The following is a 56547-nucleotide window of genomic DNA, read 5'->3' on the forward strand; positions in this document are numbered from 1 at the left end:
GCACCGCACCATCGAACTTGTCGGCCCAGCCGGCAAAGGCGAACAGGCGTTCCACCGACAGGGCGACTTCCTCGGCACCGTTCTCGCCGGTCTGCGCCTTGATGCGGGCGGCGAACTCGTCGCGCCGGTAATCGAGGTTTTCAGCCAGGTAATAGAGGATCTGCGCGCGCGCATGGGCTGCGGTCGTGCCCCAGCCCAGCGCCTTGCGGGCAGCTTCAACCGCATTGCGGATATCCTTGCGGTTGCCCTCACCCACTTCGCCGACCAACTCGCCCTTGGGACCGAGCACAGGCCGGTTGTAGCCACTGTCGGGACGTGCCTGCTTGCCACCAATATACATCTTGGCGGTCTGGTCGAGGCTGCCGGTATCAAGCGGGTTTGTCGCTGCCGGTTTTGTCGGGGCTGCGGGCGGGGCTGCCTTGAGCGTCTTTTCCCAGGCGGGCTTGAGATAGACGCTCATGCCTTCCCGGCCGCCTTCGCGCCCGAAGCCGCTTTCCTTATAGCCGCCAAAGCCGACAGCGGCGTCGAAGTTGTTGGTGCCGTTGATCCAGATCACCCCGGCCTTGAGCTTGGGCGCGATATCGAGGGCGAGATTGATATTCTCGCTCCAGAGCGTGGCCGCCAAGCCATATTTGGTGTTGTTGGCCAGGGCCACCGCTTCCTCGGGTGTACGGAAGCTCATCGCAACCAGGACCGGCCCGAAAATCTCTTCGGCGACCAGGGTGTTGGCGGGCGAGACATTGGTGACCAGGGCGGGCTTGAGGTAGCAATTTCCGCCGGGCAGTTCAAAGTCGGGTTCGTAGACTTCGGCGCCTTCGGCGATACCCTTCTTCATCAGATCGCGAATGCGTTCGACCTGCACCGGAGCGACCAGGGCGCCGATATCGACCGACTTGTCGAGCGGGTTGCCGACGCGCAGCTTGGCCATACGCGCCTTGACCTTGGCGATGAAGCGCTCCTCGATGCTTTCCTGCACCAGAAGGCGCGAGCCGGCGCAGCAGACCTGGCCCTGATTGAACCAGATGGCGTCGACCAGACCTTCGACCGCACTGTCGAGATCGGCGTCTTCAAAGACGATATAGGGCGACTTGCCGCCCAGCTCGAGGCTCAGCCCCTTGCCCGAGCCAGCCGTTGCGGCCCGGATGATCTTTCCTACCTCGGTCGAACCGGTGAAGGCGATCTTGTCGATATCGGGATGATTGACGATGGCCGCACCGGTGTCGCCCTCGCCGGTGACGATATTGACCACGCCCTTGGGCAGGCCGACGCGCTCGCAGATTTCGGCAAAGAGCAGCGCGGTGAGCGAGGTGAATTCGGCCGGTTTGAGCACCACGGTATTGCCCGCGGCCAGGGCCGGTGCGATCTTCCAGGCCAGCATCAGGAGCGGGAAATTCCACGGAATGATCTGGCCGCAAACGCCATAGGGCACATGGTCGGGGAACTCGCGCGCCAGATGGGTGGCCCAGCCCGCGTGATGGTAGAAGTGCCGGGCCGCCAGCGGAATGTCGGCGTCGCGGGTTTCACGGATCGGCTTGCCATTGTCCATGCATTCGAGCACCGCAAAGAGTCGGCTATGCTTCTGGATCATGCGCGCGATGGCATAAAGGAAGCGCCCGCGCTCATAGCCGGAAAGGGCGCTCCAGGATTTGAAGGCGCCCCGAGCCGCCTTAACGGCCGCGTCGACATCAGCGGCGGTGCCATCGGTGATCTCGGCCAGCGAAGCGCCGGTAGCCGGGTTGTCGGCGGTAAAGGTCTTGCCCGGCTTGGTCCATTTGCCATCGATGAAGTGGCCGAACTTGCGGCCCTTGCTGTCGAGCCAGGCAATGGCCTGATCGGGCGCTTCGGGGGCCGGGCCGTAGTCAAGGCTATCGAAGATTTGCGCGATCTTGTTCATGTGTGGCCTCCTCGCGAGTGCCTGAATTCTTGGGGTGCGGCAGGGCCGCTGATGCTTCTCCCGGCGGGAAGAAGGTGGCGCTCAGCGCCGGATGAGGGGCCGATCCCCTTCACACGCGTCACACCATGGGCTGGCGATAATCGGCCGCGTAGTGGCCGGTCAGACCATGTTCGAGCTGCCGCTCGATATCGGTCAGCAGGCTCGACGCGCCGAAGCGGAACAGGTGTGGCTGGAGCCAGTTGGTGCCCAGTTCCTCTTTCATCAGCGCCATGTATTTGAGCGCGTCCCCCGCCGTGGCGATGCCACCAGCTGGCTTGTAGCCAATCTCGATGCCGGTCTCTTCGGCAAACCAGCGGATCATGCGGATCATGGTCAGCGAGGTAACGAGATTGGCGTTGACCTTTTCCTTGCCGGTCGAGGTCTTGATGAAGTCGGCGCCGGCCAGCATGCAGACCAGCGACGCCTTGGCGACATTGGTCTGGGTGGCCAACTCACCAGTGCCGAGGATGGTCTTGATATGCGCGTCGCCGCAGGCCTTGCGGAAGGCTTTGACCTGATCGTAGAGCGCCTGCCAGTCGCCGCGCAGCACCATGCCGCGCTCGATGACGATGTCGATCTCTTTTGCCCCATCCTTCACCGAAGCCTCGATCTCGGCGATCTTGGTCTCGACCGGAGCCAGGCCATGGGGAAAGCCCGTGGATACGGCGGCGACGGGAATGCCGGTCCCCTCCAGGGCCCGCACGGCGGTATCGACGAAGCTGTGATAGACGCAGACGGCACCGGGAAGGATGCGGCGGCCAGACATGCCGAGCTGGTCGAGAATGTCCTGCCGCACCGGATGGCGAGCCTTGGCACAGAGACGCTCGACGCGCCCCGGCGTGTCATCGGAGTTGAGCGTGGTCAGGTCGATCATGGTGATCGCCTTGAGGAGCCAGGCGAGCTGGTAGTCCTTCTTGACCGTACGGCGGGCGCCGATGGTACCGGCCCGGCGCTCCAACGCTGAGCGGTTCATGCGCACCCGTTCGACCCAGTCGAGATCGAGTGGATAGCCCGGATTGCGCTTGTGCACCGGCTCGGCGGATTTGTTGTCGACGACCTTGAGACTCATAGTTCCTCCACCAGTGCGGGGATCAGTTTCTTGAGTTTTTCAGCCCCCTGAACAGCCATCAGCTTGGTGTGCTCATGGCTGATATTCTCGCTTGAAAGACCCGCGCCCATATTGGTGATGGACGAGCAGGCCCACACTCTCATGCCTAGGAAACGCCCGAGAATGACTTCTGGTGCCGTGGACATGCCCACGGCGTTGGCGCCCAGGCGCATGGCCATCTGAATTTCGGCCACAGTTTCAAAGCTGGGTCCAGAGTACCAGAAATAGATCCCTTCCCCGAGCGCATAGTCGAACCGTTGCGCCAACTTCGTCGCCTTGGCGCGCAGATCGAGATCGTAGCAATTGACCATGTTGACAAAACGGCGGTCGGTCGGCTCGCCAATCAGCGGGTTCATGCCGGCGTAATTGATGTGGTCGGCAATCAGCATCAGATCGCCGGGCTGGAAGCGCTGATCGACCGAGCCAGCAGAATTGGTGAGCAGCAAGGTCTCGGCGCCAAGCTCGCTCAGCGCCTCCAGTGCCGGGCGCATCGCAGCGGCATTGCCGTGTTCATAATAATGCTGGCGGCCGGTGAGCACGGCGACGCGCTTGCCGCCCATCTGGCCGATCAGCAGATCACGGCCGTGGCCAGAGACACCGCCGCCGGGAAAGCCCTTCATTTCCGAATAGGGGATGGTGATCTTGTCTTCGAGCAACGCACCAATATCGGAGAGACCCGAGCCCAGCACAATGGCCGCAGCGATCGGCTCCCTCCCGGCGATCTTGCGTATGGTTTTGGCGGCTTTGGTCATTTCTACAGATGCTCCGGGCCAAAGCTGTGTGGCAGAAGCTGATTGAGCGTTTGCACCAGCGGGGTACCATCGACTCCATGGGACACAATTTCGACGCCGGGGTCGGCAAACTCGCGAATGCGTTGTCGGCACCCGCCACAGGGCGTCACGGGCAAGACGCCCGGGCCGGTAACATAGATGCGGCGGATGCGCGTCCCGCCACCGGCCAGCATGGCGGCGATGGCGCTCGGCTCTGCGCAATTGCCAACCGGATAGGCCGCGTTCTCGACATTGCAGCCCGCGTAGATCTTGCCGTCATCTGCCAGAATGGCGGCGCCGACCTGAAACTTCGAATAGGGCGCATAGGCCCGGGCGCGCACGGCCTCGGCGGCCTCGAACAGGGCCTTGTCGATCTCTTCGGTTGTCATGTTGCCGTCATCGCCAGGCCCGAAGGACCTAGCGCTCCTTGGTGTAAGGCACGCCGATGGCCTTGGGGGCGACGGCGCGGCCGATGAAGCCGGCAAGCAGTACAACAGTCAGGATATAGGGCAGCGCCTGGATGGCCTGGACCGGAACCTCGCCGATGATCGGGAAAACCTGACCCTGGATGCGGAATTGCACAGCGTCAAGGAAACCGAACATCAGGCACACCAGCAGGGCCGGCCCCGGCCGCCACTTGGCAAAGATCAGGGCCGCCAGCGCGATGTAGCCGCGGCCCGCCGACATGTTGTTGTTGAAGCCTGCCGACTGGGCAATCGAGAGATAGGCGCCGCCAATGCCGACCAGCAGGGCGGTGATGATAAGGGCCTGATAGCGCAAACGCGTCACTGAGATGCCAGCGGTGTCGATGGCCTTGGGGTTTTCGCCCACGGCGCGCAACCGCAATCCGAAACGGCTGCGGAACAGCACCCATGCCGTAACCGGCACGGCAAGGAAGGCAAAATAGGTGATGATGTTGTGCCCTGAGATCAACTCACCATAGATCTGGCCGAGCACCGGCACATCGCGCAACTCTTCTGCAAATGGCAGAGTGATGGGGTTAAACCGCTGATCGCCCGAAAGCTGGGGCGTGTAGCCGCCGCGCCGGAACCAGGACTGGCCCAGGAACGTGGTGAGGCCCGCCGCCAAGAAGTTGAGCGCCACACCGGAAATGGTCTGATTGCCCTTGAAATTGATCGAGGCCAGACCGTGAATGCCGGAGAACATCAGCGCCGCGGCGATACCTGCCAGCAGGCCGAGCCAGGCCGATCCGGTGACGGCCGACATGGAGGCGGCAGCAAAGGCGCCGGCCAGCAGCTTGCCCTCGAGCCCGATATCGATAATGCCTGAACGCTCGGAGAACAGACCGGCAAGAGCCGCCAGCATCAGCGGCACGGCCAGACGCACCGTGGAGTCGAGGATGAGCGTGACGTCGACGAGAAGCTGTTCCATCATTTCTCTCCCGCCGGTGCGTCAGGCTGGAAGAACATGCGCGAGAGCGGTCCGCGCATCATGTCGCCCATGGCTCCGGTGAACAGGATCACCAGCGCCTGGATGGTGACGATCATTTCGCGGGTTATACCCGGCATCTGGAAGGCGAGTTCCTGGCCGCCCTGGTAGAGCATGCCAAACAGTAGGGCCGACAAGCCGACCCCGACCGGGTGCCCCTTGCCCATGAAGGCCACGGCGATACCCACAAAGCCGGCGCCATTGACGAAGTTGAGAATGAGACGACCCTGCACACCGCCAACATTGTTGACCGCGACCATGGCGGCGAAAGCCCCGGCCAGGGCCATGATTGCCATGATAGTCTTCTGGGTGGAAATGCCGGCATAGCGGGCCGCCACCGGGTTGTTCCCAACGGTGCGGACCTTGTAGCCGAACTTGGTGCGCCAGATCAGCCAATAGACAAGAACCAGAGCGCCAATTGCCAGGAAGAAGGTGAGATTGACGGGCGAGTTCTTGAACAGCTCGATAAAGCTGCGAAGCTGAGGCACGCGCGTTATGGCGTCGAGAGGCGCGCTTTCGTCGGAATTGACACCTTCGGGCTTCAATATGCGGCTGATGATATAGCCCATCATCGAGACGGCAATGAAGTTGAACATGATGGTGGTGATCACCACGTGGCTGCCGCGCTTGGCCTGTAAATAGCCCGGCACAAAGGCCCAGGCGGCGCCAAACAGCGCCCCGCACACGATCATCAGCGGGAAAACCAGGGCCCAATGCATGCCATTGAGCGCTAACCCGATGAGGATTACGCCCAGCCCCCCGACATAGGCCTGACCTTCGGGCCCGATATTGAACAGGCCCGCGTGATAGGCGAGCGAGACGGCGAGGCCGGCGAAGATGAAATCGGTAGTGTAGTAGAGCGTGTAGCCGAAGCCCGAACCGTAGCCGAAGGCCCCGTAGAGCATGATGCCGACGGCCTGAAGCGGGTTCTGCCCGACGGAAAGAACGATCAGCCCGCCGATCAGGAAGGCAAGGGCAACATTGAGAAATGGCAGAAGTACGACATCGGCCCAGCGTGGCAATGGGGTCATCAGTTGGTATCCCTGCCGGAATTGTCTTTGGGGCTCATTTCGACCAGCGTCTGATCTACGGGTGTTTCATGCTCGGACAGGGTGCCCGGCTCAGTCTCGACATTGTCGGCGTGCGACCCTGTCATGCGCAGACCCAGTTCGGTTTCGTCGGCGGTCGCCGGATCGGCCTCACCCACGATCTGCCCATCGAAGATCACCAGGATGCGGTCCGAAAGCGAGCGGATTTCGTCCAGCTCCACCGAGACGAGCAGGATAGCCTTGCCGGCATCGCGCATCTTGATGATCTGGTTGTGGATGAACTCGATGGCGCCGATATCGACACCGCGCGTCGGCTGGCCGACGATCAGCACTTCGGGATCGCGTTCCATCTCACGGGCGAGGACCAGCTTTTGCTGATTTCCGCCAGAGAAATTGGCGGTCTTGAGGTCGAGGTCAGCGGGGCGGACATCGAACTTCTTCATGTATTCCTGCGCTGCGTCGCGTGCAGCGGAAATGTCCAGGGCCGGTCCTTCGCCATAATCATCCTGATAGCCCAGAATGGCGTTTTCCCAAGCGTTGAACTTGGTGACGAGTCCCATGCGCAGGCGGTCCTCAGGCACATGGGCGAGCCCGGCCCGCCGCGCCCGGCTCGCGCCATCATCACCGCTGATCTTAAGGGCATTGCCGTGGACGCGAATGGTGCCCGATTTCTGGTCACGCATGCCGGAAATGGATTCGAGCAACTCAGATTGACCGTTGCCGGCCACCCCTGCAATGCCGACGATCTCGCCGGCGCGCACCTGGAAATTGACACCCTTGACGCGCGGCGTGCCAAAATCGTCGGTGACAACGAGGTTCTCGACCTCAAGCCGCACATCGCCGGGCTTGGCGGCGCCTTTTTCGACCCGCAACAAGACGCGGCGCCCCACCATCAACTCGGCGAGATGCTCGGGTGATGTATCGGCGGTGGGCAAGGTTTCGACCATTTCACCCTGGCGCATGACCGAGACTTCGTCGGTGATCGCCATGATCTCGCGCAGCTTGTGGGTGATCAGGATGATGGTTTTGCCTTCCGCCCGGAGCTTGCCCAGAATACGGAAGAGATGGTCGGCCTCGGCCGGCGTCAACACGCCGGTGGGCTCGTCCAGAATAAGAGTCTCGGCGCCGCGATAGAGCGCCTTGAGGATTTCCACGCGTTGCTGCTGGCCCACCGAGAGGTTGCCCACGATCGCATCGGGGTCGATATCGAGCCCATAATCCCGGGCCAGGTCCTTGAGGTGGCCGCGCGCGCGGTTCAGCGTCGGCGTCAGCAGGGCCGAATCCTCGGCGCCCAGGACGACGTTTTCGAGCACGGTAAAATTGTCGACCAGCATGAAGTGCTGGTGCACCATACCGATGCCCAGGGCGAGCGCATGGCGGCTGTCGGTGATATTGTGGGCAACGCCGTCCACATGAATGGTGCCGCTGTCGGCGGTATAGAAACCGTAAAGGATCGACATCAGCGTCGATTTGCCGGCCCCGTTTTCTCCCACAATGCCATGCACCGTGCCGCGCTTGACGGCGAGGTGAATGTCTTTGTTGGCGTGAACCGAACCGAAATGCTTGTTGATGCCGACAAGCTCGATAGCGAGCGCAGAGGCAGCGGCCCCGGAGGACCGCTGCTCGTTTGTCGGGTTAAGACCTGTCATCGCAGTCTCACCCTTTTCGTTTCAAGACTTACAGGGCGTCGCAGTTCTTGTCGGTGCGGTAGTCGTGCACGGTGACAGCGCCCGAGATGATGTCGGCGGAGGCCTGTTCGACAGCAGCCATCATCTCATCAGTGATGAGATCGGCATTGTGCTCGTCAAAGGCAGCGCCGACGCCGTCTTCCGCCAGACCGAGGACGATCAGGCCCGGCTCCCAAGTACCATCCTCGACGCCCTTCATGGCGTTGTAGGTGGCCACATCAACGCGCTTGATCATCGAGGTCAGGACCGCACCGGGGTGCAGATGGTTCTGGTTGGAGTCCACGCCAATGCCATACTTGCCGGCGTCAGCGGCAGCCTGCAGCACGCCTGCACCAGCACCGCCGGCGACCTGGAAGATCACGTCCACGCCCTGATCGAGCTGGGACTTGGCAACTTCGGTCGCCTTGACCGGGTCGTTGAAGGCATCGAAGCCGGTGCCGACATAGGTCTCGAGCACTTCAATATCTGGGTTCACCGACTTGGCGCCCTGCGCATAGCCACAGGCAAAGGCTTCGAGCAGGTCGAAATTGAAGGCCGGCACGACGCCGATCTTGCCGCTTTCCGACTTCATCGCTGCCAGAACGCCGACCAGGTAGGAACCTTCCTGCTCCTTGAAGACCACGGACTGGACGTTTGGCAGATCAACGACGGTGTCGATGATGGTGAACTTGGTATCGGGGAATTCCGGCGCCACGGCGCGCAGCGCAGTTTCCCAGGAGAAGCCAGGCAGCACGATCGGATTGTTGCCGCGCGAGGCGAACTGGCGAACGGCCTGCTCGCGCATGGCGTCGCCCGAGATTTCCAGATCCTGGTAGGCTCCGCCTTCCTCGCGGAAGCGCTCGGCGCCGGTGTAGGCCGCCTCGTTGAACGATTTGTCGAACTTGCCGCCACCGTCGTAGACGAGCGCGCCATCGGCGAAAGCAGCACCGGCCATCACTGCGCTCAGTGCAACACCGCTCGCGACGGCCTTGGTAAAGGTCGAAATTTTCATTGAATCATGTCTCCCTGTCTCGCACCAGCACCGGAACCTAAGTCCGTAGGTCAATCTGCGTGCGCTAACAGCGGATAAAATCGTGCAATGGCCTCTGCCGCAAGAGGGAAGGCGCTAATTTTTCCCATTTGGTCAAAAATGGTTGAGAGATCTGCCCAGCAGGACCGGAAAGAAACTGACTCAGAAGCGCGATAGCAGGGCCTGGAAGAGCCGCCCCAGATCAACATCGACAAACATTGTCACAAGGATCGCGGCTGCCGCGATAATGTAGAGAGCAAGACTGTCACGAGTGTCTGTGGACATGATGGGATTTGAATCAAGCTGTTGCAATCCCGCTTCTCTAGCGCATGGCCAGCGGCGAAATCATGGCCGAGTTGCGGCCGATTCCGGCATGGTTAACTCTTCCTGAAGATCGCGCTCAGGCCGGGCTGAGCGGCTCGATTTCCGCCCCCATGGCGGTAGCAAAGCGTTCGAAGAATCCATCAATGATCTTTTGCGCCGAGTTGCCGATCACGGCCTTGCCCAGTTTCATGATCTGCCCCGATGCGCCGCCCCTGGCGGTAAAGGACAGCAAGGTCTGGTCGCCATCGTCGGCCAGGACGATATCGGCTGCCCCTTCGGCCAGTCCAAGCAGCCCGCCCTTGCCCTTGCCGGCCAGGGTGTAACTCGCCGCCGGGACGACGTTTGTCAGCACCAACTCGCCTTTAAAGACCGGCTTGACGACACCGAGATTGACGGTGATTGCCAAATCTAGCGTATCCGGTCCGGTCCAACCGATGTGGCTGCAGCCGGGAATGGCGGCCTTGAGCATTTCAGGGTTGTTCAGGGCTTCCCAGACCAGCACGCGACTGGCCCCGATGCGGTAGCGTCCACCAAAATCCATCAGGCCAGCGTCCTCGCTGCAATCGGCGCGGAGACAAAACAGTCGTGCTTTGCGGCCATGATCTTCCCCCAAGTCTTTACGTGCGGCTTTTTCGCACCAATATGGACTAAATAGTTGCCGGGTCGTGCAGTTGCAATTGTCAGCCGGTCCCGCAGACGCAATCTAGAGAGGGCCGCAAGCTTCGCCAGCCCGGCCATATGCCCAGAGGGAGCCAGGGATGACCGATCAAGTGACCACAGCCACCACTGCCAGCGCATCAAACATGTCGGTGATGTCCGAAAAGCCGCTGCAGTATCTGGACAAGGCGGTCAATGCCATTCGCGACCTGGGCATCTGGCCCGAACAGCAGGCTGAAGCGCCGATCACCGGCCTTCTGGTGCAGATTACCGAATTGGATGAAACCCGCGTGATCCTGATCGGCCGCACGCTGAGCCAGGCCAGCGCCTTTAACGAAGTGGTGCGCGAGCAGATCGCTGCCATGAAGATCGGTGAGCGCTATGAGGACATCACTAAGGGCTTCGATTCCATCCGCGACGACGCCAAGGGCATGGTGGACCAGCTCGAGGACAACAAAATCGACCTGTTCGAGCGCGCTTCCAATGTATGGATGAAGGTGAGCCGGGGCGACATCGCCACCCGCTTCAACAAGATCCGCGACACCTATCTCGAGGTCACGTCGGACACCAAGGACCAGATCGACCGCGAGCACACTATTCTTGAGGCCTACCGAGATTTCCGCGGCGCGCTGAAACAGTCCGAAGTGATGGCGCTCGAAGTGCTGCAGACCGCTGAAGCGCGGCTACGGGAAAAGAAGGAAACTCTGCAAAAGGCCGCCGACGAGCTGGCCGCCTATGCCGGAGACGTCCCGGCCGACCGGGCGCGGCTGGAAATGGCTCGCGATGAGCGGTTGCGCGAAATGCAGAACGAGGAGAAGCGCTACCAGATCGCCAAGGATCTCTCGGACAACCTGACCATCTCCTACAACACCTCGGAAGTGGTGATGGCTCGGCTGATGCAGACCACCAATGCCAAGGAACGGGTCTACCAGCAGTCGATCTCGTTCTTCTCGACCAATGAAACCGTGCTGACGGCCCTGTCGGCCTCATTTACCGGCATGTTCGGACTGCATGAATCGACCGAGACGCTGAACGCGATGAAGGAGGGCATGAGCAAGTCGCTCGAGACCCTCTCCGAGATCGGCGACAAGGTGCAGGAAGAAGCGATCAAGGCTGGTTACGGCCCGACCGTGCGCGCCGATGCAGTCAAGAAGCTGGTCGATAGCGTGGTCAATTTCCAGGAAAAGAGCCGCAGCATCATCAATGAAATGCGGGTGGCCTCGACCAGGAATTCGGCGGAGATCCGCGACGCTGTCGAAGATGGCAAGAAGCGCCTGGCGACGCTGGCGGCCGAGGGCAATGCCCTGTTGCTCGACACCAAGGGCTGAACCACGAGGCCAGGGGTAAAGGCATTGCATTGAGTAAGGCGCTGCATGAGTAAGGCGACGGCGACACCCTCCGCTCCACTGGACGAGGTCATGCTGGCGATGGATGTGGTCGACACTCTCCGCCACCGGCAGGATCTTGTGGCGCGGGAGTTGGAGGGGGTGACCCGCGAGCAGCAGCTCATCGAGAGACTGCGTGCGGTTTATCACCAGCAGGGCATCGAGGTCCCCGACCATATCCTGAAGGAAGGGGTTTCTGCGCTGGCCGAAAGCCGGTTTGCCTATGAGCCTCCTGCTCCCGGTTTTAGAACGACGCTGGCGCGGCTTTACGTCGAGCGCAAGAAGTGGGGCCGACCGCTCATGGTCGGATTGATCGCGCTCGTGGCAGCGGGGGTGGGCTATTTCGGCGTCTGGCAACCCTATCAGCGTGGTCAGGTTGAACAGGCTCGCATGGAGCTGAGCGAGGGCCTGCCGGCCGAGATGGATGCGCTCTACCAGACCATCTACGAAGAGACCAAGGTGCAGCAGGCGGTGACCGAAGCCGAAGCGCTGGTCGAGCGGGGCAAGGCATTGGCGGCGGAAGGCGATCGTGCTGGCGCCGAAGACGCCGTAGCACGCCTGACGGCACTGCGCGACCAGCTGCGGCTCGAATATGTGCTGCGGGTGGTCAATCGCGAGGGCGTGCAGTCCGGCTTCTGGACCTTTCCCGAAATCAACACCGAGGCGACCAATTATTATGTGGTGGTAGAGGCGCTCGACCCCGATGGCAATGCGCTGACCCTGCCGGTCCTTAATGAAGAGACTGGTGAGACCGAAGAGGTCGATATCTGGGGCGTACGCGTGTCCGAAAGCGTTTATGACTCGGTGGCCGCCGACAAGCGGGATGATGGCATCATTCAATCCAATCTCATGGGTCGCAAATCCGATGGTTTCCTCGATGTTGAATATGCCGTGCCGGTGCTGGGCGGCGCAGTGACCAGGTGGTAGGCCAATGAGCATTCGCGGACCCCAGGCCCTGGCCAGCCTTGAAGAGGCCATGCGCGACATTCGCCGGGAAGAAGACGAACTCTCCAAGCGGGTTTCGCGCGCCGCCGAGCGAGCGAGCAAGATCCGTGAGCATGAGGCCGAGCTGTTTCGCCAGCTGGCCCGGCTGCGGCTCGACCCTGTCGTGCAGGCCGAACTGGACGGGCGCATCTCTGCCGCCGAGGCGCGCGCCCGTGAGACGCTCAAGGCGCATGCGAAAGATGTCAGCAAGGCCGAGAAATCGATCCGCGCACTCGACGCCAGCCGCGCCGAGCTGACGGAGAAGCGGGCTGCCGCTATTGCCGTGCTTGAGGAGCAGCAGTCCCAGCTCAGGTCGTTGAGCGCGGCCCAGTCCAGCAAGCTTGCGGCCGACCCGGTCTATGCGGCCAAACGGGCGGAAACCGAAGAGCTGGACCGGATTGCCGAGCAATCGCTGCGCAAGACCGAGCAGGCCGAGGCCGACCGCGAGGAAAAGGGACGACCTTATCGCGAGGATCCGCTGTTCATGTATCTCTGGGAGGCGGGCTATGGCACCTCGGCCTACAAGGCCAGCAATCTGATCCGCTATTTCGACGGCATGGTGGCCAATCTGGTCGATTTTTCCAAGGCGCGGCCGAACTACGCCATGCTCAACGAAATTCCACTGCGCCTGCGCGAGCATGCCGAGCGGCAGGAAGCCAATGTGAGCGCGGCTGAAGCCGAGCTGGCGGCGCTGGAAATGGCGGCGGTGGATGCAGCGGGGGGCAAGCCGCTGCGCCAGGCCATTGCTGTGGAGCAGCAGAGCGTAGAGACGCTGGACGCCGAAATTGCGCGGCTCGAGGACGAGCGCGATGCGGCAGCCGAGGCGCTGCAAACCCTGGCTGAAGGCAAGGATCCGGCGTTCGAGGGCGCTGCGGCTGAACTGGCGGCGGCGCTGGGCCGGGAGGACATCCGGACCCTGCTGGCCGAAGCCCGGCAAACCCGGACCGGCCAGGACGACACGCTGGTGGCGCAGATCGACGAAGCCCGGGCCAGGCTGCGCGAAGAGGAAGAGGAAAGCCGCGAACAGCGCGAGCGCCTCAAGACACTGGCGGCCCGGCGCCGGGAACTGGAAGACATTCAGTGGGAGTTCAAGAAGCAGCGCTTCGACGATCCCGGCTCGAGTTTCAAGGAAGACCGGCTGGTCGGTGATCTGCTCAACGACTTCCTGCGCGGCGGCATTTCAGCTGCCAGCTATTGGGACCAGTGGCGTAAAAGCCAGAACTGGGCGCCAGGCAGCGAATGGGGCGCGGGCTACAAGAGCACACGCAGTTCGCAGCGCAAATCCAGCCCCTGGCCGCCGAGCGACGGTGGTTTTCAATGGCCCGACAGCAGCTTTGGCAGCACTGGTGGCGGAAAGGGCAGATCCAAAGGCGGGCTACGCGGCGGTTTTGGCGGCGGCTGGAGCGGTGGTTCTTCCGGCGGTGGCTTCTCACGGCCCCGAACGGGCGGATCAGGCTCGCGCAAGCATGGCGGCTTCAAGACTGGCGGCGGGTTCTAGGCGCGGTGCAGCCCGACGCCGGTCCGGGGTTGAATCCTCAAAGCCTGTTTCTGGTGATTGTCCACAATCAAGCCAGTGCAGGTCGCCGCACCGGTGCGCCCAAGACGCAGAGCTGCTGTTCTTGCGCATGACCCAGCGCGGCTTTGTACGATCTGTACCGTCTATTGCGTACCAAGACCGGGAAGCGTACCCGAACAAGACCGGCTAGGTTCAGCAACTTTCGCTCTGTCGGCTGGAGTGTATATCTTGGCGTTCGCCAACCAGCTACTCAACGCGCTCGATCAGAAATCCATTGCGCCATGGCGCGATGCGCTTGAGCTCGTCCACTTGCCGCTCCGCACTGAAATTGCGTCTGTTGGCTCGCAAGACGAGTGGATCTATTTCGTTGAAAGCGGGCTAATTTCCTTGCTGTCAGAATATGAGCCCGGACGCATGATCGAAGTCGGCATGGTGGGGCCGGAAGGGCTGCATGATACCGGTTTTATCCTGGGCGACGAGGAAGCCGCGTTCCAAAGCATATCTCAGATAGAAGGCTATGCGCACAGGCTCCCTCGCGCGATCTTTCGTGAGGTGCTGGACACTGTGCCAGAGGTTTCCCTTCTGGCGCGACGGTATGCGAGGGCATTCGAACTCCAGGTGGCGTCCACAGCCTCGGCAAATGGTCGTGCGTTGCTGGAGCAAAGGCTGGCCCGGTGGCTCCTTATGGTTCATGACCGGGCCCAATCGAACACCTTCCACATCACGCATGAGTTCCTGTCGCAGATGCTGTGCACAAGAAGGCCAGGCGTTACCGTTGCCCTGCACTTGCTGGAGGGCAAGGGATACATCCATTCAACGCGCGGCCAGCTTGAAATCCGCAATCGTGACGGGCTGATCGAGGAAGCGGATGGCTCGTACGGAAAAGCCGAAGCTCATTATGAAAGATTGCTTGGTTGGGATTTCAGGCGCAGCTAGCCTAGACATCCTGCGGCAGATTTAATGCCTGACGAAAGCTGAGGACCCCCACGACGGCATTGTCGGCGCGAAGGATTTCAATCGTCGAATCCCACAGCACGGGCTTCCCGGCGATCAACTCCCGGCCGATGAGCTCACGGGCAACAAGGTGCGCTTCTGCCTGGGCATCAAGATCGCTCGTGAACTCTCCACCCTCGAAATCCTGTAGCCGTTGCCCGCCACGAACGACGTTGAAGAAATATCGCATCGAAGGGGTCACTCGCCGGTCTGCGGCGCCATGATACGCCCAGATGCGCCGTGACACCAGCGGACCTTCGCTGGGTCGTCTTCCTGATGCGTGGCAAGGTCAGCTTCTCAAAACCGCTGGCCCATGGCCAGTCAGGTGGCAGAATTCTCCGTCGCCCGAGCAATGGCGCGTTCAAGCTCGTCGGAGGAGAAGGGCTTGGAGACAATTGGCGCGTCGCCGCACTGAGGCGGTATGTCTCTGGCGGTATATCCGGTCATGAACACAACGGGGATGTGTCGATCGCGGCAGGCCGAGGCAATCGCCAGACTCGTCGTCGCACCGAGGTGCAAGTCGAGAAGGGCCAGTTTGGGATGGCATTTGCTCAAGAGATCGTAGGCGCCTGCTTCAGTGTAAGCCGTACCGTCGATGATCCAGCCCAGCTCCTGAACAGTCTGACCTAGCATCATCGCGAGGAGCGGTTCGTCCTCGACCAAGATGAGATTTCGAGTTGTCTGAAGCATTCGCCCGCCGGAGGTTCCTAAGGAATTGGTATTCCCTTCTTTTCCTCGCGGCAGCCCTTTGTACGAATGCGGACAATCAGTCCCGGTCAGGCCGGGGAAAAGGCGACAGCTGTAGCCACGCCACCGAAAGGAAGCGCGTGAACCCTTTGCGGGCCGGTGCGGGGCTCAAAAGTGCGCTGGCCCGGTAGCAAATCGCCGGGCTGCCCTTCTAGGTCGAAGCGCAAGCTTTAGATGCAGGGCGTCGGTTCAGCGCTGCGAAGCATGACGCCTCAATTCGCCGTCGGCTGCGCCATCAGTTCCCAGACATTGCCTTCGCTGTCTTCAAAATAGGCCGAATAGCCCCATTCTGACTCTGTCCCAGGGGTGATGACTGCGCCGCCAGCGACCAATACGCGCTCGAGGATTTCGTCGACAGCCTCAGGGCTTTCGGCGCGATGTGAGAGCACGAAGCCGGGGGTGCCATCGAGGCTTTCGGGCTTGCCGGCGGTCTGGGCAATCTGTTCGCGGGGAAACAATACGAAGGAGAACTTGTCGTCGAAGAAGAAGGCGACATGATCTTCGCCGGCACCGATCTGTTCGTCGGAGATATCGAACAGGGCGCGATAGAAGGCGAAGGCGCGCTCAAGATCGTCGACGCCAATGGTGATGATGGAAATCTCGGGTTTCATGGTCAGGCCTTGTCTGCGCCGGTGGAAAACAGGGCTTCGAACTGACCATCCTCGATGCGCGCGGCGGCGATCACCGCCTGGGTGCGGCTGTCTACATCGAGCTTTTGCAGAATGGCCGAGACATGCGCCTTGACCGTGGCTTCGGAAATGGAAAGCTCATAGGCGATCTGCTTGTTCATCAACCCGTCGCTGAGCATCATCAGGACGCGCACCTGCTGCGGCGTCAGGGTGGCGAGCCGCTTCATCAGCGCGGTCTGTTCGTCTTCACCCCCCAGGGTGGTGCCGGAGGGTACGAAGACCTCGCCCGATAGGACGGTCTCCATCGCACGGCGGATCTCGGTCGGCCCCTCGGACTTGTGCAAATAGCCCGCAGCCCCGAGTTCGAAGGCCCGACGCACCACGGTGGCATCCTCGACTGCGGATATGATCATGACCGGAATATCGGGATATTGCGCGCGCAACAGCAAAAGCCCGGAAAAGCCCCGGACGCCGGGCATGTTGAGGTCGAGAAGCACCAGATCGCAATCGCGATCGGCGTCGAGGGCCGTGCTCAGGCTCGACAGGTCGCCGGCCTCCTCCACGCTCACCGTGGCGTCTCCGCCGGCCAAGGTCTGGCGCAGGGCCGCCCTGAACAGGGGGTGATCGTCAACGATGATGATACGGCGGCGCGTCATGGAGCTGAACCTAATCCCTGGACCTGTACACTATGCCTGAATCGCACGGATTACCGGCATTTGTCCTTGCATATTGCGACAATGCTTAACGGGTTCTTTACCATGTTTTCTCAAGAGTGAGCGTTATACCTTCGTGTTGAATCGCGAGGGGTCCGTCTATTGTGACGAAGGACCTGTCATGCCGCGCGCCCACACTCTGTCAGATATTGCCGATCAGGTTCGCGACCCCAGCGCGGGCGAATGGCAGGCCTTGCGCGGAGAGCTGGTTGCACTGCTCGACAAGGTCGAGAGCCATTATGGGCAGGTCGAGGAAGAACAACCCGAGCCCCCCGCCAGCGCCCTGGCACAACGGGTGCGCAATCTGCGCAACCAGGTGACCGGCTCGGAAACCAATACGCGGCACCGCGAGGCGCTGCGCACAGTCAAGCGCGCCGTGGACCGCTTCACCGACCGGGACATGGCGACGGCTGAACCCGACCTGCCGGACGAGCTGACCGCTGCCATTGCGGAAATTCGCGGCCGCCAGGGCATTGCCCCTACGCCTGCACCCGCGCGTCAACCCAGCGACATGCCGGAATTGCGCGAACTGGGCGCGTTGGTCGGCGGCATGAGCCAGCGGCTGGAACGACTCGAAGGCGAACTCAAGTCGCAGCGCTCCAGCTCCAGCCATGTCCGCGAAGTGGCCGGGCAGGTCGAGCAATTGACCCAAGTGGTCGAATTGCTCGCCGGGGCAGTGGGCGAAACGGGTCAGGTCAAGCGGCTCGAAGCTCAGCTTGCCGCCCTGGGCGCGATGATCGAGGAAGGTCCGCGTAACGATCTTTCCATTCTCAATGCCCGGCTGGACGACGTGTCCACCACCGTGGGCAAGCTGGCCGAACTGCAGGCCCAGCAGATGGAACGGGAAATTGTTCGCGACCAGCGCCGCAACGCTCAGACCGACCCAGCTGAAGTGCTGGCGCCAACCATGCGCTCCATCGAAGACGGGGTGCGCAATGTCTATGACCGGATCGATGCGATCGAACAGACGGTTTCTCTGTCCTCGGCTGATTTTGAGAAGCTGACCAGCGAAATGGCCGCCTTCACCAAGGCGATGCAGACCAAGGGCGACAAGCCCGACGCCCTGGCCGAAAGGCTCGATGCCGTGGTGTCACGCCTGGACGGGATCGACGCCGGCAATGCGCAGGTGGACGCATTAAGGGCAGATATGACTGCCCTGCGCGAGGCCGTGATGAGCGGTATGGAGCCTCGCTTTGCCCGGCTGGAAGACAAGATCGAACTGCTGAGTGACCGCATAGTGCCGGTCGACACCAAGACGGTAGAAGACCAGCTCAAGCTGCTGATGAGCCGCATGGATGATGCCGGCGCGCAGCTTGATGCCCTGGCCCGGCAGCAGGATACGGTCGAGCCTCCCGATTTTGAATCGCTGGCGACTATGGTGGCGGAGCGCACCAGCGATGCGGTGAGCCGCAAGGCACCGGCACCGGTGGCGATGTTCGGGCCGGATAGCCTGAAAAGCATCGAGGATCGGATCACCGGGCTGATCAAGACGGCCGGCAAGACACCCGATTACGAACAATTGGCAGATTTGGTTGCGGCACGTGCCACCGAAGCCATGAGCAAGGCACCGGCCGCTGCGCCGGACAATATGGACGCGCTGGAAAAGCGCATGGCGGCGCTACTTAACACGGCAGGCAAGGAAACTGCCGAGCGCCTTGCAAAGCTGGAGGCGGTTCTGGCGGGCAAGACCGACACGCCCCCTGCCCCGGCGACGGAATCGGCGCGCACCAGCGCTGCGCCCGGCCCGCAGTCACCGGCGGAAGACAATCAGTTCGCGCAGGCGCTGAGTGCGCCCGAACCAGAGAACGGAAAGCTCGGTTCTATCCTTGCCGGCCTGACGGGCGACCGGGGTGACGCCATGCCGGACAATCCGGCGGACGAAAAGCCGTTGCTCGACAAGGGTTTTGGCGGCACGGGCTTTGGCGACAAGTCGCCGGTGCGCTCCGCCCTGAGCCAGGAGGCCAGCCGCGCCGCGGCGCCTGCCATGCCGGCGGAGGCCTCCAAGCCGCGCGCAGAGCCCGCTGCGTTCGACCCCACTCGGGCCGAACGGCCCCCGCGGCCACGTTCGAGCTTTGCCGAGCTCGATACTGACCCCTTTGCACAGCCGGCGCGCCCGGCCGACTCTGCAGACGAGGAAGCGCGGGTGATTGCCTCCAATACTAGCACCTTCGTTGCTGCAGCCCGCCGGGCGCAACGCGCAAAGCAGGAGGAGGTGCAGCCAACGACCAGCAATTCCATTATCGGGCGGGCGCTGGCCAGGGTTCGTTCGCGACGGGAGGCCGACACTGCAGTAAGTGCGCCGCCGGTGACCGAGACCGCAGCACCGACTATCGCGGTCGAACCGCAGGCCAAAGCCGAAAGTGAACGCCCCAAGCGTCGGAAAAAGCCAGCGGCAGAAAAGACGGTAGCGCCGGCGCCAATGGCCGACGGCACTGAAAAACAGCCAGGCTTCCTCACTCGCCACCGCCGACCCCTGTTGCTGGCGGCAACGCTGGTGGCCGTGTCCATGCTGACCCTGAACCTGGTGATGCAGCGCATGGGCTCCGATGCGGCAGCGCCCGCAGCGGCGGTGACCTCACCGGTTGAGCCGGCTGCGGCAACTCCGGACAGCTCTCAGGACGTGTCGAGCGTGATGCCGCCACGCGTCATCGATCTGGTTGACACCACGGCGACAGGCTCGATCAATCCGGGCGAGCCGATGAGCTTCTCGCGCGATAACAAGATTGCACCGACCACCCCGATGCCCCCCGCCTTGATGGCCGATGGCGGCCGGATCTCGATCGCAGAACCGGATGCGGAAGACGACGCTCCGGTGCTCACCGGGTCGATTGGTCCGGCCGCAGAGATGGTAGAAGCGGCCGTTGAAGCTTTCGATCTACCCCCCGAGGCCATCGGGCCGCTGGAACTGCGTCAGGCCGCGGCCAATGGCAATGCCAAGGCACAATTCGAGGTCGCGGCCATTCTGGGCGAAGGCCGGGCGGTGGAGAAGGATCTGGACGCATCGGCGCTCTGGTATGAACGCTCGGCGGCACAGGGATTCGTGCCCGCACAGTATAGGCTGGGCAATCTCTATGAGATGGGCAATGGCGTCGAGAAAGACCTCGAGCAGGCGCGGCTGTGGTATCAGCGTAGCGCCGAAGCGGGCAATCGCATGGCCATGCACAATCTAGCAGCGCTCTATGCCGGTGGTGCCTTGGGCGAGCAGGAGTTCGAACTGGCGGCTGAATGGTTTGCCCAGGCCGCCGGGCGCGGCATGACGGACAGCCAGTTCAATCTGGGCATGCTTTATGCTCGCGGGTTAGGCGTGGAGCAGGATTTCGAGCAGTCCTACAAGTGGTTCTCGCTGGCGGCGCTGAATGGTGACCAGGATGCGGCCAAGGCCCGCGAGGATATCGCCAAATCCCTGACTGCGGAGGCGGTCAACCGGATTGGCGCCGAAGTTGACGCCTGGACGATTGAGAGCGTCGATTTGGCGGCCAATTTTGCACCCATCGGCACCTGGAGCGATGCATTCGATCCGGGCGAGGCGATTAGCAGTGGCGAGGTGATCGCCAAGGTGCAGCAGGCGCTGAGCAAGCTGGGCTTCGATGTGGGGACGGCCGACGGTGTGGTGGGTCCCAAGACGCGCGATGCGATCCGCGCCTTCGAACGGGCCACTGGCATGAGCGAGAGCGGCGCCATCAATCCACGTCTGCTGGCCGTGCTGGGCAGTCAGCCCGTTTAAGCCGGTCTCTTCATTTGACAGCGTCATGGCCCGGACGTAAGCCCGGGCCATAATGTTTTTGCCCGTTCGCGCCGGGCCTTACCACTTGTTGACGGACCGTCCTGTAGGATGGCCCGTAACACCTATTACGGGACCCTGGTCTTGCAGATCTATCTGCCAATTGCCGAGCTTTCCGTGAACCTCTTCTTTCTCGTGGGGATCGGAGGGGCCGTCGGCTTTTTGTCTGGCCTGTTCGGCGTAGGCGGCGGGTTTTTGCTGACGCCCTTGCTGATCTTTTCTGGGGTGCCGACCGCGGTGGCGGTCGCATCGGTGACCGGACAGGTGGTTGCGGCATCGACCTCAGGGGCGCTCAGCCATTATCGGCGCGGCGGCGTTGACCTGCATCTGGCCATGTATCTGGTCCTCTCGGGCATCATGGGCGCGTTTGGTGGCGTGGCGGCGTTCGACCTGTTGCGCGAAGCCGGCCAACTCGATCTCGTCATCTCCCTGGGCTTCCTGGTGCTGCTCGGCTTTGTCGGCGTGCTGATGCTCCAAGAATCGGTACGCGCGCTGCTCAAACGCCGCCAGGGCGTGGTGGTGCGCGAGCGTCAGGCCAACCAGCATAGCTGGATCCACGGCTTGCCCTGGCGTGTGCGCTTCAAGAAAAGTCGACTCTATATCAGCGTGCTGCCGGTGCTGCTGATCGGGTTGTTCATTGGCTTTGTCGGGTCGCTGCTGGGGATTGGCGGCGGCTTCATCATGGTGCCGGCGCTGGTTTATCTGCTTCGTGTTCCCGGCTCGGTTGTGATCGGCACCTCGCTGGCGCAGGTGGTGGCCATGATGGCCGCAACCACTGTTTTGCATGCGGTGCAAAGCCAGAGCGTCGATATCTTGCTCGCCTTCTGCCTGATGGTGGGCGGCGTCGCCGGGGCCCAGTTTGGCGCGGCCGCCGGCATGCATCTGCGTGGAGAGCAATTGCGGGGGCTGTTGGCCCTTCTGGTGCTGGCGGTGGCGATCCGCTTCGGGCTGTCACTGGTGCTGACGCCAGATGATGTGTACTCCATGGCCGTTACGAGTGTGGCACGATGACCCGGCTCGTTCTCGCACTTCTGGCAATTGTGTGCCTGGCAGTACCTGCGGTTGCGGAGCGCCTGTTCTCGAGCGTTTCGACCGAAACGGTGCAGGTCACATCCAGCTTCGATGGCGAGCGGCTGACCTTCTTCGGGACTGTAGCTCCCGATGCTGGAGCAGAACAGAAATTCGTCGAGGGGCCGTTTCATGTCGTGGTCGTTGTCGTTGGCCCTACACAGGACCGCGTTGCGCGCAAGAAGACCAATAATTTCGGCGTCTGGCTCAATACCGAGCAGGTCGAGTTCAAACGCTTTCCGAGCTATTTCCACGTGCTGTCCAGCACTAGGCTGCGCGACATCACCGACGTGAATACGCTGACCACCAATTACATCCTGCCCGAGTCCCACGCCATTTCGCCCAACCCGGCGGGCTGGTGGCAAACGCTGAACTTCGGACACGAACTGATCCGACTGATGAGTGAGCAAGATCTGTTCGGTGTGCAGGAGAATGGTGTGCTGTTTCATACGGAGAGCTTTTACTCGGCGCAACTGACGCTGCCGAGCAATGCCCCGCCGGGCCCCTATATCGCCCAAACCTATGTGTTCAAGGATGGCGAGATCGTCGCGCGCAAGTCTGACGGCTTTGCCGTACGTAAGATCGATTTCGAGCGGTTCGTGGCGCTGTCAGCCACGCAATATCCCCTGCTCTATGGGCTGGCCTGTGTGGTCCTGGCGCTATTCACCGGTTGGCTGGGCGGAGTCTTGTTCCGGCGCTAGCCGCCCACCAGGCGATTGACCGGCACCGGATAGGTGCGGTCACGGCCGAGCATGACAACCTCGAGCGCCGGCCAGTGAAACAGCCCGACAAAGGCGGGCGAGAGGATATTGAGCGCGCCGGTGGAGGCGCCGAAAGCGGGCAGAATCAGCAGACGATTGTCGTGCACAAAGCAGGGCTTTCGTGTGGCGCGGCCGTTGATGGCGACGCGGGCGGCCGGATGCAGATGGCCCGAAACAAGACCGGTGCGCCCTTTTCTGGGCTCATGCGAGAACAACAGACCGTCCAGCTCAAGTTCGGGTAAGCAGGTGCCGCCAATGGCGTGGGGAACCGGGTCGTGATTGCCGGAAAGCCAGATACAGGTGACAGCCTCGGTAATGGAGTCGAGGCGCATGCGATCGGCCGGCGTCAATAGCGACGCGGAGTCCGGACGATGGAAGCTATCACCCAATGAGAGCAATTCGCGGGCGCCGGTGCGCCGCAAATCGGCTTCCAGACGCGTCAGGGTCATCGCCGTATCATAGGGCGGCAGCATCTGGCCGCGTCGGGCAAAGCTGGCCATCTTCTCGAAATGCAGGTCAGCCACCAGCAAGGTTTGCCGGGCGCGCCAGTAAAGCGCACCGGAGGACATAGGTTCGAAGTTGTGGCCGGCAAAGCGCAGCAAGGCAGGTTCCGCAATGGCATCGGCAAGGACGGCATTGTTCATATAGGCAGTCGCATTCCGTCGAAAGGCCCCATCCCTCCCTCAGGCGACCTCCTCCCTAGGGAGAGCAAAGCCGTCTTAGCGTTCACCCATCGCTTCCCGAATGAGTTCATCGGCTGCATCAGCCATAGCTGATTCCCGCGCTTCCCCGAAAATCGGCTCCTTGCCGATATCGAGCATGACGGGCACGGCAAGCGGGGAGATCTGGTGCAACGGCTTGTGGACGATGTGGTGGCGGATGCGGGAGAGCATCTGACCCAATCGTTCGATATCGAGCAGGCCACGGGCGGCATCGCGACGGGTCGCTTCGATCAGGATGTGATCGGGTTCGTGCTGGTAGAGCACGTCGTAGATGATGTCCGAGCTCATGGTGATCTGACGCCCGGTTTTTTCCTTGCCCGGATGACGGCGCTCGATCAGCCCGGCAATGATGGCGCAGTTGCGAAACGTGCGCTTCATCAGCGCGCTTTCATCGAGCCAGGCTTCCAGATCGTCACCGAGCATGTCCTCGGAAAACAGCTCATCAAGCGAGAGCCTGTCGGTGCGGATCAGCGCCGAGATATCCCCTAACCCCCAGACGGCCAGGGCATATTCGGAGGCTACGAAACCGAGCGGCCGGGCGCGCATGCGTTCGAGCCGCCGCGTCAGGAGCATGCCCAGTGTCTGATGCGCGAGGCGCCCCTCAAAGGGGTAGCAAACCAGGAAATTATTGGTGCCGCGCGGGAAGGTTTCCACCAGCAGGCTATCGCGGCGTGGCAACACTGAGAGGTCGCGCTGCAGGCGCAGCCAGTCGCTGACCTGGTCGGGCAATTTGGACCATTCCCCCGGGCTGTCCATGATGCGGCGCACGCGCTCCGCCAGATAGGTCGAGAGCGGAAACTTGCCGCCCATATAGGATGGAATTTTCGGGTCCTTGGAAAAGGCGCGGGAGACGAAGGCCTCATTGTCCTTCATGCCCTCGAAAGCGACGATCTCTCCGCCGAACATGAAGGTATCGCCAAGGGAAAGCGTGCCGAAGAAATATTCCTCCATCTCGCCCAGCACGCGCCCACCGGAACCGATAGGGCCAGTGGTGCGACCCTGCTTCTGGCCGCGGGCACGGACCAAACGAACGCGGACCATGGGCTCTTCGATAATGGTGCCGATATTGAGCCGGTATTGCTGGGCCACCTGCGGATGGGAGAGGCGCCATTTGCCGTCCGGGTTCAGCTTGAGGCGGGCATAGCGTTCATAGGCGCGTAGCGCGTAACCACCGGTGGCCACAAAATCGAGCACCTTGTCGAATTTCTCGCGGGCGAGATCACGATAGGGCCAGGCGCCGATGACTTCAGCATAGAGATCGTCGGCCAGGAAAGGCTCGGCGCAGGCCATGCCCAGAACGTGCTGGGCCAGTACATCATAGCCACCAGACATGGGGTCTTCGCTATCCTGATGACCTTCGGCGACCGCTTCTACCGCCGCTTCGCATTCGAGCACTTCGAACCGGTTGGAGGGCACCAGCAAGGCACGCGATGGATCATCGAGCCGGTGATTGGCGCGGCCGATGCGCTGCAGCATGCGCGAGGAGCCCTTGGGTGCGCCGACCTGCACGACGAGGTCGACGTCACCCCAGTCTATGCCGAGATCGAGCGTGGAGGTGCAGACTACGGCCTTGAGCTTGCCCGACGCCATGGCGGCCTCGACCTTGCGCCGCTGTTCGACCGAGAGCGAGCCGTGATGCAGGGCGATGGGCAGCATCTCGTCATTGATGTCCCAGAGGCCCTGGAACAGCATTTCGGCCTGTGAGCGGGTATTGACGAACAGAAGCGTGGTCTTGTGCCGCTGGATCGTCTCGTAGAGTTCACGATGGGCATAGACGGCGGAGTGGCCGGCCCAAGGCAGTCGCTCCTGGGTCTGGAGAATGGACAGCTCGGGCGCGGCGCCGCCGGCCATGTGCAGGAGATCGGTGTGACGCTGCGGCAGCGGCCGGGCGATCCAGTCACGGAGCATTTCCGGTTGGGCGATGGTGGCGGACAGCGCGGTAATCCGCAGGTCCGGGGCAAGCCGGGCAAGGCGTGCCAGGCCCAGGGACAGCAGTTCGCCGCGCTTCGAGGTGACCAGCGCGTGCAGTTCGTCGAGCACCACGCGGCGCAGGGTGCCAAACATCAGTTCAGCGTGCGGATGAGAAATCAGCAGCGCCAATTGCTCGGGCGTGGTTAGCAGCACCTGGGGCGGCTTGATCCGCTGGCGCGCGCGCTTGGCGGCAGAGGTGTCGCCAGTGCGGGTTTCGACGCGGATAGGCAGGCCCATTTCGGCAATGGGATTGGATAGATTGCGTTGAACATCAACCGCCAGCGCCTTGAGCGGCGAGATATAGAGGGTGTGGAGGCCTTCGAACTGGCCATCGACCAGATCGGAAAGGGTGGGCAGGAAGCCCGCCAGCGTCTTGCCGGCGCCGGTCGGGGCGATGAGCAATTGGCTGGCGCCGGATTGATGCGAGGCGAGGACGTCGCGTTGGTGCGCGCGCAGAGCCCAGCCCCGGGCGGAAAACCAGTCTTCGATGATCGGTGGAAGATGCGGAGCCAAGGATCACCTGCTGCAAATCAGTTCAAACTCTATATGATCGCACCCGGCCATACCAAGGAGGAAGCAGACGTGCCCGAACCTATCCGTCTCACGCCGACAGAAATGCTGTCCCGGCTCATGCCGCATGTGCTGGAAATGGAAAGTCAGGCGGACGGCAAGCGCATCGCCATTGGCATTGCGGGCGGACCCGGCACGGGCAAATCAACTTTGGCCACCGAGCTTGTCGCAATGCTCAATGCCGTCAAGCCGGGCAGCTCGGCGCTGGTGCCGATGGACGGCTTCCATATGAAACATGCCAAGATCGAGGCGATGGGGCAGACCGAATTCAAAGGGGCGCCGCATACCTTTGAGGGGGCGGCATTCGTCAGTTTCCTGCACCATCTCAAGCATGCGCAGGACGCGGTGAATGGTCCGGGCTATAGCCGCAAGATCGAAGACACAGTCGATGACGCCTTTACCGTTGATCCGGAAGTACGGGTGCTGGTGGTGGAAGGCAATTATCTGCTGTTGACCGAGGGGCCGTGGGCAGGTGTCAAGGCGCAACTGGACTATGCCGTATTCATCCATGTGCCGCGCGATACCGTTCGCAATCGGCTGATGAAGCGGCATGGCGAGGAGGGGTTGTTCACCCCCGAGCGGAACCGGGCTCATATCGAGCGAAACGACCTGCCCAACTATGACCTCGTCGAAAGCTCACGGGAGCGGGCCGATGTCGTGTTCGAGCTGGAGGTCGCTGAGTAATTCCCAGCGCTAGCGACGCAGCCGCCTAATCGGAAATCTGGCTATCCTTGCCTCGTCGGGATGCTATGAACTGAACATCGTGCTCCCGGAGTCCCTCCGATGACCTCCCGTCCACAATTTCCCTTTGACGTTCGCAGCCGCGACGTGTGGTCGATCGCCCTGCCCGCCTCGATTGCCTTCATCACCGAACCGGTGGTGGGACTGGTGGATATTACCGTTGTCGGACGCCTGGGTGACGCGGCGCTGCTCGGTGGCCTGGTGCTGGGCGCGCTGGTCTTCGATTTTGTGTTCTCGATGGCGTACTTCCTGCGCATCGGGACGGCGGGTCTGGTTGCCCAGTCGGTGGGCGCTCGCGACCCGCGCGACGGATTACTGCATATTTCCCGGGCCCTGATCATCGCCGTGGCGGTCGGGCTGGGCGTCATCGCGCTGGCCTTTCCGATCCTCTGGGCCGCCAATGCGCTGCTGGCCCCAGAATCCAGTGTTGCGGCCGCATTGGCCGATTACTACTTCGTCCGGATCTGGTCAGCGCCATTTTCGCTGATAAATTTTGCCCTGCTGGGCTGGTTCTACGGGCGGGCAGCCGCCCGCACCGGCATGATGCTGCAATTGCTGCTGCACGGCATCAATATCATTTGCAGCATCGGCTTGGTCTATGGCCTGGGTTGGGGCGTGGCTGGGGCGGCCGCCGGGACGCTGTTGGGCCAGATCGTCTCGGCGCTTCTGGGCCTGAGCATCATGGTGCAACACTATGGCGGCGTAGCAAAGCTGATCGCACGTATAGCGCCGGGCGAACTGGGAGATGCCACCGCGGTGCGGCGTATGTTCGGGCTCAGCCGTGACCTGATGATTCGCTCGATGGCGTTGATGGGCGCCTATGGCTGGTTCGCCGCGCAGGGCTCTCGCATGGGCGAAGTGGCGCTGGCGGCCAATGCCGTGCTGCTCAACCTGTTGATGGTGGTCGGCTTTTTCCTTGATGGCATAGCTCAAGCCGCCGAACAATTGACCGGCAAGGCGGTGGGTGCCAATTGGCGGCCCGCCTATGACCAGGCCTATAGGCTCTCGATGATCTGGGGACTGGTCATTGCTCTGGGGCTGGGCTCTGCCTGGTATCTGGGCGGGCCGTGGGTGATCAATTTCATGACCACCAATGACGAGGTGCGAACCTATGCGCTGACCTTCCTGCCGGTCGCCGCGCTGTGTGCGCTCAGCTTCATGCCCGCTTTTGTCTATGACGGCATTCTGATCGGCACGACGCAGAACGTGGTCATGCGCAATGGCATGATCGTGTCGCTGGTGGTGTTTGTCGGCGTGGCACTCTTGCTGCGTGACTGGGGCAATTGGGGACTGTGGGCCGCCATGCATAGCTGGTTTCTGGCGCGCGGCGGCATCTACTGGTGGGCGCTGGAGCGCAGGAAGGCAGGACTATTCAGCCCGGCCTGAACTCCACTCGGCCGTCCGCGTCCCCACCAGTTCGGCAATTTTCTTTTTTCCGGCTGAACGCACACCGGCAACAAGGCCGCGCTTGATACGGTCGAGCAGATCAAGTCCGCCAAAGACCAGCGCCGAGTAAAGCTGAATGGTATTGGCGCCCGCTTCGAGCTTGGCCAAGGCCGATTGCGGGGAATGAATACCACCAACCCCGACGATGGGCAGCGCACCGACGCGCTGACGCATTTGTGCCAGGCGCTGGGTCGAGAGGGCGAAGAGCGGCCTGCCGGAAAGCCCGCCGGTCTCGTCTGCGTTCTCCAGCCCCGCAACAGGGTCGCGGGAAATCGTGGTGTTGGAAACAATCAATCCGTCGAGATCGGTTTCGAGAATCACCCGGGCGATGGCATCCATACCCGCCTCGTCGAGATCGGGCGCGATCTTGAGGAGCACCGGCACGCGGGTCTTGGCCTTCGCTCGGGCCGCAAGCACTTCGCCCAAGAGACGGCGCAACGCCTCGTCGGTCTGCAGGTTTCTCAGCCCAGGCGTGTTGGGCGAGGAGATATTGACAGTGAGGTAGTCGGCCAGATCGGCAAAGCGGTTCACTCCCAGCACATAGTCGGCGACGAAATCTTCGCTGTCCTTGTTGGCGCCGATATTGACGCCGAGCGCCGCAGGAACACGCAGGCCCTTGAGCCGCGCAAAGGCGGCTTCGTGGCCCTCATTATTGAAACCCATGCGATTTATGACGCCCTCGGCGGCACCGACGCGGAATAGGCGCGGCTTGCCATTGCCCGATTGGGGTCGTGGTGTCACCGTGCCGATCTCGACCATGCCAAAACCCATCAGCGCCAGGGGGCGCGGCACTTCGGCATTCTTGTCGAAGCCGGCTGCCATGCCGATAGGGTTTTTCAGCTCGATGCCACAAAGGGTGGTGGCCAATTCCGGCGGATCGGCATGTTCCTGTTGTGGGGCAAGGCCCATGCGAAGCGCGGTGATGGTGGCGCCGTGAGCGGTTTCGGGGTCCATGCGCAGCAAGGCATCGCGCGTCAGATTGGCCAGGCCAGCATTGCGCAGAAGGGGCGAAAAGGCGGAAAAGATCATCGAACAGCCTCCGGCAGTGCGCAGTTTCCATTCGCATCGACGCTGATTTGCGTCTCCCAAGCGACGTTGGTCAAGCTGAGCGGACCACCATAGAGATGGGGGAAGAGCTGACCGCCGCGCGAAGGCTCCCAGACCAGTTGTTCGCCAAGGTCGGCGGTGCGCACTGCGAGCAGGACCAGGTCCGCCTCGCCCCTGAAATGCAAGCGCAGGGTTTCGGGCAGTTGCGCGGCGGTGGAAAAATGCATGTAGCCATCGGCCGCATCGATCGGCATGCCCGCATAATGGCCGACCTCGCGGGCCGCCGCATAGCTGGCGCGGGTGGCAATCTTGTAGATCAGGTCAGGCGAATGCGGCATGGGCACCTCGAGGCAGGGCGATCTGGATGTCGGGGTAAAGCGGTCGCGCCCTCTTTACAAGGTGAATGCGCATGCCTAGTATAGGATTGTTTTCCGACATAAGACTGATTTCCTTGCCATGCTTTCACACCGCTCCATCTGGGATGGTATTGACGCGCTGGCGCGCCGGCAGGGCGTGTCCGTGTCCGCACTGGCCAAGCTGGCCGGGCTGGACGCGACGGCGTTCAATGTTTCCAAGCGGGTGAGCAAGGACGGGCGCGAGCGCTGGCCTTCGACCGAGAGCATCTCGAAAATTCTGGAAGCCACCGGCGAGAGTTTTGACAGTTTTCTTTCCGGCACCGGGTCCTATATGGCGATGCCGAGCGGGTTTGCCGAGCCAGATTTGCGCAACATACCGCTGCTGGGTCTGGCGCAGGCCGGCCATGGTGGCTTCTTCGACAGCGCCGGACACCCGGCCGGTCACGGCTGGGACGAGGTGGCACTGCCCACGCCCGATGAAAGCGGCATTTATGCGCTGGAGATTTCCGGGGACAGCATGGAGCCGCTTTATCGCGAGGGTGACCGGATCGTGGTGTCTCCCACCGAGCAGGTGCGTCGCGGCGACCGAGTGGTGGTCAAGACGCAGGAGGGTGAGGTGATGGCCAAGATCCTGCATCGCCAGAGTGCGCGGCAGATCGAACTGCATTCGGTCAATCCGGCCTATGAGCCGCGTATTTTCGACATCGTCGATATCGAATGGATGGCCCGGATCATCTGGGCGAGCCAATGAAAATTGCGTCGGCACAGCCGAAAGATGCTGCCGACTGGGCGCAGATGCGCAAGGCACTCTGGCCGGACGGCGGGGACAATGGCACGCATGCCGATGACATCAATCGGCTACTGGCCGATGCGGGCGAAACAGTGAACCTGATCGCCCGAGACGAGACGAACCGCGCCATTGGCTTTGCCGAGGCCTGTCTGCGGCGCGATTATGTGAATGGCTGCAAGACGACGCCGGTGGCGTTTCTTGAGGGTATTTACGTGGCGCCAGAGGCGCGGGGGCACGGCGTTGCACGGGCATTGGTCGCCGCTGTGGAAGATTGGGCCCGTGGCCTGAGCATCTCGGAACTGGGGTCGGACGCTGCGCCCGACAACATGGCGAGCCTCAAGATGCACCACGCGCTCGGCTTCGAAGAAACCCAGCGCGTGGTGTTTTTCAGGAAGCCGCTCAAGGGGTGAGCGGATCGCTCTAGTCGCAGCCCGCCCGCGCCAACATGTCGGCGATGATGATCGGAGTCGCCGGTGTCGTCTGCCACTGACTGGCATCCGGGGCACCGCTCCTGAGGGCGCTGGCGACGCCATCCCAACTCAGGCTCATCGATCCGTCGCAGCCCAAGGGTGCCAGGCCGCTGTCCCGCGCCTGCCTCAACACGGCGCCGGCGGTTTCTCCAATACCCGAAAGGTAGGCGGTGAGGACCTGCCGGGCGTGATCATGGCGCGGCGCGTTGTCCATGGCATCCATCACCTGGGCAATGGTGATTTTTCCCGAACTCTGCTGAGCCTGGATAGGCAAGGGCAGCGTGGTCAGCATCAATGCTGCCGCGACCAGGATGTGTCGTTTGCATGTCATCGTGTCGATCTCCGTTTACCAACAGCCCCATTTCGTGATGCGAAAATTTCTTATTGTCAAACGATAATTTTGCTGTCATTTCTGGTTGCACACACTGGAGACCAATGACGATGCAGGCCACCCACCCAACGGCGCCACCTTCCCAAAGGGAGAAGCAGCTTTTTCACATATTGGCGATCACCGCCGGAGTTGTCGCAGCGTTGCTGCCGCTCGGACTGGTGGGGTTCTGGATCGGTGCTGTTCCCGAAGGTTTGTGGGGTAGCGCCGTTCCGGGATTGCCAATCCATGCGGAGTTGAACCTGGGCAAGCGCCTCGGCGCGATCACTCTGGGCCTGATCCCGATGGGATTACTTGTTTGGGGCCTATTGCGGGTGCGCCAGACATTTAAGGGCTTCGCCGCCGGCGAGGTGTTCTCGGCCAGGGCCATTTCCGGTCTGCGCGACTTCGCCATTGGCGTAGGCGCCAGCGCTTTGATCAAGCCGCTGATTACGGCCCTGCTTAGTCTTTACCTTACATGGGATGCACCGGCGGGCAGCCGACAGTTGGTGCTCCAGTTCGGCAGTGACACCGCGCTCTTCATACTGTTCGCCGGGGCGTTCCTAGCTGCGACCTGGAGCATGCAGCGGGCGGCATTGCTAGCCGAAGAAAACAGCCAGTTCGTCTAGCCATGCCGATCAAGGTCAATCTGGCGGTTGTGCTGGCGCAGCGCGGGGTGAGATCCAAGGAGCTCGCTCAGGCAATCGGCATTACCGAAGCCAATCTCAGCCTGCTCAAGCAGGGCAAGGTCAAGGGCATGCGGTTTGAGACGCTGGCGGCAATCTGCGCGCAACTGCAATGCCAGCCGGGCGATATTCTCAGCTATGAAGACGAGCCCGTAGCGGGGGAATGATCCCCCGCCGCGGTCGTATCAATCTGCCAACAATTCGCCCGCCAATGCCTTGCCGATGAGCTTGCGGGTGTTTTCAACGCCATAGAGAGCGGCAAACGAGCCAAAGCGCGGTCCGCGTTCCTGGCCAATCAGCACCTGGTAGAGCATCTGGAAGAACTCACCTGAGACACCGGGGCCGCCAGTGGGGCTCTTCTTGTTGTGATCCTGGTAGCGCTCGATAGTGCGGGCCACATCGAGGGCAGTGTTCTGGATGGTCTCGTTGGTCGCATCGGCAGGCAATTCGGCAAAAGCGGCGGACAACTTCTCCAGCGCATCGCGCTCGACATCGTCGGGCGCGCGATAGGACTTTTCGACGAAATCGCGGAAGTAACGCATCGCATAGCCGACCAGGGCATCGAGATGCGGGTGCGTCTTTGCCGAAATGCCCGGCGCATAGGCCGAAATATAGCCCCACATGACTTCAGGCGTTTCCGGGTTCGACGCCGTGGCCAGGTTGAGCAGCAGCCCGAAGGTCACCGGCATGTCGATCTTAGGCACATTGCCATAGTGGACATGGAAAGCAGGGTTTTCGATGCGAGCCGCTGCGTCCTGCCTCTGGTAGGACGCAGCGTGGGCGAAATACTCGTCAACGGCGCGCGGAATGACGTCAAAATGCAGGCGCTTGGCGACGCGCGGCTTTTGAAACATGTAGAGCCCGAGGCTCTCGGTCGGGGCATAGGTCAACCATTCGTCGATGGTCAGGCCATTGCCCTTCGACTTGGAGATCTTCTGGCCTTCGGCATCGAGGAACAGCTCATAGACATAGTGCTCGGGCGGGGTACCGCCGAGGATCGAGCAAATCTTGTCGTACAAAACCTGGTTGGTCTGGTGATCCTTGCCGAACATCTCAAAATCGACGCCGAGCGCCGCCCAGCGCATACCGAAATCGGGCTTCCACTGCAGCTTCACATGACCGCCGGTGACCGGCACTGTGGTATCGCGCCCGTCCTCGTCGGCGAACGTAATGGTGCCCTCCTTGGCATTGACTTCCTTCATCGGCACGTAGAGTACGCGGCCTGAAATCGGCGAGATCGGCAGGAAGGGCGAGTAGGTCGCCTGACGCTCCGCACCGAGCGTGGGCAGCATCACCTTCATGATGTCGTCATAGCGTTCGGCGGCGCGCAACAGCACGGCGTCGAACTGGCCGGACTTGTAATAGTCGGTCGCGCTGGCGAATTCGTAGTCGAAGCCGAAGGTATCCAGGAACCGGCGCAGCATGGCGTTATTGTGCTCGCCAAAACTGGCGAATTCATTCGTCCATGGGTCCGGCACGGCGGTCAGCGGCTTTTGCAGATGCGGTTCCATCGCCTCTTTGGAGGGGACGGTCTCCGGGATCTTGCGCATGCCATCGAGGTCATCGGAAAAGCAGATGAGCCGGGTCGGAATTTCGTCGCGCGTGAGCAGCCGAAAGGCGGTGCGCACCATGGTAGTGCGAGCCACTTCGCCAAAGGTCCCGATATGAGGCAGGCCCGAGGGGCCATAGCCGGTCTCGAACAGGGCCTCACCCTTGCCCGACTTTTCAAGCCGTTTGACCAGTTTGCGCGCTTCCTCGAAGGGCCAGGCGCGCGCCGTCTGGGCGGGCGCGAAGAAATCGGGATCAAGGGCGGGCAAAGTGGCGGGCGACACTGGGTGGCAGCCTTTCGAAATTTATCGGAAGAAGACGAAGCCCGGTCAATGCACCGGAACCGGCCAGACGTCAATGTCGCAGGTGGTTGCGTGGGCCGATGGGAGCGCCTAGTTCTGGTAGCTGAAGTCCTGTTGGAGACGACGAAAATGCACGCCGCTCAAGACGCCCTTATACATCTGATGATCCTGGCTGCGTCTTCCGACAGTGCCATGACGGAGAAAGAGCTGACGCGCATCACGGCGCTGATCGACCGTTTGCCGGTGTTCGAAGGGTTCGATCGCGAGCGGCTCGAAGAGGTGGCAAACGACTGCGCCGACAAACTTAACGGGCCGAACGGATTGGACCGGGTGATCGAGGACGCCATAGCTGCCCTACCCGAGAAATTGCAGGACACAGCCTATGCCGTGGCCGTCGAGGTCACCGCCGTCGACCTGCATTTGGAACAGGAGGAATTGCGCTTCCTCGAGATGCTGCGTGACTCGCTGACGCTGGACAGGTTGACCACGGCCGCCATTGAAGTGGCGGCGCGCGCCCGACATCGACGCCTGCCGGGTCAGTAAAAGCCCACCGGGAACCAGCGCAGGTAAAGTTCGTCCAGCGCACCATTTTCCTTTAGACGTACCAGCGCCCAGTCGATGGAGTGGCGGACCGGATCCTGCCCGGCCGGCACGGCGATGGTGAGGCCCTCACCAAACAGGTGGGGGCGGAAATACGCTTCTCCAGCGAAGCCGCAGCAGGCCAGATTGTCATTGAGCCAGAACGAGGCGCGCATGGCGTCGCCAAACCAGGCGCCCACGGTGCCCGCCTTGACCGCCTCGAGCGCGGCGCTTTCTGTCTCGAAGGGCGTGGCATCGATATTGGGCAGGTAGCGAGCAAGAAATTTGGCATGGGCGCTGCCGGCGCGTACCGCGACTGGTTCGTCCGCGAGCGCCTCGGGGCGAAAGCCTTCAATATCTTCGGCCCGTGTGACGAAGCGGCCGGGCAATGCCAGATAGGTCGAAGAAAAATCGAAGAGTTCCCCGTTCTCCGGGGTCATGGCGAGGCCGGCAATCAGCGCATCGCCCAGATTGTCGGACAGGGCCGTGGCGGCCTGGTCCCAGGGCCAGACCTGGATGGTGCAGGCCACGTCGACTTCGACGCAGATGCGCTTGGCCAAATCGATGTTGAACCCGACCAGTTCGCCGCTTTCGTCGTGATAGTTGAAGGGCGGAAAGTCCGCTGTGGTGAGGAAGCGAATGGCCGGGACGGACGTCAGGCCAGGCAGCATTTCCCGCGCGTCGGGGTCGGCGTGATAAGGAAGCGTCTGAGCGAAGGTGGGAGATGCGAGCAAAATACTGGCTACCCCTGTCAGCAATAGAACTGGCTTGAGCATTGCGCCCCCCATACGGCCGTCGCCCCCCTTCTCTCACGCAAGGAGAAGGGACACCAGCGTCTAGACCTGGTCCAACCCAAACATCAGATCTGCGATCAGATCGTCAGCTTCTTCGAGCCCCACGGAGAGCCGCAACAGGCCCGGGGTGACACCAGTTTCAAGACGCACTTCCTCGGTGAGGCGCTGATGCGTGGTGGTGCGCGGGTGGGTGATCAGCGATTTTGCATCGCCCAGATTGTTGGAAATCAGGATCACGGCCAGCGAATCCGCCAGCGCGAAGGCCCCGTCCTGCCCACCCTTGACGTCGAGCGCCAGAAGTGTCGAGCCGCGCTTCATCTGTTTTTTGGCCAGCTCGTATTGTGGGTGGTCGGGGTGATGAGGATAGATCACCCGGTTGACCTTGGGGTGGCTGGACAGGGCGTCCGCGATTTTTGCTGCGCTATTGGTCATCTGCTCGACGCGCAAGGCGAAGGTTTCCAGCCCCTTCGTCAACACCCAGGCATTGAAGGGCGAGAGTGTCGCGCCGGTGTGGCGCAGAAAGGTATGCAAATCGCCTTCGATGATTTCCTTGGAGCCCAGCACAATGCCACCCATGACACGGCCCTGGCCGTCGATATGCTTGGTGGCCGAATAGGTGACGATGTCGGCGCCCAGCTCGAGCGGCTTCTGGTAGAGCGCGGTGGCGAACACATTGTCGACAATCAGCTTGGCGCCATGGGCATGGGCGATCTCGGCGACCGCTCTGATGTCGACCAGTTCCAGCGTAGGATTGGTCGGAGTTTCGATGAACACCAGCCTGGTGTTGGGCTGCATGGCCTTGGCAAAGTTCCCGGGGTCGCGTCCATCGACAAGAGTCGAGGCGACGCCAAAGCGCGGGGCAAAGTCCTCCACCACATAGCGACAACCGCCGAACAGAGCCTGAGAAGCGACGATATGGTCCCCTGTCCTGACCTGACTCATTACTGCATTGGTCACCGCCGACATGCCGGTGGCAAAACACCGAGCCGCCTCGGCGCCCTCGATCAGGGCCATGCGGTCCTGGAACATGTCGTAGTTGGGATTGGCAAAGCGCGAATAATTGTGCCCGCCTGGCACCTTGCCCTGAAACAGCAGCTCGGCATGTTCAGACGAGGGATAGGCATAACCCGAATTGAGAAACAGAGCCTCGCTGGTCTCATGGAACTGGCTTCGCTTGCCGCCGCCATGCACCATCTGAGTGGCGGCCGACAGTTTTTTCGGATCGCGGAGCGGGTTGTTCTGTTTGGACATGGTCAGCGCTTTCAAAACAAAAAACCGGCTCGCAAATGGCGGCCGGTTCCAACGGTCTTTAGCTATTTGTTTTAAGTGGCTGCAAGCGACCGGCCAAATCACCACTGGGCTGTGATGTAAGGCCAATTGACAGTTGGCGTCAATCGCCGAGGTTGCTAGGGAGAAGCAGTCGCAAGGGGAAGCAAGCATCATGGTCGAGACTTGGCCGAAAGGCGTCTTTCCGGCGCGCTTGATCGAGAAGCTGCATGCCGAAGGCGCAATCATCGCCTCACGGACGTTCGACACCGATCAGGTGCAGCCGGCCAGCCTGGACCTGCGACTGGGCAAGACCGCTTTCCGCGTGCGCTCCAGCTTCTTGCCGGGCCCCAGTCACTCGGTGGCCGAGCGCATCGAAGCACTCAAGCTGCATGAAATCGACCTCAGCAAGGGCGCCGTCCTGGAGCGCGGCTGCGTCTATCTTGTGCCGCTTGAGGAGAGCCTGGCGCTGCCCCCGGAGGTCAGCGCATCGGCCAACCCCAAAAGCTCGACCGGGCGGCTGGATGTGTTCACCCGCGTCATTGGTGACCGGGCGCGTGGCTTTGATCAATTGCCCGCCGGCTATACCGGCCCGCTTTATCTGGAAATCAGTCCACGTACCTTTCCCGTATTGGTGCGCGCTGGATCGCGTCTCAGCCAGATGCGGTTCCGCTGCGGCGATAGCCGCCTCAGCGTGGCCGAGCACCAGGCACTGCACGCCTCAGACACGCTGGTAATAGGCGGTGACGTGCCGGTGGGGGAGGGAATTGCCCTTTCCATCGACCTCAGGGGCCAGGGGCGCGACGGGCTGATTGGCTTTCGGTCCAAACGGCATACCGCCGTGGTCGACGTCGACAGGAAAGCAACGCTGGACGTGCGCGATTTCTGGGATCCGCTCTATGCGCATGGGCAGAGCGAGCTGATCCTTGACCCGGATGAATTCTACATTCTGGTAAGTCTCGAAGCAGTGCATGTTCCGCCGACCCATGCAGCCGAGATGGTGCCTTTCGATCCGCTCGTAGGCGAGTTTCGCGTGCATTATGCGGGATTTTTTGACCCCGGCTTTGGACATTCTGCTGCGGGCGGCACGGGCAGCCGCGCCGTGCTGGAAGTGCGCAGCCGCGAGGTGCCGTTTCTGCTCGGCCATGGGCAGACCATCGGTCGGTTGATCTATGAAGCGTTGGCTGAACAACCTGACCGACTCTATGGCACGGATCTGGGCTCAAACTATCAGGCGCAGACGCTCAAACTGTCCAAACACTTCAAAGCATTTGACGGCTAAAGCCGGCGCACCCTCAAGGCGCACCGGCTTCTAAGGACTCGGCGGAGGAACGGGGCCGGGTCTTGTTCTATGCCGCGCTGGCTGTCGCACCCGGGGCCGCCTTGGCTCCTGTCATGAAAGCGACTGCGTCGGACATCGTGTAATCCTTGGGGTCGATGACACAGAGGCGCTGACCCAGCCGATGCACGTGAATGCGATCGGCCACTTCGAAGACATGGGGCATGTTGTGGCTGATCAGGATGATCGGAATGCCGCGCGCCCGAACATCAAGAATGAGGTCGAGCACACGTCGGGACTCCTTCACACCCAGGGCTGCGGTCGGCTCATCGAGGATGATGACCTTTGAGCCAAACGCAGCAGCCCGGGCCACGGCGACACCCTGGCGCTGGCCACCAGAAAGTGTCTCCACCGCCTGATTGATATTCTGAATTGTCATCAAACCCAGATCCGACAGTTTCTCGCGGGCGATGCGCTCCATGGCAGGGCGATCGAGCTGTCTCAGGACCTTGCCCATGAAACCGGATTTACGGATTTCCCGCCCCATGAACATGTTGTCAGCGATCGACAGCGCGGGCGACATGGCCAGTGTCTGATAGACCGTTTCCACACCCGCATGACGTGCGTCGATGGGGGAGGTGAAGTGGACCGGCTGCCCGTCGAGATAAATGTCGCCGCTGTCGACCTTGATGGCACCCGAGAGGGCCTTGATCAGGGAGGATTTGCCGGCACCGTTGTCGCCAATGACCGCGAGAATTTCACCGGGCATCAACTCGAAATCGCAGTTGTCGAGGGCGGTGACGCGGCCGTAGCGCTTACACAGATTTCTGGCGGAAAGAATGGGTTGCATCAGGCCGATACCTTTCTGATCCACTGGTCCACGGCAACGGCGCCGATGATGAGCACGCCGATGAGCAGATAAGTCCATTGCGCGTCGGCCCCCAGAAGCCGCAAGCCGAGCGAGAAGACGCCAACGATGAGGGCCCCGAAGAACATGCCCAGGATGGAACCGCGTCCACCGAAAAGGGAAATGCCGCCAATCACCACGGCGGTGATGGACTCAATATTGGAGAATTGGCCAGAGGTCGGCGAAACCGAGCCGATGCGCCCGATCAGGGCCCAACCGGCAAAGGCACAGATCAGGCCGGACAAAGCATAGACCGACATGAGAATGCGTTTGGTATTCACGCCCGAAAGTTCGGCAGCCTCCGGGTCATCGCCCACTGCATAGACATGGCGCCCCCAGGCGGTGTGGCGCAGGATATAGGCCAGCACCAGGACCAGCAGGATGAAGAAGATGACACCATAGGTGAATACAGCGCCACCCATGCTGATGGACTGACCGAAGAATTGGAGGAGGGGCGCGTTCGCCTCGATATCCTGGGCGCGAATGGTTTCATTGCCCGAATAGAGGAAATTGGAGGCCAGCGCGATCTGCCACATGCCAAGGGTAACGATGAAGGGCGGCAGCTTGATGCGCGCGACCAGCCAGCCATTGACGAAACCGATAAAGGTGCCGATGGCCAGTCCGCAGGCCACGGCCACTGCCGGTGGCAGGCCCATGCGAAAGGTGAACTGGCCCATAATGACCGAGCTCAGCACCATGATGGCGCCCACCGAAAGATCGATCCCAGCAGTGAGAATGACGAGCGACTGGGCCGCCCCGACAATGCCGACAATGGCAACCTGCTGCAGGATCAGCGTTAATGCAAAGGTCGAGAAGAACTTGGTGCCCAGCAGAGCGCCGAAGACGGCGACAGAGAGCACCAGTACGATAAGCGGGACCAGCGCGGGATTGGAATGCAGGGCATGCTGGATGCGCGACAGCGCGGTGTGCTGGTGCTCAAAACTGGCGATTGCTTCAGCACGATTGACGAGACCCCTGTCGGTCTCGGTCTGGTTCGACATGGGTATCCTCCCCGGTTCCCATTCGAGAGCAGAGGCGGATGACCACCTGCCCCTGCCCTCGCTATAGTGCGGATTGACGATCAGCCCCAGCAGAGGGCCTCACCCTCGGTCGTGTCGATGGACTCGACGCCCTCGACGGGCTCGTCGGTGACAAGTTTCACGCCAGTGTCGTAAAAGTCCTTACCCGGGGTCGGCTCGGGCTTGGTGCCATTGTCAGCCCATTCCTTGATGGCCTCAACGCCCAGCGCCGCCATCTGAAGCGGGTATTGCTGGGAAGTTGCGCCAATCACGCCGTCCTTGACATTGGCCACGCCTGGGCAGCCGCCATCGACGGACACGATCAGCACATCATTTTCGCGGCCGAAGGACTTGAGCGCTTCATAGGCGCCGGCGGCCGAGGGTTCATTGATTGTGTGAACCACATTGATGGTGGGATCCTTGACGAGCAGGTTTTCCATAGCCTCACGGCCACCTTCTTCGTTGCCGGCCGTCACGTCGTGGCCAACAATGCGCGGATCGGTTTCGTCGCCCCACTTGTTGGGATCGGCCAAATCGATGCCGAAGCCCTGCAGGAAACCCTGATTGCGCAAGACGTCCACAGTCGGCTGGCTGATGCCCAGATTGAGCAGGGCAATCCTGGCATTGGCCGCTTCCGCACCCAGCTTGCCGGCCGCCCATTTGCCGATCAGCTCGCCGGCCAGGAAATTGTCTGTGGCGAAGGTGGCGTCAGCCGCATCGATCGGGTTGAGCGGGGTGTCGAGCGCGATCACGAGCAGCCCTGCATCGCGCGCCTGCTGCACCGACTGCACGATGGCCGACGTATCAGACGCGGTCAGCAGAATGCCACTGGCCCCGTCGGCAATGCAGGTTTCGATCGCGGCGACCTGGGTCTCATGGTCCCCGTCGATACGGCCCGCGAAGGATTTGAGCGTAATGCCCAATTCGGCCGCCTTGGCCTCGGCGCCTTCCTTCATCTTGACGAAGAAGGGATTGGTGTCGGTCTTGGTGATGAGGCAAGCCGAAACGTCCTGCGCCATTACAGCGGGGGTCACGGCCGGAGACATGGCGGCAAGGCATATGGCCGTGCCGATAAGCAGCTTGTTCACGATTTTCTCTCCCTTTGCAGACCTGCTGCGAGCAGGCTCCTCCCCCTCGCAAATGTATGTCTGCTTGTCTTTTGACGCCCTCATGGTGGAGGGGAATCCTGGACCCGTCAATATATAAGTCTACTTTATTTACTTATTCGCTCCTGACCACCTTCCGCTTTACAGAAGGTGTCTCTATGGTGCCCGCCATGGGAGAGCCGATCATCAGAACCGTCAGTCGCGGCGTGAACCAGAGTGGGGTTCGCGACCACAATGTGCGACTGCTACTGACCCTGCTCCAGCGGCACGGGCCGATGGCGGGCAGCGATCTGGCGCGATTGGCAAATCTGTCCCCACAAACGGTTTCCATCATTCTGCGGGAACTTGAGAGCGAGGGGCTCTTGGCCCGCGGCACGCCCGTAAAAGGAAGAGTGGGCAAGCCCTCCATACCGATGCGCCTGGCAGAAGGCGGGGTGCTTTCGTTGGGTTGCAAAATCGGCAGGCGCAGCGCCGTGCTGCTGCTTGCCGATTTCCGCGGCACTGTGCGGCAAGAACTGCGGCTGACCTATGATTATCCTATGCCGGAAGCCATATTTGCGTTTCTGCGCCAGGGCATCGACACCATCTTGTCCCAATGCAGTCCCGAAGAGCGCTCACGCGTCTGTGGCATTGGCATCGGCACACCGTTTGAGCTGTGGAAATGGAGCGAACTGGTCGGCGCACCGGCGAAAGACTTCGCATCCTGGCGGCATGTAGATTATCAGGCCGAACTAGCCCGTTTCACCGACCTGCCGGTGCAAGTGGTCAACGACGCCACTGCCGGTTGCCAGGCCGAGCATATTTATGGGCGAGGAAAAGAGTTTCGGGATTACGCCTATTTCTTTATCGGCGCCTTCGTCGGGGGCGGGATTGTGCTCAACCATTCGGTCTATCAGGGCCATTTGGGTAACGCCGGCGCCTTGGGATCATTGCGCAGTTTTGGACCGCAGGGCGAGAGTCAGCAGCTGATTGATACGGCCTCGATCCACCTGCTTGAGGCGCGGTTGGTAGAACACGGACATGATCCGCGCGAACTTTGGACCCAGCCACAGGACTGGAGCGGCTTCGGCCGACTCGTCGACCCCTGGATCGGTCGAACGGCCCAGGAATTGGCGAAAGCGAGCCTGTCGGTTTGCGCCGTTATCGACTTTGAAGCCATTGTGATCGACGGCGCGTTTCCCGACGCGGTCAAACATGAGCTGGTGGAGCGCACCCGGCGCTATCTCATCAACCAGGACATGCGCGGACTTGTTGCACCACAGATCGAAGCGGGAGTCGTGGGGTTTAACGCCCGGGCCATTGGCGCGGCCACCAGCCCTCTGTTCGAGCGCTATTTTCTGAACGGCAATCTGCGATTGCGGGGATAAGGTACGTTCTGCCGCTATTAGCGCAGCCGTTGTCCATCATTGTCGAACACAAGAATATCTGCCGGATCAAACTTCGCCGCATAGCGGTCGCCGGTCTTGAGGGTGCGATTGTTGTCGGTAGCAATGGTGACGAGATCGGCGCCCTTGTCGCGGGCATATGCATAGGTCTCACCGCCCAGATGTTCGATGATCTCGACAATGACATCGAGATCAGCGATTCCCTCGGCCGAGAAGTGTTCCGGGCGGATTCCCACGGTAACTTCGGTGCCTTCGGCCAAGGTCACAGGAGACGGAATGATCTGGCCGGGAAAATCGGCAAGGCGGATGCCCCCTGGCTCGGCGATACCCCGGAAGAAATTCATCTTGGGCGAGCCGATGAAGCCAGCCACGAAAATATTGTTCGGGTCATCATAGAGTTGGAGTGGCGAGCCGACCTGCTCGATGCGGCCGTCGCGCAGGACTACAATCTTGTCAGCCAGGGTCATGGCTTCCACCTGATCGTGGGTCACATAAATGATGGTGGTTTTCAGCTCCTGGTGCAGCCGCGCCAGTTCGATGCGCATATGCACGCGCAGCTCAGCGTCGAGATTGGATAGCGGCTCGTCGAAAAGGAACACGTCGGGATGTCGCACAATGGCGCGGCCGATGGCGACGCGCTGACGCTGGCCGCCGGAGAGCTGGCCGGGGCGGCGGTCGAGCAGCGGCTCAAGCTCGAGAATGCGGGCCGCTTCGGCGACACGAGTTTCGATTTCAGCCTTGTTGGCGCCGGCAAATCTGAGGGCAAAACCCATGTTCTCGCGCACACTCATATGCGGATAGAGCGCATAGGTCTGGAACACCATGGCGATGCCGCGCTTGGACGGATCGACATCGTTCATGCGCTCCTCGCCGATGAACAGATCGCCGCCGGAAATCTGTTCGAGCCCGGCGATCATGCGCAGCAGTGTGGATTTGCCGCAGCCCGAAGGGCCGACGAACACCACGAATTCCTTGTCGGCAATGTCGAGATCGACGCCGCGGATCACCTCGACCGCACCGAAGGATTTTTTCACATTGGTCAGCTTCAAACCGGACATGGGATCTTCCTCAGCTCGCGGAAAGGATGGCTTCAGCGCGGCCAAGCCGTTCGCTGGTGACAGTGACGGTGATCGGACCGGCGCCAGTCGAGCGCAGCCAGAAGCCGGTTGAACCGGCGCGCAATGGCACAAGACCGGGCCCAATTCGCTCTGCCGCGCCAGAGACGCTGATGGATACCGGCTCGGGGAAGAAGGGGAGCGCCCTTCCGGACTGGTCGAGGGCGCGGACCATGACGCGGGTGGTGTCGCCCTCGGCACCGAGTTCGACGGTGTCGGGCACGACCTCAAGCGCGTGGGCAACCGGGTCAGAAACGAAGTCCACGGACTTGGCGGGTTTACCGTCAATAAAGCCGGTGATGGTGGCGTCTTCCCAGCTCATGCCCCACAGGCCCAGTTCTTCGTCGGTCAAGTGCTCGCGCTTGATGACCACAGGCGCGTGCGGAAGATGAGGGAAAGCTTCACGGTCGGGCTTGAAGCGCTTGGGCGGATTGTTGCCGTAGCGCAGTTCGACCTCGTCGCAATTGGTGAGGATGATCAGGGGCAGCACGCCGCCAATATTGCGTTCGCCACGAGCCCAGAAGGTCACGGGTTTCAGGATCACTTCGTCGGACGTGTCGCATTGGCTGGTATAGGCAAACGCGGCAAATTTGGGCTCGCGGAACATGTCCATGACGCCGTGATGGCAGATGCGATCGCCGGAGCCGAAATCCTTGTGCGTGTTGTAGTCGAAAGCGCACCAGCCAATGCAGCCTGCAATCTGCGGATCGCCATAAGCGGCGTTGAGCACTTCAAGATGGCGCAGCACGTGTTCGGCCTGGCGTTGTTCCTGATCCCAGCTCTTGGTCGGGTACATGTGCCCGCCATACTCAGTGATCATATAGGGCACGACGCGGTCGAGACCGGTGACCTCCCGTTGCGGCCGAAGCGGGGTGCGCGGGCGATTACCGCCCCATTCTTCCTGGCCCAAGATGAAATCGTTCATGGTGTAAACGTCTTCGAGCATCTCACTGTCGGTGATGTAGCGCACACCACCGGTGGCTCGCGTCGGGTCGAGTTCGCGAGCCAGCGCATTGGTGCGCACGTAGAAGTCGTGATCGTCGTGGCTCTCGTTAACGCGTACTCCCCAGATGACAATGGATGGGTGGTTCCAGTCGCGGGTGATCATGCGCCGCACGTTCTCGACGCTTTCGTCCTTCCAGCTTTCGCCGCCGATATGCTGCCAGCCCGGGATTTCCTCAAACACGAGCAGACCGAGTTCGTCGCAACGATCGAGGAAGTAATGAGACTGCGGGTAGTGTGAAGTGCGCACCATGTTGAGCTTGAGTTCGCGCTTCAATATCTCGGCGTCGCGTTCCTGCGCTGATTTGCCCAGCGCATAGCCGACATAGGGGAAGGACTGGTGACGGTTGAGGCCGCGCAGTTTGAGCGCCTTGCCGTTGAGTTTGAATCCCTCCGTAGTGAACTCGGCAGTGCGGAAGCCGAAGCGAAACGTCGCCTGGTCCTGGCCGGCGGCCGTGTCGAGCGTGAGCGCCAACGTGTAGAGCACGGGATTGGAAATATCCCACAGCGCAATGCCCGAAAGACCATCAAAGCTCAGCTCGAGTGTGGAGCCGGTGATGGCGGCATTGGTGGTGGCAATGGTCTTGCCCTCGGTGTCGAGTAGCGTCGCCACCAGCGTGCCGAAAAGCGGCAGGTCCTGCGGATTAACGAGGTCGATGCGGGCGCGCACTGACTTGCTGTCAGCCAGCGCGTCGGGGGTCTCGATCTTGGCGTTGCTCACAAAAACCGGGGCGGTTACCCGCAACCAGGCTTCGCGATAAAGGCCAGCATAGGTGAGGTAGTCGATCTGCCCGCCAAAGGGCGGGATTTCCGGATTTTCACTGCCGTCTATGGTGACAGACAGTACGTTCTCGCCGTCAAGGAGCTTTCCGGTTAACCGGGCTTCGAAGGGGGTGTAGCCATCCTTGTGCGCCGCGATTTCTTCGCCGTTCAGGCTGACCACAGCATTTGCCATGGCACCATCGAACACGACCGAGACCTCCCTGCCCTGCCAGGCAGGATCGGCGGCGAAGCGTTTTTCGTAAGTGAAAACGCGCTGATAGGCCTTCTCATCAAAATAGGAGAAGGGCAGCTCCACCGCAGTGTGCGGCAGACGGACACTGTCCGTGCCTTCGAACAGCCAGCCGGAATTGAAATCGATCAGGGGACGCATGAAATACTCTATTTGACGGCGCCCAGCATGCCTTCGACGAAGCGGCGCTGGAGCAGGAAGAAGATGACGAGGGTGGGCAAAGTCGCGACAATCGCACCAACCATGACCAGGCCGAAATCAGGGGTGTAGCCGGCGCTGAGCGCGGCCACCGCCAGGGTCAGGGTGAACATGTCGTTGGTCTGGAGCACGATCAGCGGCCAGAGATAATTGTTCCAGTGCATCATGAAGACGATGATGGTCGCCGCCGCATAGGTGGAGCGCATCACCGGCATGTAGACAAAGAGGAAAATCTGCCACTCCTTGAGCCCGTCGATACGCGCGGCATCGCGCAATTCATGCGGGAAGGCTTTGGTCGCCTGGCGGAAATAGAAGATGATGAATACCCAGGCCACGGTGGGCAGAATGATGGCCTGGTAGGTGTTGATAAATTTGAGGTTCGCCATCATCACGAAGAGCGGAATCATCAGCGCCGCGAAGGGAATGGACAGCATTAAAAGCAAGCCACCGAACAGCTTCTCGCGGAAGCGGGAGCGGAACATCTCGAAGCCATAGCCGGCGAGCGAGGAAACCAGCAGCGTGAGCGCCGTGCCAACTCCGGCAATAAAGAAGGAATTGAACAGTACCCTTGGCAGATCGACCGAGGTCAGGAACGTGCCGATATTGTCGAACAGCGCCGTGCCCGGCGTTGCCTTGCCCTTGATAATGTCGGGCGAGGTGTTGGTGGCGGCGATGGCCATCCAGATAAAGGGAAAGACCGAGATGAACGCGGCGATGCTGAGGGCCAGATAGGTCGCGAAGCGGCCGAGAAAGGCGAGTGGATTGCTCATGCGCGGCGATCCTTTGCGACCTGGAACTGCACAAAGCTGAGAATGGCCACCAGGATGACGATCACATAGGAAACCGTGGCGGCGTAGCCGAAACTGGGCATGAAGCGGAAACTGAGATTGTAGATGTACATCGACAGGGTGAGCGTCGAGTCCGAGGGACCGCCCTGGGTGAGCAGATTGGGCTCGTCGAAGAGCTGTAGCGTGCCGATGGTGGAAATCACGGCGGTAAATAGGATCACCGGCTTGAGCATGGGCACGGTGATGTACCAGAACCGGGCCCAGGTGGGGACGCCGTCGATGCGCGCCGCTTCGTAGATCGAGCGGTCGATGTTCTGCATGGCAGCGAGATAGAAGATCATGTTGTAGCCGGTCCAGCGCCAGGTGATCGCGGAGACGACCACGAATTTCGCCCAGAACGGATCGCCAAGCCAGGGGATCGGCGCATCGACGATGCTCAGGCCAAGCAGCACCTGATTGATCACGCCATCGCCGGCGAACATGGATTTGAAAATCACCGAATAGGCGACCAGCGAAGTCACGCAGGGCAGGAAGATCGCGGTGCGGAAGAAGCTGCGGCCCCAGAGCTTGCTGTCATTGAGAGCACTGGCAAAGAGCAGCGCCAGGACCAGCATGATCGGCACCTGGATCGCCAGGAAGACCAGGGTATTGGTTAGCGCACGTAGAAAGACGGGGTCCTGCGTCAGCCGGATGATATTGGCAAGGCCGCCGAAGCTGAAGGACATGCCGCGTCCGACCTGGAAGCTCATCCAGAGCGACCACAGGATCGGATAGATCATGAAGATACCGAGCAGAACCAATGCGGGCATGACAAACAGCCAGCCACTCACCTGCTCTTTTCGCGCCAAGCCAGATTGCGCCACGCAAACCCCCATCTGCTCTTGTCATGCATTCGCCGATGACCCCCGCCTTGCGGCGGAGGTCCCGGGGAGAGCCAGAGGGCGGAATCGCCCGTCCGGCGAACCGGTCTTACTGGGTCTGCTGACGGACCTGAGCGTCGATCGCGGAGACGATCTCGTCGATATTGCCGCCACTGGTGATCGCGGGAATCTGCGCGACGACCGCCGAGTCGGCTTCTTCGGTGAAGATGCCGTAATTGACCGCGGGGATCTCGGCGAGCCAGTTGGAGAAGTTCTGCCAGACGGGCTGGCCGCCGAAGAACTCGTCGCTGGCCTGGAAAGCCTCACCTTCACGGGCCGGCATGTACGTGCCCAGAGCACCCTGATTGATCAGGATTTCCTGATAGAAATCGACGTCGCTCCCCCAAACGCTCTTAAGGAAGTCGATGGCCAGCTCCTTCTGCGGCGCAGAAGACAGCACATACCAGCTCGAACCACCCAGGTTGGATGCGTTCACCGAGCTTTCAACATTCCCCATGCGCGGAACCGGCGCAACGCCCCACTGGCCGGACTGTTCCGGGTTGGCTTTGATGGTGGCAGTCATCCACACACCAGTCGGTGTGGCCAGGGTGTCACCGGAGGTGAAGCTGCCGGTATATTCGGTCCAACCAGACACCGTCTTGGAAATATCGGCAGCCAGGATGCGCTGGTAGGTCGCCAGCACCTCGTGGAATACCGGGTTATCGGCAATGGTGACATTACCCTCCGCATCGAAATACCAGGTGCCGGCCGATTGCATCATGATGCGGAACAGGTCCGATGCGTTCGGGTCGATCGGCAGCAGGGTTTCTCCGGTCTTTTCCTTTACGCCCTGGCCAATTTCGATGAGCTGGTCCCAAGTGATGTTTTCGAGATCGGCAGCCGTGTAGCCAGCTTCCTCAAGCGCGTCAGCGCGATAGAACAGACCGGTTACGCCGGAGTCGAAAGGCATCGAGTAGGTTTGGCCATCGACCGTGGACACTTCGACTTTATAGGGCGCGAAAGCCGAATAATCGATCTCGTCGGTCAGCGGCTCGAAAGCGCCGGGGAACGAGAGCAGGTATTTCTGCGCGCGATAGTCTTCGATCAGCACGATATCGGGCAGGCCTTCAGTCGTGCCAGAAGCAAGCTGGGTCTGCAGCTTCTGCTCCATGGCGGCCTTGTCGAAGATTTCGATGCGGATGGTGTCGTCAGGGTGTTCGGCCTGGTAGCGCGAGAACGCTTCTTCCATGGTGGCGCCATTGAAGTTCGGATCCCAGCACCAGACCAGGATTTCGGCTGCCGAGGCGGCCGTGACGCTGAACATGGATACGCTGGCGAGCGCGACGGCGATCGAGCGCTTCAGGCCCGTGGACATACGAGTCATTGAATTTCCTCCCAATTGGGTGTTTCCTCATCACCCAAAGAGCAGACTAATATGACTTCTGGTCGCTGCGCAAGAATTTCAGTAAATATTTACTGAGAGAAATTTACTACGCCCGCTCGTCGGGCAAAGCGCGGGTGCTGGCGCGCCAGACAATGCGCGATGCCAGACTGATCTGCTTGGCCAGTTCGCGCCCGCCGACCCGCTCAAGCAGCAATTCCACAGCGGCTTCGCCGATCTCCTCAGCTGGCAGATGCACCGTGGTGAGCGGCGGATTTAGAAATTGCGCAACCGAGATATCGTTGAAACTGGCCACCCCGATGTCGCCGGGGATTGAAAGACCCGCCTCGTGCACGGCACGATAAGTGCCGATGGCCATGGAGTCGTTGAAGGTGACAATGGCGTCGACTGATCGACGCTCGGCAAGAATTTCGCGGGTCAGACGATACCCGCCCTCCTCGGTGTTATCGCCGTTGCGAAACAGGCGGTCGTCGAACCAGCCTGCCGCCGTCATCCATTGAACGAAGGCCTGGGCGCGCCGGTCACTCCAGCCGATATAGGCCATGCGGCGATAGCCACGCTGGGCGAGCGCTGCGAGCAGCTTTTCCATAGCGGCGCGCAGATCGGCAGAGACGGAGTCGATCTGGTCATCATGGGGCACATGGTCGGCAAAAACGATCTGGCGGGAATGACGGGCCAGCCATTCGGTTTCTTCCTCGTCATGCCGACCAATCACGATGGTGCCCGAGGCATCCTGCAGCAGCTTGGCGTCTGGCCGCGCATCCGTGTGGTAAACTTTTACCGTTTCGATCTTGAGGGCCGCGCAGCGCCGCTCGATGCCCAGGCGCAGGGCGATATAGTAGGGATCGACCAGCTCGCGTTCGGGCGCCAGGAAATGGACCAGCGCCAGCTTGTTCAGACCCTGCTGAATGGCGCGATTGCGATTGCGGGGCGTGGCGTAGTTGAGGGCTTCGGCGGTCTCGATAATGGCCTGCCGCTTCCGGTTGGAAATCGACAGCGTGGAATCATAGTTGAGAACGCGCGACACGGTGGCGCTGGAGACGCCGACCGTCGCGGCGATTTCTTTGATCGTGACCATGGCCGGCACGCTATCGCCCGGCCTGTGACCGGGTCAATCTGTTTGCGCGGTCCGCTCAGGCAGAAAAACTGGCCTCCAGCAGGTCATCCCAATCAATGGCGCCGGGGCGCCCAAGCAAAAATCCCTGCGCTTCGGTGCAACCTTCCTTACGCAGCACCGTAAGTTGCTCGCGGGTTTCCACCCCTTCTGCAAGCACCGGCACTGAAAGGCTGTGGCCCAGGGCAAGAATGGCCCGCACAATAGCCTTGGACTGCTCATTGCTTTCCACTTCGCTCATGAAAGAGCGGTCGAGCTTGATCTTGTCGAAGGGGAAACTGCGCAGCGTATCGAGCGAAGAGTAGCCCGTTCCGAAATCGTCGATCGCGATGGACACGCCCATGGCCTTGATCTGGCGCAGACTGTGAAGTGCCCGCTGTTTATCGCCGATAATCGCGGTTTCTGTGACCTCCAATTCCAACCTATGGGGCGCAAGGCCAGTGGCGAGCAGAGTATTTCGGACGGTGTCGATGAGTTCGACCTGCGCCAGTTGTATGCCCGAGACATTGACCGCAATCTTGTAGGGCTCCGGCCAGGAAGCGGCCTCCTCACAGGCGCTCCTGAGCACCCAGAGACCGATGGCGTTGATGGCGCCGCACTCTTCGGCCACTGGGATAAACTCGGCCGGCGAAACATTGCCATGCCCGGGCCGGTTCCAGCGCAAGAGGACTTCGTAGCCAGTCGTATTGCCTGAATCGATGGACTTTTGCACCTGGTAGGCTAGGTAGAATTCACCCCGTTCTACCGCACACCATAGGTCGCGGGCCATATCGCGCCGATAGCGGGCATTCTCGTCCATGCCCTGCTCGTAATAGCAGATCGTGCGGTCAAATTCGGCCTTGGCACGATACATCGCCAGATCGGCATTGCTCAATAACTTGGAGAGATCGACTCCATCATCTGGAAAGACGGCCACGCCGATGCTGCCGCCGGGAGTTACAGTCAACCCGTCGCTTTCTACCCGACGGGTTAGTGCGTCCTCAATGCGCGAAAGGAACTCGCGAAGCGCGTCCATGCCAGAGAATATCTTGATCGCCGCAAACTCATCGCCACCTAGGCGCGCGACAACTTCACCCTCGCGCAGCAAGCTGTTGAATCGGCCAGCCAGCGTCTTGAGAACCAGATCTCCGGCGGCGTGGCCGTGGCTGTCATTGATTTCCTTGAAGTGATCGAGATCGATGGCGATGATAGCCAATTGCACACCGCTCTCCTTGGCCTTGTGCAGCGCCCAGTCGAAGGATTCATTGAAACGGGCTCGGTTAGGCAGGCCAGTCAAACCATCGTGGCGTGCCAGGTGAGCAATAGCGCGCTGCGAGCGATGACGCTCAGTGATGTCATCGATGGTTGTAACCCAGGAGCCATCGCCAACCGGACTGTGGCTGACTTGCAGTACCAGATCATCGTCGAAGTTGTGCACAATTTCGCCGCCGTCACGAGTCAGCGGCAGATGGCTGGCCAGGGCAGTCTCGACACGCTCATCGATGTCGGTGGGAATTTCGTCCGTGCCGATGATGGTGAGGCGGCAGATCTGAGCGAAAGTGGCACCATCAATATCGGCCGCCGGGTCAATACCGAGCAGGGTCGGGAAGCGATGATTGTATAGCTGCAGCCTACCATCTGAATCGAAAAGTCCGAGACCCTGCGCCATGTGGACCATCGCCAGTTCCAGGCGGCCCGAAAGTTCGTTGAGCCGGGTTGCGTCCCGCATCTGGCGCTCGCGTTCACGCTCCGTACGTCGCCGATCAGCCTCGTCCAGCATGGTGCTGCCCAAAGCCAGGGCGAGCAGCAGTACGGAAATGAACGCCAACGCGATCGACAGCCAGAACCCATCTATGCTGCCAGTGGCGGACAGGGGGAAGCAAAGCGAAAAATCGGCCGCGGCCATGGCCGTGAAATGCATGGCGCAGATTGCGCCGGTCAACAGAAACGCGCCGCCGAACAGGCCCCGCATCGAACGGCCCATGCCGGTGCGGAAGGCCAGGCCGCCCAGCGCGATGCCGGACAGGATCGAGACAGCGACCAGACCCGGATTCCATTGCAGATTGCCGCCCATGATCAGAGCCGCAATGCCGGCATAGTGCATCGATGAGATGGCCACACCGACGACCGCGCCGCCCAGCACACGGTCCCAGACATTGGTGCCGCGCACCGCCACGGCGATGCCGGCACCACACACCAGGATGGCAATGAGCATGGAAAGAACGGTCAGGCCCAGATCATAGTCCAGCGAGAAGCCCGGCCGAAAGGCGAGGACCGCGACGAAATGGGTCGCCCAGATGCCGAAGCCGACTGCTAGGGCGGCAACGCCGGTCCAGATGTTTCGCATGTGATCTTTGGATCTCTGCGCGTGGCGCAAAAGTCCAATACAGGCGTACGAGGAAATCAGGCAGATGCTCGCCGCCAGCAGAATCAATCCCGGCTCATGGGCCTTGAAGAAGAAATCGACGATCGGCACCGGATGACCTACGCAAATACACCTAGACTACCAACCTTCCTGCCCCAGAAGGCCTTACCGAAACGTCACCTCACACGCACATAGTCGCCCCGGCGATTCAAGTTCTGGGCATTTTCCGTGGTGACCTGTAGCATCCTGGCAAACCAGAAAAAGCATGCAGGCCAATGAGTACAAGCCTTTACCCAGCAGATTTTTACGCAGAGCGACGGCGGCATACGTTGCATGCGGCGCGGCGCATTCTGGGGCTGTTGCCGGCAGGGCTGCCACGTGGCCGAATTGCCGATATCGGCTGCGGGACAGGCACTTTTCTGGCGGCTGCCCTGGAGCTGGGGGCCGAGGCGCTCTTTGGAATCGAAGGGGACTGGGTCACCCAGGACATGCTGGATGAACAGCGCATCACCTTCACGCCGCGCGACCTGGAACAGGGTTTCGTCGGACCCAAAGTGGATCTGGCGATGAGCCTGGAAGTCGCCGAACATCTCTCGCCGGACCGGGCGTCCGGATTTGTCGCCGACCTATGCGCGATGGCGCCGGCAGTGCTGTTCAGCGCGGCCATTCCGGGTCAGGGCGGGGTGGGTCATGTCAATGAGCAATGGCCAAGCTATTGGGCCGGACTGTTCGCGCAACATGGTTTTGTGGCCCTTGACGTGCTCAGGCCCGAAATCTGGGCGGATGAGGCTATCCCGGCCTGGTACCGACAAAACGCAATCCTCTATCTGCGTCCGGAACTGGCCGAAGAATTGGGGCTGACACCCAGTGGAATAGCCCTGTTAGACCGGGTGCACCCGGCCTTTTGGGACCGTGCCAATCGTGAGCTGAAATACGCCAACGCGCTACCTGAATCCGAAGTGCTTCGTCGACAGGCGGAACAGCAACAGCAGCAATAGTCGTCAGCGTGCCGCCCATAGCAGGCCGCGCTTGAGAATGGTGCGGATCTGCGGGATCTCCAGTTCGTCAGCCGTGTGACCGAGGGAGGAGTAGAACACCCGCCCCTTGTCGTGCGTGGTGATAAAGACCACCGGCATGACCACATCCTTGCGCCAAGGATGGTGCTCGCCCGAGAACGTGGTGGTCGCCAACACGTCAACGGCGGGATCGTAATTGAGGTAGTATTGCTCGGAGGTGTGTTCGAAGCTCTCAATGCCCGCCATAATGGGGTGGTCGGAGCGGGTCACATCGACCTTGTAGGTCATGATGTTGCCCGGGTGCTGCACCCAATAGACACTGGCCGCATAGCGGAAGGGAACGCTGGCGCGGAACGTGGTGGCCAACCCCATATGATACCCGGCGAGGCCCGTGCCGGCGCGGATGGCGGCAATCAGGTTGTTCATCTTTTCGGGTGCCAGCGTGCCATCGGTGATGACCGGGACGATCAGGTCGTTGGCCCCCACATCGTCGGCGCCCAGCGTGTCGTAGTCCGGTGTAACCGTGACGGCGAAGCCTTCTTCTTCAAGCAATTGCCGCACCACATGGGCGCCGCGTTCAGGTGTGTGCAACTCCATGCCACCCCAGACCACGAGGGCTTTCTTCGTCATAGTCCCAATCCTACTGCTTGAGTGCGATGGACGCCCTTGGGCACGAAAATGAAGGCGTCGTCCTCGCCCATAAGTCTTGCTGCCAGGTGAACGACAGAGAGCCACATTTCGGTGCCCTGCAATCCCGGATCCTGGCCATCGGCGAAGGCGAAGCCTTCCTCATCTACCCAGCGTTGGCCGGCGCGCGCGATGGTGTCCCGAGCGATCTGTTCGGCTTCGGCGCGGCGATGATCGGTCTGGGCGAGGCAGAGCAGGAGCGGGTGGATGGTGTCGAGCAGATTGCAGGCCGTATAGGTCGACCCCGAGAACCCGCCATGCTGGCGATAGTTGAGCAGTACCGAGTCGATGGCTGCTTCGGGACGCGGCACCGCTACGCCGAACTGGGCATAGGTGCCACGCGTCAGCCGATAGAAACCGTTGACCGGCTGCAGCAGCCCTTGGTCAGGCGTGGGCGCACCCCAGAGACCGGAGGTGCGGTCCTGATGGAGGGCCAGCCAACCAAACAGCGTGTCCCTGGAATGGCCGGAGGTGAAATAGCGGGCGTTGAAATAGAGCGCAGTGCCGATGGCATCGACGGCCGCACCAGCGCCCCAAGCGCGGCTGCGCCAGGGCAGGCTTTCCAGCCATTGGCAAAGATCGGGGGCCGCCAACTCGACAGCCGAGATCGGGTATTGCGGCTGGCTGCCCAACACCTCCAGCGCATAGCCAACCGCAAGGACATTATAGAGCGCCAAGCCATCGTCGCGCATAGCCAGGCCCGGTTTGGGTGGCTGATAGGGGTCAGGGAAGAGTCCCGTTTGGGGTTCTTGCACCGCTAGCAAGCGGGCAATTGCAGCAGGAACGTCCAGCCCATCAGGGAGGCCGCCAAAGCCGGCGCCGATTTCGATGGCATCGCAGAGATGGCGAATGCTCTTGCGGCTCTCGCCATGGCTTTCGCGCGAGAGATAGTCACCCTCCACCATGTTGCGCTCGAGGATGGCCTGGTATTGCGCGGCGGCGCGGTCGCCCAGCGCCTGCAGCTGCGCGCGGGACTCGTCGCGTCGCCCACGGCCGCGGAACCGCAGCACCTTGGCCGGAACACCGCCGACGATGGCCATCTCCGGCACGTCCTTGCTGACCACTGCGCCCGCGGCAATCACCGCGCCCCGGCCAATAGTGACGCCATCGACCACCACGGCGTTGGCGCCAATCCAGACATCATCCCCGATGGTGATGCCAAGCGTCTCGTGCTTCTGGCGGTAGATCGGGGTATCGGGATCATCATAGCCGTGATTGAAGCCAACCAGCGACACGTGGCTGGCAATGCGCACCCCATCGCCACAGGTCACCTTGCCCGAGATCATGGCATGGGGATTGACCGTGCAATGGGCACCGAAGACGACCTCGCCACGCACCAGCGCGTGGCCGGCGATCCAGCTCTGCTCTCCCAGCACCAGCCTTGTGGTGAAAATGGCGGCATCGGCGGCGACATAGGCGGTGGAGTGGAACTGGGCCCCTGCCCGCTCGCCAAGCTCGGCCTGTCGTGCCCGGTGTTCGGCGCTATTGACGTCCTCGGAGGTGCGATCCCAGGTGAGATATTGCAGGCGTTGGTGCTGCCAGTCGTTCATCAGGCCAGACGCTCCAAAAGCTCCGGTGCTATCTCGTAGAGCATGGGCTCGCCGCGAACGAAGCGCTCAATCTCTTCCACCGCCATCAGGCCCAGACGCGCCCGCTCGGTGCCGATAGCTCCGGCAACATGGGGTGTGAGAAAGACATTGGGCAGGCTGAAGAAGGGCGAACTGGCCGGGGGCACTTCGGGGTCGGTCACGTCGATAACGGCATGAATGCGCCCGGTCTGCAACTCGGCCAACAGTGCCTCTTCTTCGACCAGCGCACCGCGCGCCGTATTGATGAACGCCGCTCCATCCTGCATCAACTTGAGCTGGCTCGACCCAATCATGCCCCTGGTGGAGGGCAGGGACGGCGCGTGCACCGAGACAACATCGGAACGGACCATGAGGGCGTCAAGATCGACCAGTTCGGCCTGCTGCGCGATCGGATCGTCGGGCTGCACGAAAGGATCGTAGAGCAACACGTTGAGGTCAAAACCGGCAAGCAGGGCTGCAACGCGGCGCCCGATGCGCGAGGCGCCGACCAGTCCCACGGTGCGACGGAAATTTCCTATGGGCTGGTCCATCAACCGATAGGCACTGCGGCGGGTGGGGTCGTTGCGATAAAGATCGCGCAATTCGAACACACGCTTATTGGCAAACAGAATCGCCGCCAAGGTGAACTCGGCCACCGGCACCGCATTGGCTTCCGCAGCATGGGTGACACGAATCCCCGACGCATAGGCGGTGGGATCAACCGTATATTTGACCGTGCCGGCGGCATGGGCAATCAGCTTGAGGCGCGGCGCGGCGCGTAATACATCGGGGGTCAGCATGGGGCAGCCCCAGCCGGTTACCAATACGTCGGCATCGGCCAGCAGCGCTTTGTCCTGCGGTGCGGAAAAGCCGGATAGCGGAGTGCGCGTGAGAATGTCACAGCTTCGCCCCAAGCGTTCCACGGTCTCGTCTTCGAAGACATGTGCGGTCTTTTGAGGGTTTAGCGCAAAGATGAGTTTTGGCCGCATCAGAACCGCTCCGGCACTAGTATCGCACTGACATCGATGCCCTCGCGTGCGAACAGGGCCTCAAGTGCGGCGAGGTCGGGGGCGTGGGGCGGGTTGGCCAGTGCCCCGTCCGCCTCTTCGCCAGCCGGCAGCGCCATGGCAGCGGTCGTCAAAACTGTCGTTCCGGCCGGAATTTCACCGCGCAACTGGGGTACGATAGTCTTGGAGGCAACAAGGTTGGTGTTGGGCAGCGCCCTGAAGGCCCGGCCTTCGCGCTGACCGCCAAGGTCGAGGATGGCACTGACATCGCTTGCCGAGCGCGCTTCGCCCCGGCCCGGCGCATCGACATAGGTGTCGGCATTGAGATCGGCGCGCGCGATGGCGAAGCCACCTTCTGTGCCATGCAAGGCGCGCGGCGTGGTGATGCGGTGGACGCGGATATGCCAGTGGTGGGCTGGCACCAGCCAGGTTTCGACCGTGACATCGCTCCAGGGCTTCCAGCGCGCAAACAGGCAGTTTTCCGCAACTTGGACTGTCTCATTGGTCTCACGCACCCGA

52 protein-coding genes, 1 pseudogene and 1 riboswitch (1 of these 54 only partly in view) are annotated in these 56547 nt (G+C 61.4%); of the genes and pseudogenes, 17 read left to right on the top strand and 36 right to left on the bottom strand.

Going from position 1 to position 56547, the window contains the following annotated elements; genetic code table 11:
* The 10 genes and pseudogenes from GGR20_RS16925 to GGR20_RS16965 all read right to left on the bottom strand — a co-directional run.
* On the bottom strand, positions 1–1894 hold a 1894-nt coding region (locus GGR20_RS16925; protein WP_183312538.1), incomplete at its 3' end, for an aldehyde dehydrogenase family protein.
* Between the two features lie 118 nt (positions 1895–2012).
* A complete protein-coding gene (deoC, locus tag GGR20_RS16930) occupies positions 2013–3002 on the bottom strand; it encodes a deoxyribose-phosphate aldolase (RefSeq protein WP_183312539.1) in 990 nt (329 codons plus the stop codon).
* Entirely contained in the window at positions 2999–3793 is a 795-nt protein-coding gene (locus GGR20_RS16935) for a purine-nucleoside phosphorylase (RefSeq protein WP_183312540.1), read from the bottom strand. The genes deoC and GGR20_RS16935 overlap by 4 nt, the downstream gene beginning before the upstream one ends.
* Positions 3794–3795: 2 nt before the next feature.
* The gene (locus tag GGR20_RS16940) at positions 3796–4200 is read right to left on the bottom strand and encodes a cytidine deaminase (RefSeq protein ID WP_183312541.1); all 405 of its coding nucleotides are present in this window, start codon (positions 4198–4200) and stop codon (positions 3796–3798) included.
* Positions 4201–4228: 28 nt separating this feature from the next.
* A complete protein-coding gene (locus GGR20_RS16945; RefSeq protein ID WP_210283235.1) occupies positions 4229–5203 on the bottom strand; it encodes an ABC transporter permease in 975 nt (324 codons plus the stop codon).
* The gene (locus GGR20_RS16950) at positions 5203–6291 is read right to left on the bottom strand and encodes an ABC transporter permease (protein WP_183312543.1); all 1089 of its coding nucleotides are present in this window, start codon (positions 6289–6291) and stop codon (positions 5203–5205) included. The genes GGR20_RS16945 and GGR20_RS16950 overlap by 1 nt, the downstream gene beginning before the upstream one ends.
* Positions 6292–6407: 116 nt before the next feature.
* Positions 6408–7958, bottom strand: a pseudogene (locus GGR20_RS16955) (ABC transporter ATP-binding protein); the annotation flags it as partial.
* A 28-nt stretch (positions 7959–7986) separates the two neighbouring features.
* Complete coding sequence (locus GGR20_RS16960; RefSeq protein WP_210283236.1) at positions 7987–8988, bottom strand: BMP family lipoprotein; 1002 nt, start codon at positions 8986–8988, stop codon at positions 7987–7989.
* A gap of 180 nt (positions 8989–9168) precedes the next feature.
* Entirely contained in the window at positions 9169–9291 is a 123-nt protein-coding gene (locus GGR20_RS19010) for a hypothetical protein (protein WP_276511952.1), read from the bottom strand.
* Positions 9292–9406: 115 nt separating this feature from the next.
* Entirely contained in the window at positions 9407–9871 is a 465-nt protein-coding gene (locus tag GGR20_RS16965) for an SRPBCC family protein (protein ID WP_183312545.1), read from the bottom strand.
* A gap of 217 nt (positions 9872–10088) precedes the next feature.
* Here GGR20_RS16965 and GGR20_RS16970 point away from each other — a divergent pair, with 217 nt between their 5' ends.
* From GGR20_RS16970 to GGR20_RS16985, 4 genes are all read left to right on the top strand, one after another.
* The gene (locus GGR20_RS16970) at positions 10089–11315 is read left to right on the top strand and encodes an RLV_5639 family protein (RefSeq protein ID WP_420827457.1); all 1227 of its coding nucleotides are present in this window, start codon (positions 10089–10091) and stop codon (positions 11313–11315) included.
* Positions 11316–11360: 45 nt separating this feature from the next.
* Positions 11361–12299, top strand: coding sequence for a DUF6384 family protein (locus tag GGR20_RS16975; RefSeq protein WP_183312546.1), 939 nt, complete (start codon positions 11361–11363; stop codon positions 12297–12299).
* 4 nt (positions 12300–12303) lie between these two features.
* Positions 12304–13854, top strand: a complete 1551-nt coding sequence (locus tag GGR20_RS16980; RefSeq protein WP_183312547.1) for a coiled-coil domain-containing protein — start codon at positions 12304–12306, stop codon at positions 13852–13854.
* Between the two features lie 246 nt (positions 13855–14100).
* Positions 14101–14808: a Crp/Fnr family transcriptional regulator gene (locus tag GGR20_RS16985; protein WP_183312548.1), complete on the top strand. Its 708-nt coding sequence runs from the start codon at positions 14101–14103 to the stop codon at positions 14806–14808.
* Position 14809: 1 nt separating this feature from the next.
* Here GGR20_RS16985 and GGR20_RS16990 read toward each other — a convergent pair whose 3' ends face one another.
* The 4 genes from GGR20_RS16990 to GGR20_RS17005 form a co-directional block, all read right to left on the bottom strand.
* Entirely contained in the window at positions 14810–15055 is a 246-nt protein-coding gene (locus GGR20_RS16990) for a DUF6894 family protein (RefSeq protein WP_183312549.1), read from the bottom strand.
* A 131-nt stretch (positions 15056–15186) separates the two neighbouring features.
* On the bottom strand, positions 15187–15555 hold the full coding sequence (locus GGR20_RS16995; RefSeq protein ID WP_183312550.1) for a response regulator: 369 nt from the start codon (positions 15553–15555) through the stop codon (positions 15187–15189).
* A 269-nt stretch (positions 15556–15824) separates the two neighbouring features.
* Positions 15825–16223, bottom strand: a complete 399-nt coding sequence (locus GGR20_RS17000) for a VOC family protein (RefSeq protein WP_183312551.1) — start codon at positions 16221–16223, stop codon at positions 15825–15827.
* A gap of 2 nt (positions 16224–16225) precedes the next feature.
* The gene (locus tag GGR20_RS17005) at positions 16226–16897 is read right to left on the bottom strand and encodes a response regulator (protein WP_183312552.1); all 672 of its coding nucleotides are present in this window, start codon (positions 16895–16897) and stop codon (positions 16226–16228) included.
* 178 nt (positions 16898–17075) lie between these two features.
* Here GGR20_RS17005 and GGR20_RS17010 point away from each other — a divergent pair, with 178 nt between their 5' ends.
* From GGR20_RS17010 to GGR20_RS17020, 3 genes are all read left to right on the top strand, one after another.
* Positions 17076–20678, top strand: coding sequence for a peptidoglycan-binding protein (locus GGR20_RS17010; protein WP_183312553.1), 3603 nt, complete (start codon positions 17076–17078; stop codon positions 20676–20678).
* Between the two features lie 141 nt (positions 20679–20819).
* On the top strand, positions 20820–21746 hold the full coding sequence (locus GGR20_RS17015) for a sulfite exporter TauE/SafE family protein (protein WP_183312601.1): 927 nt from the start codon (positions 20820–20822) through the stop codon (positions 21744–21746).
* Entirely contained in the window at positions 21743–22504 is a 762-nt protein-coding gene (locus GGR20_RS17020; RefSeq protein WP_183312554.1) for a TIGR02186 family protein, read from the top strand. Before GGR20_RS17015 ends, GGR20_RS17020 begins: the two co-directional genes overlap by 4 nt.
* Here the strand turns inward: GGR20_RS17020 and pdeM are convergent.
* Positions 22501–23208 (bottom strand): ligase-associated DNA damage response endonuclease PdeM, encoded by a 708-nt coding sequence (gene pdeM / locus GGR20_RS17025; protein ID WP_183312555.1) that lies wholly within the window; start codon positions 23206–23208, stop codon positions 22501–22503. The genes GGR20_RS17020 and pdeM overlap by 4 nt on opposite strands.
* A gap of 75 nt (positions 23209–23283) precedes the next feature.
* On the bottom strand, positions 23284–25770 hold the full coding sequence (locus tag GGR20_RS17030) for a ligase-associated DNA damage response DEXH box helicase (protein ID WP_183312556.1): 2487 nt from the start codon (positions 25768–25770) through the stop codon (positions 23284–23286).
* Positions 25771–25839: 69 nt separating this feature from the next.
* On the opposite strand from GGR20_RS17030, the gene GGR20_RS17035 reads away from it, so the two are divergent.
* Positions 25840–26511, top strand: a complete 672-nt coding sequence (locus tag GGR20_RS17035) for a nucleoside/nucleotide kinase family protein (RefSeq protein ID WP_183312557.1) — start codon at positions 25840–25842, stop codon at positions 26509–26511.
* Between the two features lie 99 nt (positions 26512–26610).
* Positions 26611–27954 carry an MATE family efflux transporter gene (locus tag GGR20_RS17040; protein WP_183312558.1) on the top strand — a complete coding sequence of 448 codons (1344 nt, stop codon included), beginning with the start codon at positions 26611–26613 and terminating at the stop codon, positions 27952–27954.
* Here GGR20_RS17040 and GGR20_RS17045 read toward each other — a convergent pair.
* Both GGR20_RS17045 and GGR20_RS17050 read right to left on the bottom strand, forming a co-directional pair.
* Entirely contained in the window at positions 27937–29043 is a 1107-nt protein-coding gene (locus tag GGR20_RS17045) for a quinone-dependent dihydroorotate dehydrogenase (RefSeq protein ID WP_183312559.1), read from the bottom strand. The genes GGR20_RS17040 and GGR20_RS17045 overlap by 18 nt on opposite strands.
* The gene (locus tag GGR20_RS17050) at positions 29040–29399 is read right to left on the bottom strand and encodes a DUF952 domain-containing protein (protein ID WP_183312560.1); all 360 of its coding nucleotides are present in this window, start codon (positions 29397–29399) and stop codon (positions 29040–29042) included. Before GGR20_RS17050 ends, GGR20_RS17045 begins: the two co-directional genes overlap by 4 nt.
* Positions 29400–29517: 118 nt before the next feature.
* Between GGR20_RS17050 and GGR20_RS17055 the strand changes: the two genes are divergently transcribed.
* Entirely contained in the window at positions 29518–30168 is a 651-nt protein-coding gene (locus GGR20_RS17055) for a S24 family peptidase (protein WP_183312561.1), read from the top strand.
* Positions 30165–30617, top strand: coding sequence for an aminoglycoside 6'-N-acetyltransferase (gene aac(6') / locus GGR20_RS17060; protein WP_183312562.1), 453 nt, complete (start codon positions 30165–30167; stop codon positions 30615–30617). Before GGR20_RS17055 ends, aac(6') begins: the two co-directional genes overlap by 4 nt.
* 10 nt (positions 30618–30627) lie before the next feature.
* Here aac(6') and GGR20_RS17065 read toward each other — a convergent pair whose 3' ends face one another.
* Positions 30628–31008: a chlorophyllide reductase gene (locus GGR20_RS17065; RefSeq protein WP_183312563.1), complete on the bottom strand. Its 381-nt coding sequence runs from the start codon at positions 31006–31008 to the stop codon at positions 30628–30630.
* Between the two features lie 104 nt (positions 31009–31112).
* Between GGR20_RS17065 and GGR20_RS17070 the strand changes: the two genes are divergently transcribed.
* On the top strand, positions 31113–31673 hold the full coding sequence (locus GGR20_RS17070; protein ID WP_183312564.1) for a DUF2975 domain-containing protein: 561 nt from the start codon (positions 31113–31115) through the stop codon (positions 31671–31673).
* A 2-nt stretch (positions 31674–31675) separates the two neighbouring features.
* Positions 31676–31897 (top strand): helix-turn-helix domain-containing protein, encoded by a 222-nt coding sequence (locus tag GGR20_RS17075; RefSeq protein ID WP_183312565.1) that lies wholly within the window; start codon positions 31676–31678, stop codon positions 31895–31897.
* An 18-nt stretch (positions 31898–31915) separates the two neighbouring features.
* On the opposite strand, the gene GGR20_RS17080 is transcribed toward GGR20_RS17075, so the two are convergent.
* Entirely contained in the window at positions 31916–33562 is a 1647-nt protein-coding gene (locus GGR20_RS17080) for a lysine--tRNA ligase (RefSeq protein ID WP_183312566.1), read from the bottom strand.
* Between the two features lie 147 nt (positions 33563–33709).
* Here GGR20_RS17080 and GGR20_RS17085 point away from each other — a divergent pair, with 147 nt between their 5' ends.
* Positions 33710–34123 (top strand): tellurite resistance TerB family protein, encoded by a 414-nt coding sequence (locus GGR20_RS17085; RefSeq protein WP_183312567.1) that lies wholly within the window; start codon positions 33710–33712, stop codon positions 34121–34123.
* Here GGR20_RS17085 and GGR20_RS17090 read toward each other — a convergent pair.
* Both GGR20_RS17090 and metZ read right to left on the bottom strand, forming a co-directional pair.
* Positions 34117–34935: a transporter substrate-binding domain-containing protein gene (locus GGR20_RS17090; protein WP_183312568.1), complete on the bottom strand. Its 819-nt coding sequence runs from the start codon at positions 34933–34935 to the stop codon at positions 34117–34119. The genes GGR20_RS17085 and GGR20_RS17090 overlap by 7 nt on opposite strands.
* Before the next feature lie 60 nt (positions 34936–34995).
* The gene (metZ, locus tag GGR20_RS17095) at positions 34996–36204 is read right to left on the bottom strand and encodes an O-succinylhomoserine sulfhydrylase (RefSeq protein WP_183312569.1); all 1209 of its coding nucleotides are present in this window, start codon (positions 36202–36204) and stop codon (positions 34996–34998) included.
* Positions 36205–36243: 39 nt separating this feature from the next.
* Positions 36244–36319: riboswitch (SAM riboswitch) on the bottom strand.
* Positions 36320–36394: 75 nt separating this feature from the next.
* Here metZ and GGR20_RS17100 point away from each other — a divergent pair.
* Entirely contained in the window at positions 36395–37501 is a 1107-nt protein-coding gene (locus tag GGR20_RS17100; RefSeq protein WP_183312570.1) for a 2'-deoxycytidine 5'-triphosphate deaminase, read from the top strand.
* A gap of 67 nt (positions 37502–37568) precedes the next feature.
* On the opposite strand, the gene GGR20_RS17105 is transcribed toward GGR20_RS17100, so the two are convergent.
* The 3 genes from GGR20_RS17105 to GGR20_RS17115 all read right to left on the bottom strand — a co-directional run bounded on the left by GGR20_RS17105 (position 37569) and on the right by GGR20_RS17115 (position 40470).
* On the bottom strand, positions 37569–38348 hold the full coding sequence (locus GGR20_RS17105) for an ATP-binding cassette domain-containing protein (RefSeq protein ID WP_183312571.1): 780 nt from the start codon (positions 38346–38348) through the stop codon (positions 37569–37571).
* Entirely contained in the window at positions 38348–39406 is a 1059-nt protein-coding gene (locus GGR20_RS17110; RefSeq protein ID WP_183312572.1) for an ABC transporter permease, read from the bottom strand. The genes GGR20_RS17105 and GGR20_RS17110 overlap by 1 nt, the downstream gene beginning before the upstream one ends.
* 80 nt (positions 39407–39486) lie before the next feature.
* On the bottom strand, positions 39487–40470 hold the full coding sequence (locus GGR20_RS17115) for a sugar ABC transporter substrate-binding protein (RefSeq protein ID WP_183312602.1): 984 nt from the start codon (positions 40468–40470) through the stop codon (positions 39487–39489).
* A gap of 56 nt (positions 40471–40526) precedes the next feature.
* On the opposite strand from GGR20_RS17115, the gene GGR20_RS17120 reads away from it, so the two are divergent.
* Positions 40527–41897 carry an ROK family transcriptional regulator gene (locus tag GGR20_RS17120; protein WP_210283238.1) on the top strand — a complete coding sequence of 457 codons (1371 nt, stop codon included), beginning with the start codon at positions 40527–40529 and terminating at the stop codon, positions 41895–41897.
* A gap of 17 nt (positions 41898–41914) precedes the next feature.
* On the opposite strand, the gene GGR20_RS17125 is transcribed toward GGR20_RS17120, so the two are convergent.
* From GGR20_RS17125 to GGR20_RS17155, 7 genes are all read right to left on the bottom strand, one after another.
* A complete protein-coding gene (locus GGR20_RS17125; protein WP_183312573.1) occupies positions 41915–42973 on the bottom strand; it encodes an ABC transporter ATP-binding protein in 1059 nt (352 codons plus the stop codon).
* Positions 42974–42983: 10 nt separating this feature from the next.
* The gene (locus tag GGR20_RS17130; protein WP_183312574.1) at positions 42984–45185 is read right to left on the bottom strand and encodes a glycoside hydrolase family 2 protein; all 2202 of its coding nucleotides are present in this window, start codon (positions 45183–45185) and stop codon (positions 42984–42986) included.
* Positions 45186–45193: 8 nt separating this feature from the next.
* Positions 45194–46012 carry a carbohydrate ABC transporter permease gene (locus tag GGR20_RS17135; protein WP_183312575.1) on the bottom strand — a complete coding sequence of 273 codons (819 nt, stop codon included), beginning with the start codon at positions 46010–46012 and terminating at the stop codon, positions 45194–45196.
* Positions 46009–46905 carry a carbohydrate ABC transporter permease gene (locus tag GGR20_RS17140; RefSeq protein ID WP_183312576.1) on the bottom strand — a complete coding sequence of 299 codons (897 nt, stop codon included), beginning with the start codon at positions 46903–46905 and terminating at the stop codon, positions 46009–46011. Before GGR20_RS17140 ends, GGR20_RS17135 begins: the two co-directional genes overlap by 4 nt.
* Before the next feature lie 94 nt (positions 46906–46999).
* The gene (locus tag GGR20_RS17145; RefSeq protein ID WP_210283239.1) at positions 47000–48274 is read right to left on the bottom strand and encodes an ABC transporter substrate-binding protein; all 1275 of its coding nucleotides are present in this window, start codon (positions 48272–48274) and stop codon (positions 47000–47002) included.
* A 106-nt stretch (positions 48275–48380) separates the two neighbouring features.
* A complete protein-coding gene (locus tag GGR20_RS17150) occupies positions 48381–49370 on the bottom strand; it encodes a LacI family DNA-binding transcriptional regulator (RefSeq protein ID WP_183312577.1) in 990 nt (329 codons plus the stop codon).
* A 55-nt stretch (positions 49371–49425) separates the two neighbouring features.
* The gene (locus GGR20_RS17155) at positions 49426–51732 is read right to left on the bottom strand and encodes an EAL domain-containing protein (RefSeq protein WP_183312578.1); all 2307 of its coding nucleotides are present in this window, start codon (positions 51730–51732) and stop codon (positions 49426–49428) included.
* 293 nt (positions 51733–52025) lie between these two features.
* Here GGR20_RS17155 and GGR20_RS17160 point away from each other — a divergent pair, with 293 nt between their 5' ends.
* The gene (locus GGR20_RS17160; RefSeq protein WP_183312579.1) at positions 52026–52748 is read left to right on the top strand and encodes a class I SAM-dependent methyltransferase; all 723 of its coding nucleotides are present in this window, start codon (positions 52026–52028) and stop codon (positions 52746–52748) included.
* Between the two features lie 3 nt (positions 52749–52751).
* On the opposite strand, the gene GGR20_RS17165 is transcribed toward GGR20_RS17160, so the two are convergent.
* The 4 genes in view from GGR20_RS17165 to GGR20_RS17180 are tightly spaced (each overlapping or abutting the next) and all read right to left on the bottom strand, a layout consistent with a single transcriptional unit that may run on beyond the window.
* Positions 52752–53396 (bottom strand): ThuA domain-containing protein, encoded by a 645-nt coding sequence (locus GGR20_RS17165; protein WP_183312580.1) that lies wholly within the window; start codon positions 53394–53396, stop codon positions 52752–52754.
* Positions 53393–55003 carry an acyltransferase gene (locus GGR20_RS17170; RefSeq protein WP_183312581.1) on the bottom strand — a complete coding sequence of 537 codons (1611 nt, stop codon included), beginning with the start codon at positions 55001–55003 and terminating at the stop codon, positions 53393–53395. Before GGR20_RS17170 ends, GGR20_RS17165 begins: the two co-directional genes overlap by 4 nt.
* Positions 55003–56013, bottom strand: coding sequence for a hydroxyacid dehydrogenase (locus GGR20_RS17175; protein WP_183312605.1), 1011 nt, complete (start codon positions 56011–56013; stop codon positions 55003–55005). Before GGR20_RS17175 ends, GGR20_RS17170 begins: the two co-directional genes overlap by 1 nt.
* Positions 56010–56547, bottom strand: partial view of a DUF2264 domain-containing protein gene (locus GGR20_RS17180; RefSeq protein WP_183312582.1) — the final stretch only. It continues 1316 nt past the right edge of the window; the window shows 538 of its 1854 coding nt (coding positions 1317–1854); its start codon lies beyond the right edge, outside the window; the stop codon is at positions 56010–56012. The genes GGR20_RS17175 and GGR20_RS17180 overlap by 4 nt, the downstream gene beginning before the upstream one ends.

Source organism: Devosia subaequoris (genome assembly GCF_014197055.1).
Taxonomy (GTDB): Bacteria; Pseudomonadota; Alphaproteobacteria; order Rhizobiales; family Devosiaceae; genus Devosia; species Devosia subaequoris.

What these genes read in the sequence shown, in the direction of transcription:
- deoC (WP_183312539.1), bottom strand. Translation starts at nt 3,002, where the DNA reads ATGAGTCTCAAGGTCGTCGACAACAAATCCGCCGAGCCGGTGCACAAG.
- GGR20_RS16935 (WP_183312540.1), bottom strand. Translation starts at nt 3,793, where the DNA reads ATGACCAAAGCCGCCAAAACCATACGCAAGATCGCCGGGAGGGAGCCG.
- GGR20_RS16940 (WP_183312541.1), bottom strand. Translation starts at nt 4,200, where the DNA reads ATGACAACCGAAGAGATCGACAAGGCCCTGTTCGAGGCCGCCGAGGCC.
- GGR20_RS16945 (WP_210283235.1), bottom strand. Translation starts at nt 5,203, where the DNA reads ATGGAACAGCTTCTCGTCGACGTCACGCTCATCCTCGACTCCACGGTG.
- GGR20_RS16950 (WP_183312543.1), bottom strand. Translation starts at nt 6,291, where the DNA reads ATGACCCCATTGCCACGCTGGGCCGATGTCGTACTTCTGCCATTTCTC.
- GGR20_RS16960 (WP_210283236.1), bottom strand. Translation starts at nt 8,988, where the DNA reads ATGAAAATTTCGACCTTTACCAAGGCCGTCGCGAGCGGTGTTGCACTG.
- GGR20_RS19010 (WP_276511952.1), bottom strand. Translation starts at nt 9,291, where the DNA reads ATGTCCACAGACACTCGTGACAGTCTTGCTCTCTACATTATCGCGGCA.
- GGR20_RS16965 (WP_183312545.1), bottom strand. Translation starts at nt 9,871, where the DNA reads ATGGATTTTGGTGGACGCTACCGCATCGGGGCCAGTCGCGTGCTGGTC.
- GGR20_RS16970 (WP_420827457.1), top strand. Translation starts at nt 10,089, where the DNA reads ATGACCGATCAAGTGACCACAGCCACCACTGCCAGCGCATCAAACATG.
- GGR20_RS16975 (WP_183312546.1), top strand. Translation starts at nt 11,361, where the DNA reads ATGAGTAAGGCGACGGCGACACCCTCCGCTCCACTGGACGAGGTCATG.
- GGR20_RS16980 (WP_183312547.1), top strand. Translation starts at nt 12,304, where the DNA reads ATGAGCATTCGCGGACCCCAGGCCCTGGCCAGCCTTGAAGAGGCCATG.
- GGR20_RS16990 (WP_183312549.1), bottom strand. Translation starts at nt 15,055, where the DNA reads ATGCGATATTTCTTCAACGTCGTTCGTGGCGGGCAACGGCTACAGGAT.
- GGR20_RS16995 (WP_183312550.1), bottom strand. Translation starts at nt 15,555, where the DNA reads ATGCTTCAGACAACTCGAAATCTCATCTTGGTCGAGGACGAACCGCTC.
- GGR20_RS17000 (WP_183312551.1), bottom strand. Translation starts at nt 16,223, where the DNA reads ATGAAACCCGAGATTTCCATCATCACCATTGGCGTCGACGATCTTGAG.
- GGR20_RS17005 (WP_183312552.1), bottom strand. Translation starts at nt 16,897, where the DNA reads ATGACGCGCCGCCGTATCATCATCGTTGACGATCACCCCCTGTTCAGG.
- GGR20_RS17010 (WP_183312553.1), top strand. Translation starts at nt 17,076, where the DNA reads ATGCCGCGCGCCCACACTCTGTCAGATATTGCCGATCAGGTTCGCGAC.
- GGR20_RS17020 (WP_183312554.1), top strand. Translation starts at nt 21,743, where the DNA reads ATGACCCGGCTCGTTCTCGCACTTCTGGCAATTGTGTGCCTGGCAGTA.
- pdeM (WP_183312555.1), bottom strand. Translation starts at nt 23,208, where the DNA reads ATGAACAATGCCGTCCTTGCCGATGCCATTGCGGAACCTGCCTTGCTG.
- GGR20_RS17040 (WP_183312558.1), top strand. Translation starts at nt 26,611, where the DNA reads ATGACCTCCCGTCCACAATTTCCCTTTGACGTTCGCAGCCGCGACGTG.
- GGR20_RS17045 (WP_183312559.1), bottom strand. Translation starts at nt 29,043, where the DNA reads ATGATCTTTTCCGCCTTTTCGCCCCTTCTGCGCAATGCTGGCCTGGCC.
- GGR20_RS17050 (WP_183312560.1), bottom strand. Translation starts at nt 29,399, where the DNA reads ATGCCGCATTCGCCTGACCTGATCTACAAGATTGCCACCCGCGCCAGC.
- GGR20_RS17055 (WP_183312561.1), top strand. Translation starts at nt 29,518, where the DNA reads ATGCTTTCACACCGCTCCATCTGGGATGGTATTGACGCGCTGGCGCGC.
- GGR20_RS17065 (WP_183312563.1), bottom strand. Translation starts at nt 31,008, where the DNA reads ATGACATGCAAACGACACATCCTGGTCGCGGCAGCATTGATGCTGACC.
- GGR20_RS17070 (WP_183312564.1), top strand. Translation starts at nt 31,113, where the DNA reads ATGACGATGCAGGCCACCCACCCAACGGCGCCACCTTCCCAAAGGGAG.
- GGR20_RS17075 (WP_183312565.1), top strand. Translation starts at nt 31,676, where the DNA reads ATGCCGATCAAGGTCAATCTGGCGGTTGTGCTGGCGCAGCGCGGGGTG.
- GGR20_RS17085 (WP_183312567.1), top strand. Translation starts at nt 33,710, where the DNA reads ATGCACGCCGCTCAAGACGCCCTTATACATCTGATGATCCTGGCTGCG.
- GGR20_RS17090 (WP_183312568.1), bottom strand. Translation starts at nt 34,935, where the DNA reads ATGCTCAAGCCAGTTCTATTGCTGACAGGGGTAGCCAGTATTTTGCTC.
- metZ (WP_183312569.1), bottom strand. Translation starts at nt 36,204, where the DNA reads ATGTCCAAACAGAACAACCCGCTCCGCGATCCGAAAAAACTGTCGGCC.
- GGR20_RS17100 (WP_183312570.1), top strand. Translation starts at nt 36,395, where the DNA reads ATGGTCGAGACTTGGCCGAAAGGCGTCTTTCCGGCGCGCTTGATCGAG.
- GGR20_RS17105 (WP_183312571.1), bottom strand. Translation starts at nt 38,348, where the DNA reads ATGCAACCCATTCTTTCCGCCAGAAATCTGTGTAAGCGCTACGGCCGC.
- GGR20_RS17110 (WP_183312572.1), bottom strand. Translation starts at nt 39,406, where the DNA reads ATGTCGAACCAGACCGAGACCGACAGGGGTCTCGTCAATCGTGCTGAA.
- GGR20_RS17115 (WP_183312602.1), bottom strand. Translation starts at nt 40,470, where the DNA reads ATGTCTCCGGCCGTGACCCCCGCTGTAATGGCGCAGGACGTTTCGGCT.
- GGR20_RS17125 (WP_183312573.1), bottom strand. Translation starts at nt 42,973, where the DNA reads ATGTCCGGTTTGAAGCTGACCAATGTGAAAAAATCCTTCGGTGCGGTC.
- GGR20_RS17130 (WP_183312574.1), bottom strand. Translation starts at nt 45,185, where the DNA reads ATGCGTCCCCTGATCGATTTCAATTCCGGCTGGCTGTTCGAAGGCACG.
- GGR20_RS17135 (WP_183312575.1), bottom strand. Translation starts at nt 46,012, where the DNA reads ATGAGCAATCCACTCGCCTTTCTCGGCCGCTTCGCGACCTATCTGGCC.
- GGR20_RS17140 (WP_183312576.1), bottom strand. Translation starts at nt 46,905, where the DNA reads ATGGGGGTTTGCGTGGCGCAATCTGGCTTGGCGCGAAAAGAGCAGGTG.
- GGR20_RS17145 (WP_210283239.1), bottom strand. Translation starts at nt 48,274, where the DNA reads ATGACTCGTATGTCCACGGGCCTGAAGCGCTCGATCGCCGTCGCGCTC.
- GGR20_RS17150 (WP_183312577.1), bottom strand. Translation starts at nt 49,370, where the DNA reads ATGGTCACGATCAAAGAAATCGCCGCGACGGTCGGCGTCTCCAGCGCC.
- GGR20_RS17155 (WP_183312578.1), bottom strand. Translation starts at nt 51,732, where the DNA reads ATGCGAAACATCTGGACCGGCGTTGCCGCCCTAGCAGTCGGCTTCGGC.
- GGR20_RS17160 (WP_183312579.1), top strand. Translation starts at nt 52,026, where the DNA reads ATGAGTACAAGCCTTTACCCAGCAGATTTTTACGCAGAGCGACGGCGG.
- GGR20_RS17165 (WP_183312580.1), bottom strand. Translation starts at nt 53,396, where the DNA reads ATGACGAAGAAAGCCCTCGTGGTCTGGGGTGGCATGGAGTTGCACACA.
- GGR20_RS17170 (WP_183312581.1), bottom strand. Translation starts at nt 55,003, where the DNA reads ATGAACGACTGGCAGCACCAACGCCTGCAATATCTCACCTGGGATCGC.